Source organism: Paenibacillus sp. FSL P4-0184, from assembly GCF_038004625.1.
Lineage (GTDB): Bacteria > Bacillota > Bacilli > Paenibacillales > Paenibacillaceae > Paenibacillus_AQ.
Window position 1 is genome coordinate 461,372 of the sequence record NZ_JBBORN010000001.1, and the last position, 57,671, is coordinate 519,042.

The window sequence follows — 57,671 nt, forward strand, 5'->3', positions numbered from 1 at the left end:
GGAGGGACAGCCTTCTGGGCGATTGTGATCGTATTTGTCTGGCAAAATGCAGGGTACCTAATGGTCATCTACATTTCTGCAATCAACAACGTTCCCAAAAGCCTGATTGAAGCCTCAAAAGTGGATGGTGCCGGACGCTTTCAGGCTTTACGCCATGTCACCATCCCGCTGGTTATGCCAGCTGTAACCGTTTGTCTGTTCCTTTCTATCTCTTGGTCGTTTAAGCTGTTCGACCTTAACCTGTCGCTGACCAAGGGTGGTCCCTTCAAAGCTACCGAATCTGTAGCGTTGAATATTTACAATGAGGCCTATACTATTAGCCGATTCGGGATGGGCTCCGCGAAAGCGATGATTTTCTTCATCATTGTGGCCGCAATCTCCCTGCTACAGGTTAGAGCAACCAAGAAAAGAGAGGTGGAGCTGTAATGGAGACTACCGCCAAGAAATTCAATGTGCCCCTGTTTCTCGTCGAAGTAATTGTGATCCTGCTGGGCCTTCTATTCCTAGTACCGTTTTACTTTCTGCTTGCTAACTCGGTTAAAAGCTATAGTGAGATTCTTTCGGATTCCGCTGCGCTGCCCTCCGTATTCCAGTGGAGCAACTACGCCGAAGCTTGGAAAGCTATCAATTTTCCTCGTGCCTTTATGAACTCTTTTATTATCACGGTGATTAGTAATATTCTGCTAGCGTTCCTCTGCTCTATGTGCGCTTACAAAATGGTCCGCAATAACAGCTTATATAACCGCATACTTTATATTGCTTTAGTGGCCGCTATGGTTATTCCGTTTCAGGCGATCATGATCCCGCTGGTGCAAGTTGTTAGCGGTCTGGGCGTCATGGATTCAACCGCAGGTTTGATTTTAGCGTATCTTGGATTTGGCGCCCCGATGACTGTGTTTCTATTCCATGGCTTCGTCAAATCGGTACCTCTTGATATTGAGGAGGCTTCGAGAGTAGATGGAAACAGTCCTTATGGTACCTTTTTCCGGATTGTGCTTCCGCTCATGCAGCCGATTATTGTCACTGTCATTATTCTGAATACCCTGTGGATCTGGAACGATTACCTGATGCCTTCGCTTATTCTGCAGGACCCGGTGCTTCGCACCATTCCCATCGCCACTTATAGCTTCTTCGGACAATATACGAAACAGTGGGATTTGGCACTTCCGGGACTTGTGCTCGGGATTACGCCCGTGGTCATCTTTTTCCTAGCGATGCAAAAATATATTATTGAAGGCATTGCCCAAGGCTCCGTAAAGGGCTAACGATACATGTTATTTTCAGCCAGAGAGGATGAATGAATATGAGAACCAAACGTGGAATTCTCCTCGCATGCTCCCTGCTGCTGGCTGCCCTGACAGCCGGCTGCGGAGATAACAGCGACAATGCGAATGGATTTAAAACCGTGCATATCTACCAGTTCAAGGTTGAAATATCTGAAGCACTAGCTTCGCTTAAGACTGAATTTGAGAAGGAACACCCCGATATTAAGCTGGAGGTGCAAAGCGTGGGTGGCGGGACCGATTATGGCGCCTCCCTACGCGCCAAGTTCTCATCAGGAGATGAACCTGATATCTTCACCATTGGCGGCAACAATGAACGTGATATGTGGATGGAATATCTGGAGGATTTAAGCGGTGAAGCTTGGGCCAAGGATGTAAAGCCCCTAGCTGCAGAACAGATGACCGCAGATGGCAAGCTCTATGGCATGCCGATGAATCTCGAAGGATACGGCTTCATCTATAATAAGGAACTGTTTAAGAAAGCAGGCATCACCGAGAAACCCCTTACTCTAACCGCTCTGCGCGAAGCCTCCGAGAAGTTAGAGGCAGCGGGCATCATACCTTTTGCAAATGGATATCAGGAATGGTTCGTGCTCGGCAATCATAATGTGAACGTAGCTTTCGCCCAGCAGCCAGATCCCGAAGCATTTATCGCCGGGCTTACGGACGGCACCAAAACTTTCGCTGGAGACCCGGTTTTCTCCAAATGGATCGACCTGCTGGACCTAACTGTAGAGTACGGCAACAAGAATCCACTCTCGACCGATTATAATACCCAAGTCACGATGGTAGCGAGCGGAGAAGCTGCGATGATGCAGCAGGGCAACTGGACGCAAGGACAGATCGACGGCATCGATCCTAATCTAAATCTGGGTATCCTACCGATGCCCATTGACGACACCCCCGAAGACAATGACAAGCTGTATGTAGGCGTGCCAAGCAATTGGGTGATCAATAAAAACTCTCCCGTCAAGCAGGAAGCCAAGGTCTTCCTGGATTGGCTGGTCACCTCCGAGACCGGGAAAAAGTATATCACTAAGGAATTCCAGTTCATCCCTGCGCTCGACAGCATTAAGGGCACCGAAGAAGATCTTGGAGCGCTGGGCGCCGAGGTGCTGGCCTATACCGATAAGGATCAAGCGCTGACCTGGAACTGGACCCGCCTGCCAAACGGGATGCCGCAGGAATTATCCAGCAGCATTCAAGGCTATCTCGGTGGCAAGCTGACCAAAGAAGGCATGCTGAAGGAATTCCAAGTCAACTGGGATAATCTCAGTGTTCAGTGAGTAACCCGCTTTGTACATCAAAAGCCGCGCAATGATGCGCGGCTTTTTCTTTTGCTCGTATTCATTTGACTAGTTCGCACGCAGCATACTAATCTGTCTGGCAAGATACACTGGCGTATAGGGCATGTCATCTCGAAGCCAAGAAATAACCGTGCCAATTAATGCTGCTGAACCGTACCAAACGGCAATGTCCTTCTGTATGGGCATCTTGGAATGATCAGCGGCACCCTCCTTTTTCTCCTGGTGTGCAGAGATGATTTCCGCCATCAAACTCTCTAATATCCTTAAATTCTCTTCATCAACCGACTCGTTATGGTTGTCATCGTTGTTCACCACTTGTAGAATGTCCTCCACCATCTCATCCGCCATCTTTTCCAACATATCCGGGAGATCCCGATAATGCAGTTGATGTAACGGTTTACGACTGATCCGGAGCAAGAACTCAAGGTGAAGCTCATAAAAATGATTACCAAAGAAGCTTAATATATAGAAGTAATTAGTATTTTTTAAGTATTTAACTGTATTTCGTACAGCTATAATACTTTAATTCATTCGACCAATGAAAATAGCTGTATTTCATACACCTATTTTCTTGACTTTCACCCTTATAGGTCGTTTCTGTAGTTTTTAATTGTATGGAATACAATTAAAGTCAGAATAATACTTTTGCATACGAAATAGCTGCATAGAATGCAGTTGTCTTGCAGATCACAGCAATATCTGGCGCTAAGAATACTATAATCCGCTTAACAAAAACACCAGGCAGCAACTCTCCAAGAACCGGAGAGTCGCTGCCTGGTGTTCATTTTCACGAACTATTTCAAATCTTAAAGAGTACTGCTGCTGAGCCTACAGCTTCCAAATGCGGTACAAGATAACTGCTGCTTCAGCACGGGTAAGCGTGTCGTTAGGCGCAATTCTATCATTCTTTCCGTTCACAACTCCGAATTTGACCAACAATAATACGCTGTCTTTCGCATAGCTGGAGATGCTTGCTTCATCCAGATAAGCATTTAAAGTTCCACTCGCCTTGATTTGCTTACCGGATGCCGCTAGCGCACGCGCAGTCAGCACCATCATATCTTGGCGAGAGACTTCAATGTTTGGTCGGAACGTATCATCTTCAAAGCCTGTGGCAATTCCCAGTTCCTTCGCGATGACCAGTTCATCATAATAATAATCCGTCTTTTGGACATCGCTGAACAATGCTGCACTTTTGCCCGTCCCCTTCAGTTCAAGCGCTCTCACGAGAAGAGCAATGAAATCCGCTCGCTTCATAGAATCTGCAGGTGAGAAGCTATTCATGCTGGTGCCTTGGATGACATCGCGAGCTGCCATAACATCTATGGCTTGTTTTGCCCAAGATACGCTCTGCAGGTCTCCGAAGTTTTTCTTTACAAAGTTTACTGCATAAATGCTGAAATGGGTCGTTTGAAATACAACCGTTTGGGTTGCAGCATCATATCGGCCGTTCGGAACCGGTACTACGTTGCCGTTATCATCGATGTACCAAACAACGATTAAATCCGGATTACTTAGTTCCTCCGCTGTCGGTGTGTAAGGAATGGATACTGTTACAGGCGCGTTAGGGTTATTCCACGGAATGACTTTATCGCCTGATACTACGCTTAGATCAATAACCGGATGGCTGCCGATCAAATTGCGGTTAGCTGCACTCAGGCTGTCCGCAGAGACTTTACTTATGCGTATGGACACTTGCTCAGCAAGGTCTGTTAAGTCGGGCAGCATATTACTTGGAATTTGGATTGTAGCATTTTCCGTCTTAAGCAATAGTTCAAAGTTTTCTTTCCCCATCAAGCTTTGGGTTGGCAATTGTATATCATACACTTTCGCATCCGTTTGCTTTGGTACTTCGATCACGATTTGTTTCTTGCCGTTTGCCGCTGCTGTAGCTTGTTCAAGCGCTTTTTTCAAGTTGTCGCTGAAGATCGTGCCTATGGCACGCCCGTTATCGGATTTCACCTCCAGTGTAATCGTAACAACACCCTCTTTGTTTGCAATGGCTACAGGCTGTGGAGTTGTTACTGCACTACCAGTATTGCTGCTACCAGTTGGTTCATTGGTTGGTGCTGGTGTCGGTGTTGGTGTTGGATCCGGTGTTGGTGTTGGTTCCGTATCAGTTGATTTCCCCTTGAGGGTAAGTACACCATAAACAGATGTGTCCATATATCCAGTACCGGTTGTATCGTTCCAAGCCGCAACACTTTGACGTGAGCCGTCTTTAGCATCATTGATCTGTACATCGAAACCAAGCTTTGTATCGTCATCCGGAGTTACCCCATGAAGCGGAATCTTCACTTCAACCGTGTAGTTTGTTCCGGAAATGTGAGTCGCCGACTCGAAACCAGCTGCGATGCTTGTGGGATTAAATGAAGTCTCATTGTCAAAATTGATTCTGTACTGCCCGTCATCACTTTGATAGAAGCTTGTTTTTGCATTATTTTGATCCAAGAAGATTTCGACGGAATCTTGTTCATATTCATTGACACTGCTTTTGTTAAGCTGCGTATCGTTGACCTGGACTAAAATATAAAGATTTTCATCATCCCAAAGTGCTTTTGCTACACCGTTTGCGCCCTGCCATGCCATCTGATAGCGATTAATCGGCATTGGGGCCGCATCGTTCCAAACGGCATCAACAGTCCCGTCAACTACAGGTGTTGCATATTTAGCGGTTGACTGATTAGCATTTACACTTTCTGGTGTATGCTCTGCAATAAATTTATCTGGGTCGATTACACCATAATAAGCTGGTTTAGCCTGCAAGTTAGCATCAAACGGCAATGGATTATTTTCAGATCTCCAGCTTGTGCCATCATTAAGACCCCAGAAGGTCACGCGCGAAATATTTTTTGCATGATCCTTGTAAATTTTAAACAGCTGCGCATACAGATACCCCTGAGCAATCGCTTGCTGCTCGGTTAGCTTAGAGTCACTTCCGGCCATGATATCAAGCTCAGTGATGCTTACTTCTACACCCAAAGATATAAACTTCTCCAATGACAGTTTCACATTTTCCGGGTTCGTGTTTATATTGTAGTGCGCCTGCATACCAATACCATCGACAAGAAGTTTGCCGGGGTGTTCTAACGCGTACTTATCGTTGATTTCTTTGACCATACTATAAATAGCTTGTGCTTTATTCTGATTATCATCATTGTAATCATTGTAATATAACTTAATGTTCCATTCAGGATGCGAGTCCAATACTTCTCTTGCCGCCAGGAACGCCTGCTCTACATAGTCTGTTCCGATGGCGCTTTTCCAAGGGGCTGTACGCAATGCGGCTTTCCAATCTGTTGGGTTAGATGGGTTATCGTTCATCGCTTCGTTAACAACGTCCCAGGAAATTACTTTGTCGCCGAAATGCTCCATAACGGTTTTGATATGGGTCCTCAGATTCTGGAGAGCTTCCTCCCGGCTTAATGGAAACTTGTTATTATTTGCATCTGTTGTTGTATTCAACCAATCAGGGGTCTGCGCATGCCATACCAGTACGTGTCCATGCAGTTTAAGTCCTTCAGACAAAATTTTATCAACAAGCTTATCTTGCGCAGTAAAATCAAATACGCCTGGTGAAGAATAAGCCTGATCCGGCTTCATTGCGTTTTCTGCTGTAACGATATTATGATGCATCTTGAGAAGATCCAATCTAAGACCATCAAGATCTCCTCCCGATATTGCGTTTCCAATCAGAAAATCATTTTTATAAGTATCCTTGATCGGAGCTAAATCTTTTTCAATTTCAATCGTACCTGAACCGGTGTTTTCAAAACGGATATCGTCGATATAAAAAGAGGCTATTGCGTCAGAGCTTTCTACATAGATGGTTAAATATTCTTCACTAACTGAGCTATAACGATAGGTACCTTGTAACTGAACCCAGCCGTCATTATTGCTGATGGTCTTTGAAGCAAGTGTATTATAGCTAGCACTCGTATTACCAACTTGTGTTGAAAGCTTAAGCTGTGAGCTTGCTGGCTCGATCAACTTAACCCAGAGTGAAATTTTATATTCTTGTCCCTTATCAACATTTTTCTCCACACGTAATGAAGGACCGTGCCATGTATCCGCTCTGCCCCCTACCTTTAAAGCGTATGAACCACCATCCGTATGATTCGCTTCGTTGGATACGGTCAGCGTTTCAGTACCTGCTCTACCTACAAAACCGCCTGCTTTTTGATCCTCAAAAGTAACGGTGGTAAAAGGTAACGCCGGTTCTCTAGTTGGCTCTTCTGTAGTGACCTGTTCGGTAATCAATAGATCACCGATGTAGAATGAAACCTCTTTTCCGCTCGCATTTGATTGAATACGTAGTTTCGTATTTTTGCTCGTATCAACAATAAATTTCCCACTTAAAGTGATTGCTTTACCAGCTTCATAATTCGCGCTTGCAACAACGTCATAGCTGTCTATGCTTTGTAAATAAGCTTGGGCACCGCTAGGGATCGCTATATCAGCATCAACATAAACGGATGCGGTTACCGTATAAGTCTTACCGTTTACAAGCTTCATCCCGCTGTAATCGAAATCAGCCGCATCCCAGTCATTAGCTCTGTTGCTAACGTATAATGCTGTGCCGTCCTCATTACCCGCAAAAACCTTGTTCGTGACTGTCGTCAAGCTTGCGTTCCCTGATTGTGTAGCAACTCCCTTACCATTCGAAAAGGATTCGTGATAAACGGTTACCGAAGTAGAAGGTGCTGTCGTATCAGGTGCAGGTCCACCAATCCAATTCGCAACGTCGGATAATGTTGTACCCATTTGTACGTAATAACGTCCACTAGCATGGTCCCCTTGATTCGGATAACCTACTTTAAAGGAGTACTTAATGCCATTCGCCGCAGCTGCAGCCTGAACATCGGAATTGAAGTCCCCATAAGGATAAGCCAAAAGAATAGGATCTTTATTCGTGATTTTTTTAAGATAATTATTGGCCTCAGCTAATTCTGCGGAAGCTTCCGCCTTTGTCATAGTCTTCCATACACCTTCTGCATGGTTAAGCGTATGATTCTGGATACTGATATTCGGGTGGTTGGTCGCTAAATCTTGCAGTTGCGCATGCGACATGCTGTAGCCAGCACCAATCCATCCAGTGACAATAAATGCCACCGCATTCATATCATATTGATCCAATACCGGAAGAGCTTTGGTAACAAAGTCAGGAGTCCCGTCATCGAAAGTGAGTAAAATCGGTTTGGCAGGAGCTGCCTCGACACCGGCTTTAATGTTCACATATTGATCCGCAGTCAATGTATTATAGCCGTTATCATAAAGATATTTCATAGTGCTCTTGAATTTATCTACGCTTGTATCTGTCCATTCATTCGTCGCTGTATCGACAATACGATGATACAATAGTACAGGAATTTCAGATGTCGCAGCTTCCGTAACCGGAGCAAACAAACCTGACGGTATAAGTATCGCGATTGCGAGTAAGATCGAGATGACTTGTTTAAGCATTTTGTTCATTTGCAGCATTCCTCCTAATTTTGGTCTTTAGCATTAGCGAATTGCCTACAATTCCTTGTAACAGCCCTCAATCCGGTCTAAAATCACAAAATACGAAACAGTGCTACCCCTTTGCACTCATTGCAGAAACATCTTTTCTTGCTATTAATCGCCCCCCGCCTTGTAAACGCTTACATGTATACTCACATTATTTTACCTTCCGATTCTATCCACAACTATACTAATACTAAAGGTGTTACCCCCCATAATCATAGGAAAACACACGAAAGATCCAGGAATCCCCTATGTCTTCCCATGTATTAAGACTTCTTCATAGGTAATCCAATACTATTCATTAAAAAGATTTCACAATATGGACGATTACGAATGATCTTTTTTTAGATATGCGCATACTAAGCTCCATATTTTGAAACTTGCGCCAAGTTGAATCGTAAGTTTGAAGATAGGTCCTGAAGTCTACTGATTTGACGAACTGATATACCATACTTGTGTAGAACACGCAGTTATGTGCACTTATGCAGTAAATCGAAGCTTATGAGACCTAAAAAAAGACACAGCACAGCGGAGAGGAGCTATCATTAGTGGAGTATTACCGCAAGAATGTAACAGACAGTTTACAGGAAGTGCAGAGTACAACTAACGGGCTTACGTCGGCAGAAGTCGACAAACGACTGGAACGTGATGGTTACAATGAATTAAAAGGAAAGAAAAAAGATCCCCTCTGGAAGCTTTTTCTTGAAAATTTCAAGGACCCTATGGTGGTCGTACTGCTTATTGCGGCCATTGTCCAGATTGTTATGGGTCAAGTTATGGAGTCGCTTATCATTTTCCTCGTGTTGATTCTCAATGCAGTTATAAGTGTCATCCAAACTCGTAAAGCGGAGAGTTCACTTGATGCCCTGCAGCAGATGTCGGCACCCGAGGCTAAAGTGTTGCGGGATGGAGCCTTAAAAACCGTCCCTGCCAGAGAGCTTGTTCGCGGTGATATCGTATTACTGGAGGCTGGAGATTTCGTACCTGCCGACGGCCGTATCATAGAATCGGGAAGCTTGAAGATCAATGAAGGCATGCTGACCGGAGAATCCGAAGCTGTAGAGAAGCATACGGATACCATCGCGAAGGAATCTCCACTCGGAGACCGTCGTAATATGGCGTTTAGCGGTTCTTTGGTTGTATATGGCCGTGGAACTCTTGTAGTGACAGGAACTGCACTGACAACCGAAATCGGCAAAATCGCTGAACTCATTGAGAGCGCCGAAGCCAAGCAGACGCCACTACAGCGTAAGCTCGAAACCTTTAGCAAGCAGCTGGGTGTAGCGATTATCGTGCTGTCCGTTTTGATCTTTGCCATCCAAGCCGGACGTGTTTGGCTGTCGAATGATACAGTGGATACCACGGAAGCCATCCTGAATGCCCTAATGTTTGCAGTCGCTGTGGCAGTCGCCGCTATTCCTGAAGCTCTATCCTCGATCGTAACGATTGTCTTATCCGTAGGTACGAACAAAATGGCTAAGCAACATGCGATTATTCGTAAGCTGCCAGCCGTCGAAGCACTTGGATCAACCAGTGTCATCTGTACGGACAAAACCGGTACTCTGACCCAAAATAAAATGACGGTTGTAGATTACTTTTTACCGGAAGGTGATCGTGATCAATTCAATCAAGAGCCCGAAGAATGGTCTGAGGAAGCCCGGCGCCTCCTACACATTGCCGTGCTTTGTAACGACTCTAACATTAATGAAGATGGTAAAGAACTAGGCGATCCAACTGAGGTGGCACTTATTGCCTTCAGTAACAGCATGAATAAAGATTACAAGGAAATACGCGACAATTTCCCTCGTGAAGCCGAACTTCCTTTTGACTCTGATCGCAAGCTAATGACGACCTTACACACTTTTAACGGACAAAAAGCAATGATCACTAAAGGCGGACCAGATGTACTCTTTAGTCTTTGTACGCATGTACTACTAAGTGGACAAGAAGTGCCGATGACACCTGAAGTTCTTGATCGTTTCATTGAAGCCAATGAGGAATTTTCCAGCAGAGCACTACGTGTACTTGCCTATGCTTACAAAACTGTACCAAATACAGTCACTGAAGTGGGTCTTGAGGATGAACAAAATCTGGTGCTCGTAGGCTTGACAGCTATGATTGATCCCCCTCGGGAGGCTGTCTATGGCGCGATCGCAGAATCCAAGAAGGCTGGAATTCGGACTATCATGATTACTGGTGATCATAAGACAACCGCACAAGCGATCGGACGTGATATCGGCCTTATGACCGAAAAAGAAATTGCCTTAACCGGTCAAGAGCTTGATGCCATGTCCGACGAAGAACTGGATAATAAGCTTGAGCAGATTGGTGTGTACGCCCGAGTCTCTCCGGAGAATAAGATCAGAATTGTCCGGGCGTGGCAGCGAAAAGGCAAAATCACTGCCATGACCGGTGATGGCGTAAATGACGCGCCTGCCTTGAAGCAAGCAGATATCGGTGTTGCCATGGGTAGTGGAACCGACGTTGCTAAAGACGCGGCTGCCATGATTTTGACCGATGATAATTTTGTATCCATTGTGAATGCTGTATCTGTGGGCAGAACGGTATTCGACAATATCAAAAAAGCGATCGCCTATTTATTTTCAGGCAACCTGGGTGCGATTATCGCCATTCTGTTTGCCCTGATCTTCGACTGGATTAATCCCTTCACAGCGATTCAGCTTCTATTTATCAATCTGGCGAATGATTCACTGCCCGCCATTGCCCTTGGTATGGAGAAACCTGAACCTAACGTGATGAATAGAAATCCAAGGGAACTGAAGGAAGGTATATTTGCCGGAGGAATGATGCAGGCTATTATTACCCGTGGTCTACTTATAGGTATAGCCGTAATTATATCCCTGTATATCGGACTCCAGCATTCCCCTGATATGGGCGTGGCTATGGCATTTACAACCCTGATCCTGTCTCGTACACTTCAGACCTTTGCCGCTCGCTCGAACAGTCAAACAGCTATTGAAGCTGGGTTTTTCAGCAACAAATACGTCATCGGAGCCGTTTTGGTCTGCTTTGCCTTTTACGGGATTGCGGTTCTGCCAGGGGTTAGAGAAATCTTCTCGATTCCAGCTTCATTCGGAATGTCCGATTGGCTGATTGCAAGCGGTCTGGCACTCGGCGCCGTCATCCTAATGGAATTGACAAAGGTTATTCGTAGAGCGTTTACTCCTAAATCAGCTTCTTAATCACAATTGAACAAAAAATCAAAACAGCGATTCTCCAAGGATGGAGAATCGCTGTTCTTCTGTCATTTTCAGATCTGATTCAAACATCCGTATTATGATCGAAATATCACGTGAATTTTTAATATTTGACTATGTATTCACAACATTCATCCCCATGAACATTACATTTCACTTCCCGGACGGAAACTCGTTTCCCACGTATTTTGCTAAGTGCTCCTTCGATAATGGCCCCCTCTAGGTCACATACCATTTTCCCTTCCATAATAGGTAACCCTTCGCAGAAACAATCGTGTACTGCAATTGACATTCCCTTGTCATCTTCATGGGTTATTATTGGGATCCCTATCTTCATTTGTTCGAATAACCCGAATAGTTCATTAACGGAGGTAACACCAAACTCTTCCCCAATTTTTCTTCCTATGGTCAACGTTGTGCCCTTACCATTCATGGGTAACGCTTGGTATAATCCAATAAGTCTAATCGTTCTGAAAAGCTCTAAGGGTACAGCATCACCCAAATTTTCTCTCTTTATTTTTTTCATATCTGTAAAAGTAAAATGATCCATGCCCGTAGCCTCCAAATTCTTATGTAATTTATATTTCAAATTTAATTAATATATTGAGTATAAACGTATCCAATAAATGCTTTGTGATCCTACGCACTTCCTATCCCTAATGATTGGAAGAACAAGGGTAAAAATCATTATTTTATATTCTGACACTTGACTGTTAGCGCTTCATCTACGATAATTACAACCTCACCCAAAAAACTGGGACTGGAAGAAAATTGATAATGAAAAGGGGCGGTCGTTATTAGCTGGTTAAGTGATCTATATAAATTACAGAAGCGGGAGCTAAAAAAGGACATCGAACCCTCTTTAGTCAATGCCATCTTTCGGATGTATGATAGATTTCCCAGGATTGGACTTAAAGAGCGAATCGGCCAGCAAGATATGTCCCTGGATATCGCTGATGCTTATATTAATGGTAGAAACGCAATGATTGAAGCTGGAGTCGGCATCGGTAAGTCCTTTGCATACCTCATACCCAGCCTGCTCATTAACCAAGTCTCAAGACAACCGATCATTATTGCAACATCCTCCATACAACTTTCAGAACAGATCCATAAAGATCTGAGATTCATCGGAAGCCGGCTCGGATTTACATCGGTTCGCTCCGTAGTCGGAAAAGGTATGGGGCAATATGCTTGCCGATACAGGGCAACAGACCTGTTACAACCTGATGATTCAAGCTCTCCTCTATCTACGCTTGCCCAGCGTATTGTGAATTATGACATTGATGAGAGAGCAGATATTAAGGGCGGAGTTAGTGATGCAGTATGGTCTAATGTTTGTGTGAATGATTGTAAATTTGAACGATGCCATTATAAAAGTACATGTTCATTTTACGAGATGAGAGCGAAGATTAACGCCGACGCCAGCGACATGGATTTTATTATCGTCAACCAAGACCTGCTCATCCGTGATTTGATCAAGAAAAAAGAAGGAACGAAGGGATTAATCACTGAACGGCCAGCTCTGATCGTAATTGATGAAGCTCATAATCTGGAAGCAAAGGTTAGAGATGCTAGAACGCTCGAGTTTACATACCGGGGAACCTGCCGTATTCTGGATGACACCTTACAGATTCTCTTCAAGCAATCCGCAGATAACGGCCTTTTGCCGCAATTTAAATTTTTAAAAAGATGCGTGGGTCATATTTTCAAACAGGTAGAAGCGGATTTGCTGCAAACAGCCAAGCAGGATAATGACCGGATAAAAGTGTCGGAGATCACAGGGATTCCGTTAAAGCGGGGGGCTCAGGTTTTGAAAGAGTTTAGTCTCAGCTTATCCGTCTTAACTTCCAAGCATGAGCGAGAGATCGATAATCTTTTTGAAGCTATGAATGGACTTATAGATCTCTTTGATGTACTCACCGGAGTCCAGGATAACTACCTGATTTGGGGAAGCAATACCCAGCGTGAGGCCACTATTAGTATCTGTCCTAAAGGCATAAGCCAGTTCCTAAGATATAGCTTATTTAACGGGAAAACATCTGTTATTTTAACGTCAGCAACCATGTGCCAGACCGGAGAAACACTAGAGGAACAATATGCATATCTGACGCAGTCGCTCGGTTACAAGGGAGATTATATGGAGCGTCAGGCTTCTCCGTTCGATTATGACAACCACACCATGCTGTATATTGCTAAGGACATCCCTTACTACAACCATCAGAGCAAGGTAGGTTATCTTGAAGCGGCATACAAGGAAATGTTGAGGCTCTGTAATTTAACGGACGGACGGACATTGGTTCTTTTTTCAGCGAAGGAAGATATGAAGTACATTCATAATAAGTTAAAATCCGAGAAGCTAGCATGGGCGGTGCATGTTCAAAGAGAAGGTTCGTCTCAGGACGGGGTGATCGCTGAATTCCGTGGCAGTAAAGGCGTCCTTCTTAGTACCGGTGTATTCTGGGAAGGCGTGAACATCGAAGGTTCTGATTTGTCGCAGTTAATTATTTTCCGTCTGCCCTTCCCTGTTCCTTCCGATCCTGTCTATGAATATAAGGCATCTTTGACGAAGGATCCCTTAAATGACGTTTTTGTACCGGACATGCTGCTTCGGTTAAGACAAGGAACCGGGCGACTGATCCGTAGTGAGACTGACCTTGGTGTACTCAGCATACTTGATTCCCGTCTGTCTGCTGCTGCGAAAAAGGATTACCGGGATAAGGCATTGGAATCTTTACCATTTAAAAAGGTTACCGAGGATTTTAGAGTGCTGGAGAAGTTTGTAAAAGAAAAAGAGATACAACTTAGCGTTAAGTAGAATAGGCTGTACCGTCCTCTAAGGAACGCGTATTTTTGAATAGCGATACTGTGTATCGTTTGGAGGATCCTTTTCAGCATGAAAAAAAACAAACAAGCCTGAAGAGCTTCTGTGCCAGGCTTGTTTATTTTTGCTGTATCAGCTCTCCGAAGCTGATGATCCATTTATCATCCTTCATTCAATCATTCAAATTGTTCGTAGCCTCAAATGTGATAATCATTTACCCAAGGCAAAATAACCATCACGCTAGTACCTACCTGAACTTCTGAGTCTACCTTAATTTGTCCCCCATACATTTCTATTAATTGTTTACAAATTGATAATCCAATCCCTGTCCCTTTTTGCTTGGTTGTAAAGAAAGGGTCAAATATTCGATTTAGTTTATCCAGAGGAATTCCTTCCCCATTGTCTTTAAAAATAAGTATAATTTCGTTAGTCTCATTAGCGGTGCTAACTGTAATGTCTATTCTGCCTCGAAACGCTGTGAATGAATCGATACTATTTTTTAAAATGTTAAGGATTACCTGTTCTAGTTGAGAGGCGTTTCCATACGTCATTACTTTCTCTAGAGAATACTCCACGGAAAGAATAATATCATCACTAAGTATGAGTTGATTCACGATGTTATTAACTCTATGTATAACCTCGATAACGTTATATACTACACCGTTATTTTTCGAACTATCTCCTTTTCGAGCCAGTACTAGGAAGTCCGTTACTAATCCGTTCAGAGCATCAATCTCTTTGATGGTTATATCCAGATACGCACGCAATTCATCCGCCTTGATCACCGGTTCATATAGCCTGTTATTTACAAGCTGGGCAAATCCTTTAATCGAAGCAAGCGGATTCCGTATTTCATGTGCCATACCAGCTGCCATTTGTCCCATAACAGCAATTTTTTGTTCGTGCAAATTGTCAATCTGTTGATTTTTATTAGATAAATACCCCTTTGCAAAGCCCGTAAAACCGGTCCAGTTGCTTTCCATTAAACGATTATAAAAAAACAATCGAGTCGTAGAATCATCTTCTATCTCTTCAATGATCTTAAACATCATATTCTGAGCGATTAAGTTTAAATCCTTGCTCATTTCAAGTAAGATATTAAAATGATCACCGAATATTTCTGCAGTATAAATCCCTCGCTCCACCCCCTCTTTTTCTAGTAGGTTTAGGTATTGGTCGTAACCAAAGGAATCCAAGAACAGTGCCTCTATCATACTGATTAATATCGTGCTGAATGTTGAATCTAACAATTCCTTATGCGTCTCTATAAACCAGGCGGATTCGATATTTTTCATAGTTATAGAATGATAATGCCTATCTAAAATAATTGGAACAGCTAGGGTTAATGACGAACGTAATGCATTTGCTCTGTATGACATTTTCATCCTCCCTCTTTGTTGTTTTGTATTCAATATATATGTATATTTTCCTGCTTCAAAAGTAACAGTAAGTCACTATATTTCACAAAACCAATAGTTTTACTTAATTAATAATTATAAGCGCTATAAAAAATGCAACACCCCAAGCTATTCCGCCTGTAACGGAATGATTTGGGGTGTTGATTACTTGTATGATAAATCTATATAACCAAGGGGGAGCTTGTTAGCCCCTACTTACCTTCAAAAGACTAACCTTCCTCATTCTAGTATAACTATGCAATTGAAACGATGTAGTCTTTGTACTATCAAAAAAGCATTTGATCCAGGATCAAATGCTTTTTACGTTGCTCCTTGGTTATTCAAACAGATCATTCACGGAACGAATAGGCTTCACATCCATCGATTCCTTCGAGGCGGCTAGATTCAAATACACTCCTACCCAGATGATTGCGCATAAAATGATATAAACCATCTCTTTATCCCCTCCCTTGCGTGGGTTTATCAGCAATCTATTAATCGTCTCTGTACTCAAAATCATCAATGTTAGTAGGGCAAATACTATGAACCAGAGCATCGATGGAGCGATGGAAAATCCAAGTGGCGCAACCGCAGTAAGGAAACAACTGAACAATGTGATTCTACCCGTACCCAGACGCTCGACCATCCTGTTGCTGAACAGACTGGATGCTAATGGTCCCTCCCGCAATGATCATGGACATGATACCTGCCGAGCCGAGTAAAGAGTCAGGAAGTCCTAAACTGATAAAAGCCAGATATATAATAATCAAAAACCAGGTAGATAAGCATGCTTCCCCCTCGTGATAAAAATGATTCGTTGCACGCGTAAAGAAATACATTTATACACTTAATAAACATACTTTATAAAGTCTATGTATGAAGTATGCGATATAAGCATTCCTTTGTCAAGCAACCTATTCACTGATCTGGAGCTGTATCATCAGTGTGCAGTGCATATCAGCAATTGGATCAATACTCATATTGATTACCTAAAAAAAGAGGCTTGTCCCATAAGTCATTCATCTCATGACTTATGGGACAACCTCTTAATGGAGCTCAACCAAATCCGGCTCCAATGACTTCAATGTCAACCAGCGCAGGCCGGCCTCGAAGTCTTCTTGAAATGTAATTTGCATAACAATCTGTGGATAAATGGGCATTGGATGTCGAAGCTGATAAGCTTCCCAAGCAGATGTCCAGATTTCTAATTCCACCTTATCCTGATATATTACAATTTTGTCCGGAGCAAGAACAGCATTCAGGGTTTGGATAATCCGGCAGGTAGTATCGATGAACGTGTCCTTGCCCATCTCGAGACTCCAGTCAGGCATGTCGGGCAGGAATTTTATTTCCCCTGACATGCCCTGATTACCTTTAAGGATCTTTCCATTCAGATAGATACCCATGCCAGGTGGGTACCTGTTTGGAAAGTAAAGACCGAGCAAGTACTGTTCCTCTCCCTCTCCCTGGTTCATGCAATATCCGCTGATAGCTGCATTAACGTCATTTTCAACCAAGATAGGCAACTCAAATTGTTGCTCAATCTCTTGAATCATCCGTGAGCCAGTCAGCTCATGGTGGCTGCTGACTTTAATTTCACCATTGACAACCTGTCCCGGAATGCCTATGCCAATAACCTTGATAGAAGGATACAAGGCTATAGAGTGTTCAATAATATCACAAAAAAATTGTCTTTCGAAGACTGGAATGATATGTTCATCCTTCGCCAGAATCTCGTTCTCCAAATTCACAACGGTGGCTGAAATCAGTACCTGTCCCTCTTTATCCTTCAGATAAATAACCAGCCCGAGGCTGAAGTTGTAATTGTAGCGATAAGTTTGTGCTGGCCTACCGCCGTTTGATGGTACAGTCAAGTCTTCGAACAGCTCACCTAACTCGTGCAGTTCCTTGACTAATGAGTTTACTGTTACGACGCTCAGTTTGGTCAGTGCTGCCAGCTGGGGTTTGGTGGCTGTATTTATACGTTTCATCACTTGACGAACGTTGTTAAGATTAATTTCCTTCATTAAGTTGGCGTTTGCTGTTCTCATAAGCCCCCCTGCTCGATGAACGTAGGGATCAATTCATCAGGTATTCCGTTTAAGTATGATTGTACCTTAATGTCGTCTAGTTTTCATCTTCATACCTTAAATACGACAGTGTTAACTATTATATCTCGGGGTCCATCAAACTAAATTGCAAAGAATTGAACCTGGCTCGGATTAACAAAAAGGACCTTTAATGATTTAGAAGAAGAGCCGCCAATTTTAGCCGCTCTCCCATTAGTTCCATCATTCTCATTTTAATTCGTAACTACCCATTTTTGTCGATCAAGAGTAGGATCAAGCTCGCTTAGAGACAGTGTCGACCCATCCGCTGATACTTCCAGCGCTTTCTTATGATGAGCAGAAATAATACTTACGGTACCATCATCATTTTTGTGAAAAATCCAACGCTGATTGTTATATCCGAGATAATGGTATAACTGAATTTTATTTTGCCCTGTGTCTAGATCAAGCGCCTGACCGGCTGTTGTACGAATAGAATAGGAACCTGAATCGTCCCCCGTCGGCACGAATACCCACTTCTGATCCGTAGAATCATTCGCATCCTTCAGGGTAACAGCTTCACCATTTGCGAGATTTGCTGTATAGAGAGATTTCTGTAGTTTTGCATTTACTAGACTGGATGTGGTCAAATTAGCCGGTGTTGCTCCGCTCACGTTAACGTTTTGATATGAAACATTTCCGCCAAATACATGTAGTCCAAAGCGGCCTTCGGCAAATGTGCCGTCCTGGAGGTCGATCACTTTCTGCCCATCTACATAAACTACGATATGTGGGCCCTTCGCTTCGATTTTCACTTTGTAGGTTTGACCCGGCTGAATGAACGTCGGAACTTTCGCCAGTATTTGACGCTCTTCAAAACGGCCTTCGATTTTATAAAAGAGACGTACGGACTTCATATTCGGATCCAGATTTAAATAGTATCCACTGCGTCCATCTTCGCTGGCGCGGAACAACATAGAGCCTGCTCCCCCGGATTTCCCTAACATCATATCTGCTTCATAAGTAAAGTCTCCAGCCTGCTTCTCTGCGATATAATTCGCGTCACTCAAGTAATTTCCACGAATTCCATTTTCACTAATGACCCAGGAGGCTGCAGAAAGATCTTTAGTCCATCCACCTAAGTTCGTATGAAATTCACCATCAGTTACCTTAACTAATACGCTTATTGATATCTTCCCATTTGGAGTAGAGACAGTAATGATCGACTCGCCTTCTTTTTTAGCTACAATGGTTGCCTGTAAGTTATCTGCCATGTTTAGTTCAACTACATCTTTGTTACTGGAATTCCATTTCAGCGGCTGTGTACCATTGCCTGTTCCATTCTCTACCATTGCAAAGAGTGTGTCGCTTTGCCCCTTGCTCAGTTCACGATCATTTGTATCCATCATTATCTTGGTAGCAGAATTGGACTCCTGATTCCATACAGAGCCTAACCGATTCACCTTCAGAGATACGACCTTTACGTTGCCTCCATTGGTGTAAAAGCTCAAAGCTCTGCTGGCTGGATCCGGAAAAATGACATCAGAGAAAACGACTTTACCGTTGTTGCCAAAAACCTCAACAGAAGACTCGTCTACAAGGATACGCATCTTAACACGCTTATTCTCCGTTTGCATTGGCGCTTCATGTCTTGTACTAAATAAACTCGAAAAATCTGACAAACCAGCTGCAGACCGATCCACGAAAATCTGACTCTCACTAGGTTTATATCCAACTACCGTTTTCTGACTTCCACCTACACGAACGTTAAAACCAAATTCACTAACCTGACTACCTGTTGGAATTTCTACTTCAGCTTCAATCTCGTATGCACCAGAGGTAACCCCTTTCAATAGATTCTGAGAAGAAGGACTCACCTCTTTGTTAACAGTAGAATACAGCTGACTACGCAGCAATTCCAACTCCTTGATCGGACTTTGAGCGAGCTGAATCCCATCTTTTGTCGTCACTAATGAGACTTCTCTTGGGATTGACAGTACGCCCTTCCAATGGGTCGTTGGGAAAGCAAACGGATAGTCCCAGTTTGTCATCCAAGCCATCATTACGCTGCGATGATCTGGCATGTTCGAAAAAGACATCGAAGCGTAGAATTCTTTTCCAAAATCTGTTCGCAATACTTTCCCTGCCGGATTATCATTAACGAATTTACCTTCCGCTGTTAAATGACCCACAAAATATTCAGCATCTGATCCGCCTGTTTTTGGATTCGCTCCTGTACTTATCATCAGAACCCATTTCTTCTGTGATGTTCCGTCTACCGAAAGTTGAAGCAAATCTGGACATTCCCATACACCGCCGCGAACATAATCCCCGTATCCCCAACTATCTGTCAGGGTCCAATCAAGTAGATTCGTTGAAGTAAAGAAACGAATATGATCTCCACCGGATACAACCATGACCCACCTGTTATTGTCGTTATCACGAATCACTTTCGGATCACGGAAATCCCAACCTCCGGGCTCCCCTCCATTATCGCCTGGATTCTCGATAACCATTGGACGCGCCTTGGAATATTCCCAAGTACGACCTTGGTCCTTGCTGTATGCAAGACCGATACGCTGATTCCCATTCGGGCCATCGGGATTATAGGAAGTGTAGTAGGCAATTAGCCCCTTACCTCCTGAATCCCCGAACAAGCCTGATGCATTCGTCAAATCTGCCACAGCCGATCCAGACCAGACATGTCCATAATCATTCCACGGCAGCGCAATCGGAAGCCGCTTCCAGTTCAGCATATCTTTACTGACAGAATGTGCCCATGTGCCTCCGTCCTGATGGAATAGATGATATTCTCCTTCGAAGTAGACCAGTCCATTCGGATCACTTGCAGAACCATGAATTGGCGTATAGTGATATTGAGGACGATATTTTTCATTATAATAACTGCTAGCATCCGTCACATAAGTATCCTGGAAGTAAGCCGTTCCTTGTTTAACGACGATTCCTGCATATCCATCGGTGTAGGTTTTATCTGTTAGATCGATTGCAGCCGGCGTGTATCCGTCTAGGAAGACCTGAATTCTGTTTCCATTTGCCTTTATCTCTACATGATGTTTTGCTCCGATCTGACTTGGATAGGTATGCTGTGAACTTGCAATGGTTGTTCCGTTAGCTTTCGTCAAGCTTACACGGACCTGATTTCCTTCCTTCGTAAGGACAGCTTCATATCCCTTTGATCCATCAGCCGATGAACGAAAGGCGAGCGCTGCAACAGAATCAGGACGAAGAGATATATTACCTTCATATACAAAATCAGCAGCTTGTTTGTTATATATTTGCAGTGACTTACTCTGGTTTGCTACCATTCCTTTTTTGCCGCTGATATTAGGCTGCCATTGTCCTTGATTTGTAACCACAGCACCAAGATTTCCTTTCAGATCACTTACGATTATGTTTTGGAACAAAACAGAACCATCCCATACATTGAGTCCTAGCTTACCTGTACGATACGCGTTATCCTGAACCTCAATCACAGGTTTATATGCATTATCCCAATATATTTTCAGCGATGAACCCTCTGCTTTCACCTTGAGATGATAGATTTCGCCTGCCTTGACTGTAACCTTCCGCTCCTCTTTTAATTTCCCTTCACCATCACTTGCGTCTCGTAAGCGGATCATACCTGCATTCGGAACAATTTGGAGCATGTAGGAACCCCAGCCATCTTCATTAGAACGGAACAATAAGGTCGCGTCAGCTTGCATATCCTTGATCATGACGTCAGCTTCATAGATAAAATCCTCTGACACCGTTTCGGAGATTGCCATTACATTTTCTTTTGGATCGGAAGTCAGTAAGATTCCTTCAGGAGTATCCACCAAGTTACCTTTTCCTTTTATTTGCCAACCTGTCAAATTCGTTTTTGTATTGGTTACGCTTTCAAAAATAGAAAGTCCCTCCTTAGCTCGTTTGCTTACCTCCTGTTCAGCGAGCGCAGCCCATCCAGTCCCGGGATTTGCTACATAAATGCCTGCTGAAGTCATTACAAGTCCTATTGCCATAAGAAAGCATATTGCGACTTTTCCTTTATTTTTCATCTTCTTTGCCCTCTTTTTCTATCATTAATATTGAAAAACAAGAAGGAGGCCAATTCATTACTGCACTGACCTCCTCTATATATTCTTTTACAATTGAGCAGAAATCTGACTTTCCAGTGCTGTGAGTCCAAGAGCCAGAGCACCGCATAATCCCGCCTGTTGGCCTAACCCTGGTGGAACGATATACTCATCTATGTGTTCCAAAATAGTACTTGAGCTGACATAGCCGTTCAGGTTCTGAAGCACAGCCTGACGGATCAGTGGAAACAATTGTGACTGCTGCATAACACCACCACCCAGAATGATTTTCTGAGGAGAGTTAAGCAATATAGCACCCGTAATCGACTGTGCAATATAAAATGCTTCCATTTCCCATGCAAGATGATCCATAGGAAGTTCATGGCCCTTCTTCCCCCACCTTGCTTCAATAGCAGGACCTGCCGCCATCCCTTCTAGGCAGTCCCCATGATAGGGACATCCCCCTGGGAATACATCGTCAGGATGGCGTCTCGTAAGAACATGACCCCCTTCAGGATGCACAAGACCATGAATGAGTTTACCTTCTGAATACACTCCCACACCAACACCCGTGCCAACTGTATAGTACAAACAGCTGGATAACCCTTGGGCAGCGCCCCATTTGGCTTCACCAAATGCCGCTGCATTGACATCCGTGTCCCATCCAAAAGGAACCGAAAAGTTTCTTTTCAAAGTGCCCAGCATATCGTAATTTCCCCACCCTGGCTTTGGTGTTGTAGTAACGTAACCATACGTTGGGCTGTCTGGGCGTATATCGATCGGACCGAACGATCCAATTCCGATAGCTTCTACTTGCTTGCCTTGGAAATATTGAATAACTTTGGGCAGCGTCACCTCAGGATGTTCTGTTGGGAAACTAATCTGATCTTCAATTTCCCCATTTTCATTCCCAATGCCACATATAAACTTCGTCCCGCCAGCTTCAATCGCTCCTATACGCATATACATGACTCCTCTCGGTGACTAATTCTTGTCTTGCTCAGCAGAGGGAGTAAGCTCATAGATATCCAGGGAAATCAGCAAGTCATTCTCATTTTCTGCAAACACAGCTATACCTTTAGATTCTAGTCCAGGGAATATAAGATCCGTAATCACTGCCTGACCACCATTACTGAACGCCTCAACTGAAGAACGATCCACAAAAATACGGAGATCATTTGACTCATCAAGCGCTTCGAGCTTGGCTGAATGATGTCCTACGAAATGTTCGTGGAAATCATGCTGACCTGAAGCCATCCGATCTACATAAAGCTCCTCTGTCTCACCGTTGATACCGATCACTGTTTGACTGTCCACACCTAATCTTACTTTGAAGCCTACAGATTTACCTCGAGTGAACTCAGCTATAATCTCATAAGATTCCAAGTGAATCTCCTTAAGAAGAGTATTGATTTCTTGCACCGTTGCCTCTTTCACAGAAAGGACTTGTACACGAGCAGATTCCAACTCTTGTACCGGCTTCTGCACAAGAAAGATCTCCCCTTGTCTTGATTCGAGTTGAAGCTCCCTTGCAATCGTCATCGCGCCGCGGAATTCTTCTGCCGGCGTCTTGTTAGCATACATCCAGTTGCTCATCCAGCCGATAAATAGTCGTCTTCCATCTTCAGCCGGTATATCAGACCAGCTTACACCTGCATAATTATCTCTTCCATAATCAATCCAGCGAACTTTTATCGAATCTTCATCTGGCGTGAACACTTCTCCATCAAAATCCCCTGTGAAATACTGAGTTCTTGACCCTTCCACAAAAGCGGGATCCGCACCGATGCTCACAAGCATCACCCATTTCGTGTTCGAATGATCGCCATCAATAGCAAGTGGGAACAAGTCTGGGCATTCCCATACCCCGTCATGAGAACCGATTCCGTTACCAAATTCGCTGGCATATGTCCAGTTAATTAGATCAGGAGAATGATATAAACACACCGTTTGACCACAAGCTACAATCATCACCCATTGATTCGTATCTTGATTCCAAAATACTTTGGGGTCACGGAAATCAATGAATGTATCATGTTCAAGTACCGGGTTTCCTTCATATTTCGTCCAGGTTCTTCCGTTATCTTTACTGTAGGCCAAGCTTTGACGCTGAATGGCTGGCTTGCCTTCAGGCATATCCAAATGATGCGTAAAAATCGCTACTAAACCTGGTTTACCTTCAAAAAATCCAGTCGTATTATTCCAGTCAACTACAGCACTGCCGGAAAAAATCATACCTAATTCATCTGGAGCGAGAGCGATAGGCAGTTCCTCCCATGTAACAAGATCCTTGCTAACCGCATGGCCCCAGTGCATAGCTCCCATGGTCATTCCACCCGGATGGTGCTGAAAGAACAAATGATATTCACCCTCAAAATAAACCATTCCGTTTGGATCGTTCATCCACTTTTCCTTAGGGGAAAAATGATACACACCTCGGTAATTTTGTTTCGCAATCGTAGACATTATTGTTTTCTCCTTTACTCCCGTAATAAGATCTTAGCTCTAAGATCATCTCTCTTTATATAGATGAAGGTCGTGTATAGCAGTGTAACTGCATGGAACACGGCCTTCACCCCACAATATTAATCATTTGTTATTGGGTTGCTCTATCATATCCGCCTTGTTTAATTTCAAGCCATTCTTGCAAGCCCAGACGGTCCAATTCTTTCAGATATTCATCCCACTGCGCTTCGATTTTACCGTTTTGGTACCATTCCGTGCGCATTCTAAGCACGTAGGCAAAAAGATCCGTTTCAATTGTCGTAAGGCGATCAAGCTCTTGAATGGAGTGGAATACACTCGGCATTACGTTTTCTGCTTTCATATTTGGCGCCATGATATTCTTGATAATATCCATTCTGCTTTTGGCATCATCCGGCATGGTTGTGTATTTCCCATAATAAGAATCAAGAATAGCTAGGGGTCCACCGACACTTGTTTTCTCACGTAGTTCTACAGGAGCTGCACCCTCCAGTGGCAAATGTTTCAGCATTCCTTTTTCTTTATCAAATTCGAAAATATTCTGCTGTTTTTCATCTCCATACGTCCCCCAGTTGTTCTGTACAGATTGAATCGGATCGAAGAGTTGATCAACCCATTTCGCTGTCGTTTCCAAGTTCTTATTGGCGCTTGTGACAACCATCTTACCTCTTCCCAAACCAAGCGCGTTCGTTCTTGTTACGTTAACTTCACCATCGGGTCCAGCAAGTGGAGGCATAACTTCGTAGCTGTCATTATCTCCGGTGATGTTGGCCTTATCCCATGAGAAGTAAAGTCCGTATTTCTGATCCTTTCCTTTTGCAAGGTAAGTACTCCAGTCTTGTGTGTAGGCTTCAATATCAATGAGTCCTTCTTTATACAGCTCGTTAATAAAAGAAACTGCTTCCTTGTAGTCTTCTTGTGCCGCCGTAAATATCACTTTCCCATCATTGCTCACAACCGCATGGTCAGGGTTCTCACCCAATCCAAACGAAGCAAATAGGAATGCCAGATCTTCTGCTCCCGGCTTGTTAATAAAGGACAATGGAATTTCGTCAGCCTTACCGTTGCCATTTGGATCTTTTGTCTTGAATGCAATTAATACTTCCTTTAATTCTTCTGTTGTTTTAGGCATATCAAGGCCAAGCTTTTTAAGCCATTCCACATTGATCCAAGGCATACTATCTACCGCCTGGATTCTTTCTTTACCGCTACCCAGCTCTTCAATCCATGGAAAGGCATAAATATTGCCATCTGGTGCCGTAATCATACTCTTATATTCTGGTGCTTCTTCCAGCACCTTTTTGAAGTTTGGCATATTATTCTCGATGAGATCATTCAGCGGGACGATGGCACCATCTTTAGCAAGCTTGAGCAGCTCATAGTCACTATAGTCCGCATTAAAAATAGCATCAGGAAGATCACCACTTGCCACAGCCAGGTTTCTTTTTTCAACAAATACGTCTTTCGTGAAATTCTTCCAATTAATATGAACATTCGTCTTTTCTTCAAGACGTTTATTAATCAGTTTTTCATTTGGATCAGTTGGTGCAAGTGGAGAGCTTTGCGTAATAAAGTTCAAAGTTACTTTACCGCTGGCGTCCTGTTCTTTACTAGCTGCACTTCCCCCTCCTCCTCCACCGCATGCACTAAGGAACATAAGTGAAGCAAGTACAGTTACAGAAGCTGCTTTCGTCGAAACTCTTGATTTCTTAATTCTTTTCATAGGGTATGACCTCCAAATTAGATATGAATGAATTAATCTTTATCTATGTGCAGCCTGTTTCCTACTTAAGGGAACCGACCATAACACCTTTTTCAAAGTACTTCTGGAAGAACGGATACATAACAATGAGTGGCAAACTGGAAACAACAATGGCAGCATACTTGATGATTTCAGACAATCGCTTCATTTCCGCCATGGCGAGTTGGTCGCTGATCATGCCCGGATCTACCTGATTCTGGATCAAGATGGAACGCAACACGAGCTGCAGTGGATGAAGATTCGGATTATCTAAATAGATCATAGCGTCAAAGTAGGAATTCCACTGGCCAACAAAGGCATAAAGAGCGAGCACAAAAACAATCGGTTTGGAGAGCGGTAATACGACACTGAAGAAAATCCGCATCTCCGAAGCTCCGTCTACATTAGCGGCTTCCTTCATTTCATTCGGAACTCCTTTGAAGAAAGTTCTAGAGAGAATGATGTTCCAAACATTGACCGCCCCTGGAATGATCACCGCCCATACTGTATCAAGCAGACCAAGGTTCTTAACGAGCAGATATGTAGGTATGAGTCCACCCCCAAAGAACATGGTGATAATAAACAAGGTCATGAAAAACCCTTTTCCTTTGAGCCTGTCATCGGACAGTGCGTAACCGGCACAGATTGAGACGAGAACGGTAATCATAGCAAATGAAACAGAGTATAAAACAGAGTTTCCAAAACCTCGGATCATGGCCGGATTAGAAAGAATTTTTTTATACCCTTCTAATGACCAGTCCGAAAGATTGAATGATAATCCTTTACTGAGCAGCACAGATGGATCCATAAAAGAAGCAATCACTACATAAATCAAAGGAAGTACGATGATAAGTACGGCCAGTGTCAGGAAGATCGCGTTCAGCACGACGATAAAGCGATCTAATCCGGAATGTTTAATAGGCATAGCTTGTTGCTCCTTTCTTAGTAAAGACCGTCACCCTCATTCAGTTTCTTCACGGTGAAGTTAACTGTGAGGAGCAAGACGATGTTGATGATAGAGTTAAACAATCCTACTGCGGCTGAATAGGCATAATCGCCCGACTGCAAACCAATTTTATAAACGTAAGTCGGAATGATTTCTGAGGTTGGCAAGTTCATCGCCGTTTGCATGAGGTAGGCTTTTTCGAAGCCAATGGACATAATCCCACCAGCTGCAAGGATAAATACGATAGCCATAATTGGACGAATGGTTGGCAGATCGATATGGCGTATTCTTTGTAGAAGATTAGCGCCATCGAGATTGGCTGCATTATGTAACTCAGGATCGACATTAGCAAGCGCTGCTACATAAATAATGGATGCCCAACCGGCTCCGGTCCAAATATCAGATAAAATGTAGATCGAACGGAAGTACTCGGGACGAGACATGAACATAATTGGTTCACCTGTAAGCCAGGTAAAAAACTGGTTAATCGGTCCCGTTGGGGACAAGAAGATAAACAACATCCCGACCACAACGACAACAGAAATAAAGTTAGGTGCATACAAGAACAATTGAATGTTCTTTTTGACGCCTGCACGGCGAATTTGATTCAACATCAAGGCAAGCAGGATCGGAATTGGAAAACTCAGAATTAATCCGAAGAAACTTAATTTAAGCGTATTCAAAAAGATTACTTCGAAATTGGGAGAAGAAAGGAATTTCTCGAAGTTGTACAAACCTACCCATTCACTCCCCATGATTCCTTTGATTGGGCTGAAATCTTTAAAGGCGATAATCGCACCATACATAGGACCGTATTTAAAAATAAGGGTCAGAATCACAGCTGGTGCGAGCAAAATATAAAGAAAGTAGTGCTTCTTTAAATAATCCATTAAGGAACTCTTATGTCGCGTCACCGTTATTCCGTGTTCGGCTTCTATTGGGTTATGCAATGCCTTTACCTCCGTTCTTATCAATGTTTACATCTTGATGCAGTAAGGGCTTTCAATCTCACTTATGTCCTGCTGCTTTTACAATTTACCAAACACTTAATCGTTCGTCAATACATTTTGTAAAAATATTTATGTGCATATGACAAATTATTCTGTTCATAAATGACGCATACTATTTTACATAATTACAAATACAGCCAATTTAAATAAGGATATATACTTTAATCTCATCATTTTCTCAATAACATAAAAACAAAGCTATTTTTTTGCACATATACAACCTAACAAAATGTAAACTAAATTGTGCATTTGTAAATATAATGTTGCTATTTTTAGCAAACTAATATACATTAAAGAGAGTTGGAATAATGGCAAATAGTACACTATTTGTGGCGAATATTAAGAACAAGAATATAGAGGTGAATTACATAGGTGGCCAGAGAAAAAGTAACCATACAAGATATCGCGGATGCTTTAGGAATCTCCAGAAATACAGCTTCTAAAGCCCTAAATGGAACGAACGGTATACCTGATGAAACCAGAAACAAAGTAATTAAGAAAGCAATAGAGTTGAAATATAAACAATTTGCTTTTATGGACACCGAGAGTGTTCAATCCAGAAACTCTGGAAACATCGCTTTATTAACAGAAAACTTACCTAACACTTCCCATTTTGGGTCGAAACTGATCAGTGGCATGGAAAAAAGAATCAGTGCAGAGGGATATAATTTATCCATGCACATTATTAGAGACATTGATCAAGAGTCCCTGTCTCTTCCTAATAATTTTGATGTCTCCAATGTAGACGGAATTATTTGTATTGAATTGTTCAATTCGGAATATAGTAAGTTGATTACAAGTCTAGGTATTCCAACTATTTTCATCGACTGCTCTGCAGATGTCTGTTACCCTGAATTCCAAGCAGATGTACTTCTCATGGAGAACGAACACAGCACATACCAACTTACCAAAAAGTTAATTGAGGGCGGTTACAAATCACTGGGGTTCATCGGGGACTATAATCACTGTAGGAGTTTTAATGAAAGATGGGTGGGCTTTAATCGCGCACTAATAGAATCCGGGATTCAGCTTGATCTCACACAATGCATCCTCGATGACGATCAACTATTTTTCTCAAGTCCAGAGTGGGCAGATACTAGACTAAGTCAAATACATGAGCTCCCTTCCGCTTTCGTGTGTGCTAACGATTATATTGCGGTTACCTTTATGAAGTCACTCAAAAATGTACTTTCCATTCCTAACGACATCGTCATTTGTGGTTTTGATAACGGTCCTGAATCAAGCATTGTAGAACCCCATCTTACTACGGTTCATATTTATAGTAATGAGATGGGTGTCAAAGCAGCCGAAATGCTACTTTCCCGAATTCATGATCCGAAGCAACCCTATCAGGTTTCTCATATTTATACCAAACTCATCATAAGAGACTCTACACCTAATATCAGTTGATGAATTCATAATTTCGAGATGAAAAGACAACCTATGAAAATGAAGCAAAGAACCCAAGCGATTGAAATTCAATCGCTTGGGTTCTTTATGTTTGTTAGACTACAAGAATGCCCGTCTACTCCCTTTATTGGGACGATAGCTCTTAATGGCATTAATCAAGCCGATGCACGATGTGATGTCAACAAAGAGGGCGTCTCTTATTCATTCCCCATCGTGCTGATGTCGATGACAAACCGGTAACGGACATCTGACGCAAGGACACGCTCCCAGGCTTCATCAATCCGATCAGCAGAAATGACCTCGATTTCAGATGCAATATTATGTTCAGCGCAGAAATCAAGCATTTCCTGCGTTTCACGAATTCCGCCAATCATCGATCCGGCAAACGAGCGGCGGTGGCCGATCAGCGAGAATACGTTAACTGCCAATGGATCAGCGGGCGCACCGACATTGACTAATGTACCATCCAGCGCCAGGAGCGAAAGATAGGCATCGATATTAATCTGCGCGCTTACAGTATTTACGATTAGATCGAACGAACCGGCAAGCTGTTTAAATGTCTCCGGATCGCTAGTGGCATAATAATGATCCGCCCCTAATTGCAATCCGTCTTCCTTCTTCTTCAGGGACTGTGATAAAACAGTAACCTCAGCCCCCATGGCATGAGCGATCTTCACAGCCATATGTCCAAGCCCGCCAAGACCCACTACAGCTACTTTTTTACCGGGAGCTGCTCCCCAATGACGCAGAGGTGAATAGGTGGTAATTCCTGCACACAGAAGCGGTGCAGCAGCGTCAAGCGGAATACTGTCAGGGATCCGAACCACAAAATTCTCGGTTACGACGATATGAGTGGAGTAGCCGCCTTGCGTATACTGCCCGTACCGGTCGATAGCTCCATAGGTGCCCGTATTTCCACTCAGGCAATACTGCTCCTCACCTTTATGGCAATTACTGCACTCTCCACAGGAGTCAACCATACAACCTACACCTACCCGGTCGCCCACTGAGTACTTTGTGACTTCAGAACCAATCTGGCTGACAATTCCGGCGATCTCATGCCCCGGAACGAGTGGATAGTTGACCGGTCCCCATTCCCCCCGGGCAGTATGAATGTCCGAGTGGCAAATGCCAGCGTATTTAATCTCAATAAGAACATCGTGCGGCTGCAGATCTCTGCGTTCGATTGTGGTTAGCTTGAATGGACCTTCCTGACTGAATGTAGCGCGTGCATTAACTTTTATCATAGTGAAACCTCTCTTCTGGTTAATAATAAAATCTAAACGTCAGCTTTACAAAACATATGTTATTACTTAAAGTTAACTCTAAGTCAAGCACAAAATATATTTGAGATTGGAGATAGATGATGAAGACATACTCCATAAGTGAAGTTGCAGAGTCCTTTAACATGACGCCACATACCCTGCGTTACTATGACAAGGAAGGTCTTTTCCCTTCTATAGAAAGAACCTCCGGCGGTAAACGTATATTCAAACAATCCGATATGGACGCTTTAAAGGTAATTGAATGCCTGAAGTCATCCGGGATGCCAATTAAAGAAATAAAACATTTCATTGAGTGGTGCTCAGAGGGGGATTCCACCTTACAGCAAAGATATGATATGTTCCTGGAGCGGAAAGCTTCCGTAGAAGCGCAGATGGAAGAATTGAAAAAAACGATGGAAGTCATAGAACACAAATGCTTCTACTACAAGACTGCCTTGGATAGTGGTACGGAAGATATCCATAAAAATAATAAAATAAAAAGTTTATCTGCTCATTAGGAATGTACCTTCAAATTACAGTAAAGGCGGGGCAGATTGATCTGCCCCGCCTTTCTTTAATTCATAAACTTTTTAATTGGTACGCCTTTTTGCCAGAAGCTTCTCCGTAAAATTCACATCAAAAAAATGAATGATGGGTCCCAGACCAAGTGCTGACACCAAAGTTCCTAAGCCCACAATGCCTCCTGCCAGGAAACAAATCAGAGCACAAAGAGCATCCGTAAACATCCGGTGCCAAAAATAAGATATTTTAGGGAAGTTCTCTCTCATAATCAGGGACAAGCTGTCGTAGGGAGCTACTCCCACCTTCGATGTCTGATACAGAGATACCCCAAAACTGCATACCACCACACCAATTGCTACGATAACCACTCGCTGCCATAACAACTGAGGTTCGCCGAACAGAGATAGCCAATTATTATGAAAGAAAGTAGCAATATATCCTAAAAGAATTGCGTTTACGAAAGTCCCGAATCCAATAAACTTTCGTCCTGTTATGAATTCGATTACAAACAATACAAGGTTCAGTAAGATCAAAAAATTCGCATATGTTATACCGACGCTCTCTGCAAGTGCCATTGCCATACCGCTGAAGGGATCATTCCCCATACCGGACAGCTTGAAAATACTAATTCCCATGCCCAGAAATACATTGCCGATAATCATAATAAGCAATCGTTTTTTATCGACGTTATGAATATATGCCCTCATATTGTCCATCCTATTTTCATATTAAAAATGCAACTTACAATAACGACGTCATTATATCATATTTTCTTGATTTCGATTGGAAAGAAATACAAAGATTACACAAAAAGGAGACGATTAAATGAAGGACGACAAGAAAGCTCCGCTTGACGGACGCGGCCCGGGTGTTGATCCCATAACCGAACCCGATTCAAGCCTGGCTGGCGATATGGGAGCAACAGGTAAGCTGGAAGAAATCGTGGGTGCTTTGCAGGGCGACCCTGTCCGATATTATTACAGCTAATGAGGTATCCCGTTTTATAATATTCCAGGATCCGGGATACTTTGTTATCTAATCAACTTTCCTAAAAAAGGCAACTTATCCGCAGACAAGTCGCCTTTTAGTACTTTAATGTTAGCTTAACTCCGTGAGATCCTACACTTCCCAATGGCTTTAATCAAGCCGATGGTGCCGATGGAGATTAAATCCTCTATCGCTCTCCAACTCAATAATATCCAGTCCTTCATGTAACAAATGCATATTGTCATTGCCATTCGATTTTAAAGTTATAAATCCAACCTTTGATCGATATGGAGTGGCTGCTATATCAGTTCTTTCCATAACTGACAGTTAGTTTAATTGATACAGATTCCAATTTTGCGCGTTCGAGCCATTGTCATCCCAAATTTGAACATTCGTACCGTTTTCAGTGCCTGCGGAAGCTACATCCAAAGCTTTACCATTATGGCTGGCAATCAATTTATAAGCGCTCCCAACCTTGACAATTTTCCACTTCTGATTAGCTCCGGCACCATAGCTCCATATTTGTACATTCGAACCACTAACTGTACCCGCTACATCCAAACCTTTATTGCTATTGACGTTAATGACGTTGTACAGCCCGCCGCCGACATCTGTGATTACCCACTGCTGAGCACCGGTTCCGTTATCATCCCAGATCTGTACATTTGTACCGTCTGAAGTACCTGCAGCAGTTACATCCAATGCTTTACCGCTACCTACGTTAACCAATTTGTAGATTTTACCTGAAACAATGCCATCACTTGGCGGTTGCGAGGATCCATACATTTGGTCTTTGACAAACTTACCGGATGCAGTTAACTGTGCATCTGACCACCCACCATACGGGCTTGCGCCTGGCACCAGTGCAGCGGATACCTCCGATTTATCGCATAACGACCAGTTGGCCCAGCTTATTTTTCTATCTTGCATAAAGTCCGTCCAAACCTTAGATTCGGCAAGGAATGGACCGCCATCTCCAGAGGCATCGCTTGTTCCCCACTCCGTGATGAATACAGCTACACCTTTGCTTCTCGCATAATCTATACGGTCTCTTAGCCATTGACCATGAGTACCAGCGTAAAAATGCGTTGTATACATAATGTTGCTGTAATAGAGCGGATTGTTCGCCGCATCCTGCACATCCTGGCTCCATGTTCCGGTTCCTACGATAATAATACTATCCGGAGCAATGGAACGGATAACCGGAATGACTTCCTCAGCATAAGGCTTAATTTTACCGTTCCATGTAGTGGCAGACCCATTAGGCTCATTACAGATTTCATAAATCACGTTCGGATAATCCTTATATAAGGAGGCCATTTCACTAAAAAATCCCTTTGCTTGTTGTTTGTAGACGTTCGGGTCTTGCTCACCCAACACATGCCAGTCGATGATTACATAGATGCCAAGATCAATAGCGTTTTGTACAGCTTGTTTCACTTTATTTTTTTGGGAAGGGTCATTGATATATCCGCCATCTTGCGTATACATCGCAGCACGAAACACGGTCATACCCCAATTGTCTCTTAGCCATTTCATACTGTCGTAGTTCGAAAACTGTCCAAACCACTGCAAGCCGTGTGAACTCATACCCTTTAATTGGATCGCTTCTCCTGCCTGGTTCACTAATTGGTTTCCAGAAACTCGCAATTGGCCGTTTTTGGATACTACCGAATTAACTTCTTCGGCCTTAACTTTTTCAGTTGGGACGAAGGATACGGCCATGAAGGTGATAAGAGATGCAAAAAAAACCGCAATCATTCTTTTCAACATGTATAACTACCTCCTTAAATTGTTTGTTGCACTTTTTCTCGGCTTACCGAAACCTTCATATACCTGATGGTCAGTGGACGCTCAGATGGAGGTTGTCCGCACCATTCTCTGCTGTACAAGAATTGAAGCGTCTAGGCAATTCCCCGTTAATCCCCCCTTTATCAAAGGATCACTCGCTTATCTATATGGTATCTCTTGGTGTCTCATTGTCATTTAGCGAATTACGCATTAAGTTGTAAAGATAATCGGATAATTAATATCTTTATGGATGCCTTACATAATAAAAATCCATAGGGATTTAATGTTGTAAAGAGATAAAATAAATAACTTGAGGGATGGATAGGTAGGAGAAAGAAGCTCCAAACTAAGAGCCGATGGTAATGTTGGCTAGAACGTTGAAGGAATATAAAGTAGGTGTACTCTGGTGAAATTGCATTATAATGGACAACGGTTCATCTACAAATAAATAGGCTGACTACTGCGTAATAAAAGCACATGGCTACCAAAAAGTAGCGTGTCAAATCGGTATAGTTTAGTTGATAGGCATATAGAGGTCGAAAGGGTCAGATCTAAGAGGTATTATCAATCGAGTATAATAGTTATTTAAATTGAGATTCACAAGATGCGTTCTCAAGCAGGTTTCTCCATAACAAGAAACCGCTTACATTTCTATTTGATTATAAAATATACAAATACTTTTTAATACCCAACATTCTACTACTAAATTTCATATAAAATTTATAGGCTCATTCCTCCTCACACTGGACTCCCCCGCGCTTGGCTAGGGTAAACACTGGCCTGACCCGTTTAGGACTTGAATGATACTGCTGAATTCAACGCAAGGCACATTACAAAAACAATCGACCCGGTCAAAAAGACCGAGCCTTCACTCACCCTTACCTTAAGCGCTTCTACTGTAAAGAATGGGCTTTCCTGTAATCGGAAGGGGAACAACCGACATATTTTCTAAACTTAAAATGAAAGTAATCAACGTTTGGAAAACCAACCAACTCTGCTACTTTATATACTTTATATCCCTGCTCCAACAAGGATTTGGCGCGATCCATACGTACTTTATCTAAATAAGTCCTAAAGGGCTCTCCCGTATAATTTCTGAAAATTTTACCTAAATATGCGTTGTTATAATTAAAGGAATCCGCTAGGCTCTCCAGCTTGAGATTCTTGTGGTAATTCCGCTGAATAAACTCGATCAACTGCTTCAATGAAGTATCTCCATTACTTGATTTAATCTGTCTATTTAAATCAGATAACAACCGCATCGCAAACCTGTTGAGATCAAATCTACTTTGTTGCTGATACAACTGAACGATTCTACCACGAGCATCCTGTATGACATCGTGCTTCGTTGGTAGAGAGAGTAACAACTTGTTTATGGTCGTTGAAATGATCTGCGCATATGCGAGCTTCATATCTTGCTCCCTGTACCCGGCCTGAACCATCTCATCTCCCATTGAAATAATACATTTCTGTGCAGCTTCCATATCTCCGACATCTAGAGCGATCAATAATGTTTGGGAAAACTCTTCCAAATCAAGCGGTATCTCCTGCTCCAATGATGGAAAGTCGGGAGCGGTATGCAGCAAGTCTTCACCTGGCATAAAAAAGCGGAAGGCCAAAAGGTCTATGCACTTTTGATAAGAATGTACTACATCAGTCAATGAATGTACTGGACTGCCAATGGCGGCACAGAAATCAAGCTCTGAACCAAGTAATTGAATAAGCTCCGAATGTAGGGCTTTTCGATCCTCTTCCTGGATTATATCCTCATTTAGAAGAATCCCCGTGTAGGAACCCATGGGAACTACTTCTCCACGTCCGGAAGCCTCAAAGTGTTTCTTAAGCAACGCTTCCATTCGGTATAGCGCTTTTTCGGCTGTTTTTTTCTCGCTGGACAACTCAATCACCAACACCTGACAGGTTTTCAACATCAGGTTATACCGGATGGCATGCTCCGCCAGTTCCGGGGTGACTGCGCCCAAGTGCAAAGCTTGAATCAAACCTACTTTCATCTTCTCCCGTCTATCTTCTTGCTCCCCATCAAGGATGCTCCTTAAACGATGCAGGTAATCCAATAATTCATCCTGATCCACAGGTTTCAAAATATAACTGTCCACTGTATAGGTCATGGCTCTTTTAGCATTATCGAAATCCGCATATCCACTTAATATAAGAAAATGAACATCGGGATCCTCCTTTCGGAGCCTCTCGATCAGTTCCAATCCATTCATGCCTGGCATACGGATGTCAATGATCATGAGATGCGGCAGCATTGTTTTATGTTTCTCAATGGCGTCTATTCCGTTAGAAGCCGCATCACAGACTTGGAAACCAGCGTTTTCCCAGGGAATTAGTGTTTTCAATCCTTCCCGAATGTACTGCTCGTCATCTACGATAAGAATCTTATACATGCTTATCTCCTCCAAGCGGAATTCGAAAACTCACCTTCGTTTCTTGATTGCTTTTGCTATCGATGTGAAGCCCATATGTATTGCCGTAAGTCAACACAAGACGCTGATGTACATTTCGTAAACCAATCCTATTTTTTTCATCCTCTACGTCTTCCAGGGAGCTTTGCAATGCTTCGAGCTTTTCTTGATATATGCCTATTCCGTTGTCAACAACCTCGATCTGAAGTTCATCTCGAAGGCGTGTCACGCTTATGAAAATACAACCCACTTCCATCTTATTTTCCAATCCGTGGATGACTGCATTTTCGACCAAGGGTTGTAAGATCAGTGGTGGAACCGGCACGTTTAGGGCAGCAGGTTCCACATCCATCTTGTAGGTTAATCTGTCTCCAAACCTAAATTTTTGGATTTCCAAATAACAATGAATCATTTCAATCTCACTTTTCAGCGGGATGCTCCTGCTGCCGACCTCCAGGTTCTTCCGCATCATTTTTCCAAGCATCTGTACGGTATTGGATATTTCAGCTTCTCCCTTCAAATGCGCTCTCATCCGGATCGATTCAAGGGCATTAAACAGAAAGTGCGGGTTGATTTGACTTGCCAGCATTTTCAGTTTGATTTCAGTTTGCTTTTGCTGCAGCAAGCTTTTTTGCTGGTTAGATTCTTGAATCTCCGACATCAACGCGCGGATACTGCCCACCATCGAATTGAATTGACGGGAAAGTTGGGCAATCTCGTCCTTACCTTCAATCTGCATTGTTATCGTTAAATTTCCCAAAGCTACCTTGTTGATATGTTTGCTTAGGCGCAATAGGCGTGATGATATTAACATGGAGAAAAAGTAAACCAGCAAAACTGCCACAAACAAGCTGGCGATGATCACGGACAGAGCCAGCATTTTGATCCGATTGGCATCTTTAACAATGGATTCAACGGAATAAATGGAAATAATACGCATTCCATTTAGACTTGATCTTGGCATCAGCTCTTCAATAACAATCTTTGATTTCTTACCATCCACAAGAGCATCGTAGGTTCCTTTGCCGTGATCCATTAATTCAGTATCCAAATGAATGTCCTCCAAGGACCTTCCAGTTAGGTTTTCATGATTTGCTGCCACGATATTGTTATAGCTGTCCACAATCATGGTCTCGAAAGGCTCCTGGCTTACGATGGATTCCAACTCATTTGTACTGATAGCAATTACCAACACTCCGGTTTTATGAGTTTCCAAAAAATCTATTCGTCGGATCAGACACAACTGTTTCTTGTGCGTGTTAATATCCTCAATGAAACTCCACGTAATTAGTCCCCTGGCGTTCATCGCATCTACATACCATGGCATCTGCATGACTTCCGGTGTTGGCTGGTTAAAAATCCAGTTATTTAACATCGTAGGATTCTTGATAAAGAAACGAAAATATTCAATTTCTTTATATAAATCCACGTATTCTTGAAATTTTTTATATTCGTTATACGTTTTGACTACATCGTATACGGATGTATATTGAGCGGTGACAACCCTACTCAGCTGACGGTCAAATAACAGACGATAAGATACATCGGAAGGAGAATACAATAAATCCTCCGTCCGTTTCTTCAACCGTTCCACATTCTTTACACTCTGATCTAAGGCGTTATTCAATGCCATTTTCCGCAGTTCTAACGTTAAAAAAAAACCTACTATTATGACCGGAACAAATACAGCAATGATGAAGGATAATATCAATTTGTTCCGTATCCTCATGTTATTTAAGAGGTTCATTATGGCATACATTACTCCTATTAAAAGCATTATTAGTAACTTTTACAGCTAACGTTTATCGCGAATCATTTCTGTCTGTCTAAATTTAAGAGCCTGTATTTTATACAGGCTAATTTTAATGTTTAATTATTCATTCCAAAGCTTCACGCGTGCTTGAATCAGCTTCGTATATTCCTTCTCCATCTCTTTCACGCCTGCCTTCTCGATATCTTTCATATAAACATCCCAGATGGCGTCGAATTTTTCAGGTTTTGCAAGAATCGCTTCAGGTATACGCTTCCAGGTAATATCCTTCATTTTCTCAGCTAGCACACTGACTTTGGAGTCAGCTGGAGCAGAAATGTTCCATGCTACACCCCAAGGCTTAACCGGGAATTCAGATTCACCCGGGAATAACTCCTTCCAATTTTTGATGCCGTAGCCTGTTAACACTTCCTTCTCCACATCATTATAGGAAGCTTCAATTAGTTCCGGAAAGTTAGTAGTAATATAGTTGCCTGTGGAATCCTTTACGCCGTCGCCATAGTGCGGACCTATGTTATTATAAAAGCCTATACCTGTTTTTTTGGAGAAATTAATGGAATCGTTGATTTTTTGATCATTGATTTCTTGAGGAATTTTTCGCACACCGTTTTCTACAACGTAATGCATACCCTCAACACCCCAATAGGTAAGAACTTGGCCTTCCTCGGAGGCGAGATAATCAAGGAATTTAATGGCACGAACCGGATCTTTGCAAGTTTTAGAGATCGAAATACCGTAACCTGCCATGAAGCCAGTTGACTGGAAAGAATGATCTTTGAATTGTTCATTCAGGGTAACCGGATAATGACCGTAGGCATGATCGAATTTCCCCTCTGCCTTCAAGCTTCTCTCACCGTCACCATACTCCCAGTCTTGGTCGATCAAGCCCAATACGCTGCCTGATGCGATTTTCGCTTTATATTGGTCAAATTTTTGTATGAAGGACTCTCGATCCAGCAGACCAATATCGTTCATATGATTCAACCATCTGAAGTATTCTTTCTCTTCAGGACGTCTGAAGTGATACATTGCCTCATAGGTCTCAGGGTTGATATAATATTCTCCATCGTCCGGGGCACCGGTAGTAAAGAATGCAGGATTTGTAACAGAGATCAAAATTCTCCAGTCTTCCGCGAGCAGGGATAGACCGATGTTTTTCTCGCCTTTTTCATTGGTCGGATGCTTGTCGAGATAGGTTTTGATAGCGTTCTCGAAATCCTTAACTGTTCTGATCTTCGGGTATCCAAGCTCTTTCACGACACGATGCTGAAGCTCGAAACCGCCGGTTGCGCTAAACCCGATACCATCCACGCCTGCATAAGTTGGAAGTGAATAGATACTATTGTCTGTTTCACTATAACGCAGGCGCTTCATATATTTCCCGTATAGCTTTTTGATATTAGGGGCATGCTTCTCTATCAGATCGGTCAGGTCAAGGAGTGCATCTGCATCAACCATCTTGTTAATATCGTTTTTTGCACTGATCAAATCAGGATACTCGCCACTGACTGCGATAAGCGATACTTTTTGGGAAGGATCACCTACAGCAAATTCTGCATCCAGAGATACACCTGTTTTTTCTGTGATGACTTTCCCGATATCATCCCGCATGTCTACCCAGTTCGGATTTGGATCTTCTGCAAAAAAAGAGAAGGTGATCGGTTCAAGCTTCTCTGAACCTTGGTTGTCATTGCTTCCTTTGTCTGCTCCTTTGCTAGAATTGACGTTTGAATTATTGGCTTCTTCATTGTTATTGCCGCTGCAACCGATCATTGTGATTGTTAAAGATAGGACCAGTATTAGCGATAATATCATTTTACCTGTTTTCCCCTTCATCTGTACTGCCTCCCCTGAAAGATATTGTATATGTATAACAGGTAACCCTGTTGATACCGAAACTAGCTCTTCACTGCACCTAAGGTCATCCCCTTCACAAAGTACCTTTGCAGGAAGGGGTAGACGATCAGAATGGGTACAGTTACAACGATGGTGATGGCCATTTTGACAGATTCCGGTGAAATCCTATTCATTAGTTGTGACATGTTCGGATCATGAATATCATTGGAACCGATCTGCGTGCTTTGCAGCACCTTCATCAATTCGTATTGCAGAGTAGTTAGATGGCGCGCCGTGCTATTATAAAGAAACGTATCAAACCAGGAATTCCATTGACCTACTGCCAAAAAGAGAGCAACAGTAGCCAACACAGGCTTACAAAGAGGGAGGATCACTCTCCAGTAGATCGTAAAGTCATTGGCACCGTCCAGCTTGGCAGATTCCTGAAGTGCACTGGGCAGTCCGTCTATAAAAGATCGGATGATAAATACATTCCAAGCGCTTACCATACCGGGCAGTACATAAACCCAAAAGGAATTCATCATTCCAAGATGACGGATCAGGATAAAGCCCGGGATCAATCCGCCGGATACATACATTGTCATGACCAGAAAAGTCGAAACCAACTTTCTTGCCTGAAAATCGGACCGGCTAAGGACGAAAGCGAGCATGGATGAGCTCAGCAATCCTAGTAACGTACCAATAAAAGTTCTAAGCAATGAGATTTTAAATCCGGTAATCAATCCCTTGAAGGAGAAGATGGCATCGTAGTTTGCCCAAGTCCACTTTCTCGGCCAAAGGTATATCCCTCCCTTGACGGTATCCATAGAATCATTTAATGATATGGCCAGTACGTTTAGAAAAGGGTAAAGCGTAATGACAAACGCCAAAGTCATAAAGGAACAGTTAACGATGTCAAATATCTGATCGGACCTAGAAGCGTTAATAGCTCTGCTTTGTCTGTTCATATCCCTGCCCTCCTACATAATGCTTTCTTTCGATGTTCTTTTAAATATCGTGTTCGCTGTAAACAGTAGGATCACTGCAACTACAGAGTTGAATATATTAATGGCCGTACCAAAGGAATAACGCCCAAGCTGTAAACCGTAATTCAAGGCATAAAGGTCCAAGGTTTCGGCCTTATCAGCAACAATCGGATTGCTCAACAGGAACTGCTTTTCAAAACCGATATTAATCAAGTTTCCGATGGACATAATCAACAGAATGATGATTGTTGTCCGAATTCCCGGAAGCGTAATATGCCACATTTGTCGAATCCGGGCCGCCCCATCTACTCTGGCTGCTTCATACAGTTCCGGATCAATTCCCGTCATTGCAGCCAAGTAGATGATCGAATTCCAACCTGTCTCCTTCCAGACATCGGAAGCTGTCACAATTCCCCAAAACCAGTCTGCTTTCGCCAAAAACTGAATAGGTTCAGCAATAATATGCAGATTCATAAGTAGTCCGTTGATTCCGCCATCGATGGACATCATCTTGTTGATGATCCCAGCTACGACAACCCAGGATACGAAGTGGGGCAGGTACGATACGGTTTGCACAATACGCTTAAACATTTGACGGCGCAGTTCATTAAGCAAAAGGGCAAATAGGATAGGAATTGTAAATCCTGCGAATAACCCCATAAAGCTCATAGCCAGCGTGTTTTTGAGTGCCATGTAAAACCGTTCATCATGGAACAATTCCCTGAAGTTATCAAGCCCTACCCATTCCTGCTTCATGAAAGACTTACCCGGCCGATAGCGTTGGAATGCCATCGTCCAGCCCCAGATCGGGATATAGTTAAATACGAATACCCAAGCAACAAAAGGTATGGACATAAAATACAAATACTTTTGTTGAAAAAGAGTCCTCCAGAACTTACCCGATTTCCCCCGGGGTTTAAGTGGCTTCGCTGCTGTTAACGCTTCCATTTATATTGCCTCCTTTTCTCTGACTTCATGATAATCTCTTGAAATCGCTTATATAACCCAATAAAATAGTGTAATTAATCATGTGAAAACTATATTTATTATTTAAAGAATGCTAGCCTTAAGTTCCATTTTAAAATTGGAAATGTACTTATTAATACCAAAATCCATAGCTGCAGTGCTTTTATATCTTTTGGATACTTTGCAATATTTTTTGACTTATCCATGCTTCTTTAAATAAAAAAAGACCTCGTTTAGGGTCTCTTTATTGTTAACTTAAGCCTTAAATTTTTGATATTCTTTCAGGACGATCTTCATTTGTGACAACAATAAACTAGAAGAAGATATTTCATCTCCTGATGCAAATTGTTCTTGAGTTGCAGCTGAAATATCTTGTATTCCATATGAAGTATTTCAAATACTTTAGCTATATCTATACTCATAAAAAACTCAAAGTTATTAGTAATTATTACGATTTCCGAATTGATTATAAGTTTATTTGAAAATAATGTCAATCTCAATTCCGACTAATTAATGATACTTACGATATATCTAATCCAGAGACTTTGTTCGTCCTCAGAAGCAAATTGCGTAACAGTTTCGTACTTAAGTCCAATTCCTCTCCAGATTGTGGATGCGCTATATTCTGATGAACATAGTGGTAATGGCTGCTGCCCTGATAAATTTTCATCCTTCATGCAACATTTCCTCTATGCCAGTTGTTTACACAGTGTAGAACCAAATAAGCGGTTCAAGACGAGAGGAGAACTTAACTATGAATAAACTTTCTACAGCCATTATGGCCTGCACACTTGCGCTTACATTTCCGATGACGGGTCTTGCCGCTAATGCACCGAAGAACGGGCTGACTGCCACTCATCAGGAGTATCACATTACTGGGAATAAAATAGTGATAAAACTACAGCCGAAAGTGATCAATAATGTCACCATGGTGCCTGCTCGTGCAGTTTTTGAAGCCCTTGGCTTTACTGTCAAATGGGATGAAAAAAAGAAGGCATTCCATGCTGAAAACGGAGAGAGAGAAACTGATTTCGTTATTGGAACAGACAGTTTTTTTGCCTATAGCACTCATTCCCTTGGTATGACTGCACCCACTTCCCTTGGTACGGCTCCCGTTACAATCAGTGGCTCCGTTTATGTGCCTGTGGGACTGTTCCGTATTATACTCGGTAATGAAAATGCCGTCGTTGTAAAAGACGGTAGCATCAGTATTAATGGTGATAAAGTAAGCAAAGACGCCGACAAAAAGGGAACAGAGATTCCAAATCCCTATGTGAGCTATAATACTGTGGAGGATGCACGAAAGGCAATGGGTGTAGATTTTGCGGTTCCTTCATTGCTTCCGAAGAATTACAAGCAGGACGTTATTTCTATCATAAATGACACTGAGATTAAAATGGCACAGATTGTTTATCAGAATGGGGATAATAAACTGTATTATCGTGTATCGCAAAACTCCGGTGACATTAGCGGTGATTACAACGAGTATGAGACCACAAAAACTGTCGCCATAGGAGAGTTAAAGATTACACTGAAAGGAAATAAAGGACTTGTCTCCATAGCTTCTTGGGAATCAAATGGCTTCAACTATTGCTTGATGCCAGATAGTGCACTCTCCGTTGAAGAGTTACAAGCCATCATTAAAAGCATCATATAATTCCAGTTCTATGCAATTACAACAACCCGGAAATAGTTAATTTTCCGGGTCGCTTGTTTGTGATGATTTTAGAGAAAGTGAGGGTATAATGACGAATAATCCCGTCTTTCTACAACCGTCCTTTAAATACCTTTTCAGGATTAAAACAGGATTAAATTTTATCATTTATTTATGTCGTCTCTTTTTTGGCCAATATATTAACCTTAGTAGTGCAGCCAGCAATCAGCCAAGACTTAATTCTGATGCGATGCAGTCACAAGTCAGAGGCGCTAATATACTGCGAGTGGAGATTGCATTAAAAGCACATGGTGATGCTCTCTTGCGGTTATCCCATTCCTATCTTCATAATATATCTGATGCCGAGGATATCTTGCAGGAGACCTTACTCCAGATGCTACGGAAAGCGCCGGTTTTTGAATGCCTGGAGCACGAAAAGGCTTGGTTATTGAGGGTAGCCATCAACTTATGCAAAAATAAAATTAAATATAACCAGCGACGACGCTGGGAGGAATTGTCTGAATCACTCTCTTGTGAGATATCGGAGGATCTCTCCTTTGTGTGGGATACTGTCGGTTCGTTGCCAGTTAAGTATCGAGAAGTAATCCACCTATTTTATCAGGAGGATATGACTACCAAAAAGATAGCCAAGCTACTCGATAAGCAAGAGTCTACTGTTCGTTCCCTACTACACCGGGCTAGGGGCTATTTGAAAGATGAATTAAAAGAGGTGTATGATTTTGAAGAATAAGTATCGGCAGGTGCAGGAAATGATCTATGTTACACCAGATATGGAACAACGGGTTTTGGCTCATTTAGCCCAGGCAGAGCAAAGTATATCCGAGGCGAAAAAGCCCGTTATGCCCCATATTTCTCTTAAGTTTGTGATTTCCATTGCAGCCTGTTTAGCCCTTGTGGTTTGTTTTATGACGGTTAAGCCTTTTATAATGAAACCGGACACTCCTATACCACCTTTACTAACTACCTCACCCGTTATAGATTATGAGTGCCCGTCACAGCTGTCTGAAAATCTTCCCTTTCAGCTTTATATGCCTTCGAGTTTATCTAAAGATTATACTCTGGAATCCAGTTCGATTCTGTTTGAGAGAACCGCCCAGCTGATTTACTCAAGCAATACTGACAGAATTAAGTTCCAGATGACAGAAGGAGAGCTGGATGAGAGCGGAGATTTTACTGAATATAGACAAATCAAGACTGTTCCCTCAGACCATGGTAAATTGACCATTAAAGGAAACAACGACCTATTTTCTGTTGTATCATGGTCACAAAACGGTTTTTCCTTCTCAATTTCCACCAGTAAGCCCTTGTCACTAAAGACTATGGTTGGATTAGCTGAAAGCGTTGCTCCATACTCATCTCAATAATAAAAGAGGCAGGCACATAGTTGTGTTTGCCTCTTTTCAAATTTATCTATCTGAACAGCTAGTATCCTATCAGTGCCACTATTAATTCAAACAAAATCTCATTAGTTATAAAGAAAACAAAGACATGATTTCCATGCAGTTTCTAGCACAGTCTTAAATAAATGATTAAAGTCTTTGCAGTGGTATTACATGGGTTAAGTGTGTTATTTGGTTGAGTTCATTCGGCAAGGGTAGCCAGCGACGGATGACTTCTTGAATGAGCGGCGCATGGTAAACCAGCTATCCATGAGGGCGTAGGGTAGCACCCCACTGGCATCCATGGATTCATTCATCCAGAAAACCACCCGAAAGGGTGCTTATCTTTTACCAGGCTACAGTAACAACCATTGCTTTAGGACTTGGAGTATGAAGCGATGGGCTGAAGTCACGGACATCATCATAGCAAAAGCCGTAAGCCAACCGATCAATACTATGGTTATGCCAGAACTTCACAAATTCGTTGGAAGGTGCTGTTTTAAAGAAATAACTTTCATTTCCCCAGTTTGTTGGGTCAACCGTAAGCAGCAGGTGTCTGTTGATTGCCGCACACAGTTGGGCCTGGATCGCCAGTTCAACATCGGTAATCGACACAGGTTGGCCAGCACTTCTTCTGTCAAAGGCACCTTTGCCTTCCAATGCGTCAGGAGTTGTCGGTTTATCCACATAATATTGGTACGGTGTGAATCCACTGCCGTTATTGGCATCCTTTTTGAATACGAGCTTGTCGGTTCCCGGCACCACATGCCCGCTGTAGGTTACCAGATTGCCTCCGCCGACAGGGACGGAAAATACCAGTTCTTTACTGCGGTAAGTATTCCAGATGTCATTAATGTAGGCATCAAAAAAGTGCGTATTGTCTTCACCGTTCACTGGGTGTCCAAATGAGCCTTTACCCGGAGCCAGAATCCGGTATGGAGAGTTTGCCAAGGAAACGAACTTGTCGGATACCTCGTTCTTGTAGGCAGCGTAAATGGCAGCGCGAGATTCCGTTTCGCCGACAGTACGGTTGTAACCGTCGTGTCCGATCAATTGCATTTTTAGCGGGAACCCGAATTGATCCACTCTTGTTGTGTTGCCATGGAATCCGTTTGGACCCAAATTGAATTCGATAAAATCAAAATAAACCTTCTGGTTGGCGTCCGTTGGGGAGTTGATGTCCGGTCCCTGATATCCAAGGCCGACGATATTTCCGGCGCCATCCAGAGCGTCAACCGTACGGATTAATACAGGCTCACCATAGCTCAAATAGAGCCTTGCAGATTCGATATCCGGGATGGATACCCAGCTTGCGTCACTCAGCTTATGGAAGTAGTTGGTGTAATAATCATTCGTATTATTGCCGTCTTGGTTATTCTTGTAATAGGTATTGTCCGTTCGTTTCATTTCGACTAGGCTGCCGGTTGCTTCCACGTGAACGAATTTTCCCGTTTGATAGGATTTGCCGACAATCTGCCAGTAAACCTGGCTATCTGTGTATTGGCCTTTGCTGTCATTTTTAATCTGGATAGTCAAGCGGTTGCTTCCGACCGGCACATCCGGGCCTCCGCCCGTATTAATGCTGTATGCCGAAATCGCTGCTGGAGAGTCAAAATAACCCGTTTTCACGGCTATGGCCTTGAGGGTCTGGCTTTGCGATACTTGGATGGCTCCGGTGTATAGTGCGGACTGGCGGGTGGGTGCGCTGCCATCGGTGGTGTAATAAATGGCGGCATCAATTGGTACAGCAGAGATAGTAACATTCTGTGCTGAGGTGTAAGTGCCTGCACCTGGGCTGAACGTTGGAGCGGATAATGTTGCCGGATTTTCTCCTCCGCCTTGTCCGTAGGTGTAAGAAACCTGTGCTGTGTCGGTTGCTCCTCCGGTTGCTTCATTAAAATAGGTAAATGAGTATTTAATGACATCGTTTGCAGCTAATGTAACGGGAATTTTATATTCATAGTTGCCTGTAGCTGCATTTTTTTGCATGGAGATATTCTGCTGAACACCTGTTTGACCGCCGGATGTGATAGTGTAATGTACATCCAGGAATCTCAGCGTTAAGCTGGTCTGAAACCAAATTGTGCCTGTGGAGCCGGTCTCACTTATGCCAGCAGTGTAGTCACCCGCCGCATTCACCTTCGTACCCACCAGCGGCAAAATAGCCAGCGCCAGCGTTAACCAAACTGTAAAGATTTTTTTTAACATAATTAGCCTCCGTTTCTTTTTGTTTCTTCTATTTTCACTTCACCATCAGCGAATCGCGTCCACTCCCGATGAATTCCCAGAAAATTTTATTCATTGGAATGAACGAAACAGAGTTTCGAGATTTCTTTGTGTTTGTTTCGCAAAGCTATTATATGCCGGGAAAATAGCCTTACTATACATTCATCTACATAAATCAATGATTTTTTACGAAAATTAACGAAACAGTTGATTTCCAATGCACTGAAGACGTATCAAGATTGAGCATTTGATCGAAGTCTAGACAGCGGGGATAAATCGTTATGTGAAGCGGTAACCCGTACTTGTAAAACTGTTGCACACCAAAAACTCTGCAGGTTTTATTTGAAGCGCTCCCCTTAAAATAGACATTGGAAAAACCATGGGTAAACGTGAAGTAATTCTAGGATGTACATTTTTTATGCCAACAAAGAAAGGAGAAAGTATCGGATCAAAGGGCTACCTCATTTGAGGATAGACGTAGAGATGCACACAGGGTTGAAACCGAGCATGAACGAGAAATGCGTCGTTTGAAATTGGAGGTAAATATCCTGAAAAAGTGGTTAAAATCTTGAATCGGGAGGGTTGAAGAAGAGATATGTCGTCATCGGCGAGCTTAAGCACAAGTAAACCATAAGCCTATGCCTATCTGAAACGCAAGGATAAGGATACTGACGGACGTAAGATCAAAGCCATTTATGAGCACCGTAACAGCACCGTAGGATACCGCCTTATACAGGATGAGTTGTACCTTCAATATCGTCTTGTTGTGAATCACAAAAAGGTATTACGACTCATGCGGGACCTCGGTATTAAAGCGACTATACGCCGTAAATATGTTCACAGAACAAGCTGTGAGGCGGCAGTCTCGGATGGAAGGATCGCTGAAAATCTGTTGAAACGAGACTCGTGTTCCACAAATCGTAGTTGTAGTTTGTATCTTGAAACTCTAAACCTATGTATAATTTTACATGATATCAATCTTTTTCTATTTGAATAATTTTCCTAAAAAATATAAAAAAACCTCCAACCCCGTATATGCGGCTTCGGAAGTTATTCATTGACGCTGCATTTCGCAGTTACTCTAAGTACAGAATCCCAAAATCACAGCTTCTATGAAAATCTGGTTTGTTCGAATGAACTTTGCTCCATGTTCCAAAATGCGGATAGGTCGTATCATCGCCGCACTTGTAAAAGTTACCTCTTATCCTTTTTCCCGGTACTGCCCGAAAATCCGAAAAATAAGATTGTACCCAAGCCCATGAGATCGAAAAGCTTAATTCCCAATACACTTCTCCTTTATCATTGATTTGATCCGTGGTGCATAGGACGTGGAAAAGTGCCGGATTGATAGTGATTGGGAAGCGATCATACCGATCCGCTCCTATCTGCAAGAGAATTGCGCCATTCGCATTAAATTCGAAATTCATATAGCGCTGGTCCGAATCAGGAGTAGGCTGAAAAAAGAACTCGATGCAGCTATCCTTATACACGGGATCATTCATGTTTCTATATGTTCGTATTGGATTCTTTTCGTAAACCTTAAACTGAAGCTTCAGATCCTCCTGACTGTAATTTAATCTTGCTGTAACGACCGGGTTATACCCTTTAAGCCATTGATACTGCTTGATGATCTGGACTTCTTCTGTATCTGAACCATCCGTCTGATTTGTCAGGCGGGAAATTACTAAGGTTTCCAATTTTCTTTCCATGGTTCGTTCCCTTCTGTTCGGAATCCCACTGGGGCTAACACAATACGCAGTCTCGATCCCCTCGCCCAATTGAACCTCATGGAATATAATACCGATCTTATAATATCTGTGATCGTTGATGATCCAGCGGTTGGTATCCGACGGCACCGTCCACATCCCTCGGATCGACCGGCTGATGTCGGATGCCGGCCTTCACATGGATGTGGACGATATAGTCCTTCAGCAGGTGTATACCATACACCGGGTCATCCCCTGTTACCATCACCATGTTGGTCCACACTTATTTCGCGCAAGGTAACGTAATTCCTTCATGGATCGCCCGGTCGGCCAGGAGAGCGATATCCATCGCCCGGCATGCATCCTCCATTGTCGGTATAGCGGGCAAGTTGTTCTCCAGCATGGACAGGAAATAGTCCAGTTGGGCACCCGTAGGCTTCACGGAGAAGTCCATATTGATCATCCGGACCGTTCCTTTCCGGTAGTCTTCGACCTCGACCAGATTTCCCAGATGCTGATCCTCTCGCGGTCGATCATTCTTGTAGATGATGCGGATCCGGCCTGCCGGTCCGATGAATTCCTTCCGGTTATCAGTCGGAAGCCCCTTACCCCACCCCGTCTCAAAGTAGCCGATGGAGCCGTCCGACAAACGGAGGGTCATGAGACCGTAATTGTAAGTGTACGGCGGGACTTCTTCATAGAGACGCTGCCCTATCCCGTTGACGCTTACCACTTCCGCCCCTGTAGCCCAACGCATCACATCGATATAATGGACGCCGCAATCCACGATCGGCGAGACGTCCCGGAGCAGGGACAATTGGGAAGCCCAATTTTTGGAGGGCTTCAATTGGGATAACCGGATGACCAAGGGGAAGCCGATAGCGCCCTCCCGGATCATCTTCATAACCGCCTGGTACGTGGTGTTATGGCGAAGGATGTGACCGATCAGGACCTTGGTTTTGGCTCCACGGGCAAGCTTCATGAATTCCTGCGTTTCCCGTGCATTACCCGCCATCGGCTTCTCGCATAGGATATGCTTCCCTGCAGCGAGACAATCTTTTGCGATCTCCAGATGGGAGGACGGGTACGTGGCGATAATGACCAGATCCACATCGTCACGCTCGATCAAGACCCGGTAATCCGTGCTCCAACACTCAGCTCCGTATTGGCTTGCCACTAAGGAGGCCCTGTCCCGGTTCCAATCCGCCACGCCGATCAACCGGACCCGCTCCTGTCGTGATATCGCGTCCAAGTGGAGAGAGCCCATATAACCGCAGCCTATCACGACCGCCCCGTACCTTTTCATGATGCATCCATCCTATCCTTCTCACTCGCGGAGGTTATTTTATGTTAATCCAAGCTCCTTGTTGGGAGAAACCGAAGTCTCCCTACTGCGTCTAGTCTTCTAGGGCATTGATGACTTACCATTCTTCATGCATATCCTTCTCTTACATTTGTATTATACCGAATTACTACAGAATAACTTTTATCTAGTTATGATGCCTTGTTACCTTTATTATATAAGAATGATGGATAGTTTTATTTAGCTAAGAAAGTTACTTTTTGCACTATTCCGTTATTCCGTCTAATACTATGTATGGGAACTGTCCCGCTATGCCCCCTGTCCAACCATTACGCGCAGTTCCAGACGGTCGCGCCTCGCTTGTTCCCGGGAAGGAGGCTGTACAATTTTTCGAGCTGCTCTATGTATGCCATTGCGTTGGAGGAGCGAACCTACACGGTGTTCCCCAGGCAGCTTATCGTTCTGCTTTCCGGCGTCTACCACCGGATGGCAAAAGAGGCTGATCCGACCACCAAACTGATCGGGATCACGGTGAATTGCAGTAGGTATAAGCGCAGAACTTAAAATCTTGCGGTATGTGAGTACCGTACGGGTTCGCCCCCCCCGCCCTCAGCAGCTAAAAAGATAATTTTCTGAATATGTTTTTATATGTTCATTTAGCCCAACTACTTGAATTAACAAAAAAGCAACTCCCCTGTTGGCAAGTCGCTTTTAACACAGTCTATAGTGAATCATTAGCTATTATCTAAGATCCTACCGCTTTGCCTTATAAAACTCATGATACAGCTTCATGAGTGCCCTCTTCTCTATCCGCGAAACATAACTCCGCGAGATCCCTAACTCCTTGACAATCTCCCGCTGCGTCCGCTCTTCCCCACCTGTGTCCAGCCCAAACCGACCCACTACAACTTCTTTTTCTCGGTCATCCAAAATATCGAGATTTCGATAAATCTTGCTCTTCTCAATCTTCAGATCGACCTCTTTAAAGACATCATCAGCCTCGGAGCCAAGGATATCGATCAGCGTGATTTCATTCCCTTCCTTGTCTGTCCCAATTGGATCGTGCAGAGATACGTCTTTCCGTGTTTTCTTCAAGGATCTAAGGTGCATAAGGATTTCATTTTCAATACAACGAGCCGCAAATGTGGCCAGTTTTGTCCCTTTGTTAGGGCGATAGCTCTCGATGGCTTTGATCAAGCCAATGGTGCCGATGGAGATCAGATCCTCCATGTCTTCTCCGGTGTTATCAAATTTCTTGAGGTTATGGACACGATACGATGTAAAAAACATACCAAATACGATCGTTCCCAATTTTCCAGGAACACAAACATCGGTGCAATTGTCTCATTCATACGTTAAGTTCCTATTCGTTTTTTCTCAATTTCATCTGTGCTATATTCTTGGACAATTTGTCCTTCAGCTTAGCAATATCCTGCGTAAGATTCATCATTTATATAAACGCTTCTTTTTATCTTATAGCTTAGTAAAGAACAGCAAAGTGCAATTTGTGTTCACTCAAGTCTGGATGCATTATTTAATATATATTTCCATAACCAAAATCCCCATTTTTTTAAACCCATATAACCATAGATGAGGATAAGGGAAGCAACAGCCAATATAACCCTAAATATTTGTTCTGGAAATTTTGGTAAACCAAACCTATAGGCTATGCCAAATCCATCTGCATTAAAGAATATTGCTGTGAAAATTAATACTAATGCACCAATTATGTAAAAACAACTAATTAAAGTCACTCCTAAAGGTCTTTTCACTTTTTTACCTCCTCTATTCAGATTTCATTTAAGCCCTTGTTCCGCAATCCTGCCCGTTAGTTGAATAAAGGTAGCCGATCGTGTTTGAGCTAACGTTCCTCGTTAGCTTCACAATCCATCCACGTGTTCCTCAGCCGCCGAATGAATATCTCAGGTTCATTTGGGTCAAACGCCTCAATCCCGTCGTCTTTCATAAGCTGTCTTTTAATCAAATCGTCAATGAGCAGATCGGTTACATCGTGATAATCGTCCAATACATTTTCCTCTTCAATAAAACTAATTTGATCGCCTATATTACTTAAAAGGTACCAGGTCGTCATAGCTCCTGTTACGGGATTTCCGGTTAATTCCTTTGCTTTACTTGCTGGGAGATGGGCAAAGCTTATTATTTCTCCTTTGCTTTTATTGACTAAAATATATCCTTGTCCCATTTAAAATATCTCCTCATTTTCTTAGTTCACTGAACTAACGTGTCCCGTTAGCTTAACCAAACGTCGAACCTTAATCATCGCTTGTTTCTATACAAGAGTCCCAAACAAATAAACTGCAAATACAGTAATACTAAGAACCAACATAACTCCTCCCACCCTATAACAGAAAGTAGTTCCAAAATTATTTGGATATTTTTTCGAAATTATCACTGCTGGTAACCAAAATACGATAGCAGCCATAAATGGAATGTGATACCCCTCGGTTTCATTCGTATATATATTCCAATTGAATAAATTAAAAAGATAATGGCTCAACATGAAGTCGTTTTGAAATTTAAAATTAAATAAAAAACCTAAAATAAGAACAACTATTGCAAATGACCCAGTACCAAATGATCTTTTTATTGTCACTTCATTTCGCTCCCCTGCAAATTGTTGCCCCTTGGCTACAATTCTCATAGAGTTGGTTTTCCAATTATATCCTATACGTAGGAACAGTAAATTTGTTGCGTTATCCTGCCCGTTAGCTGAACAAAGGCAGCCGATCCACTGATCGATTGCCTTTGTGTCGGTATTGAGCTATCGTGTCCCGTTAGTTTAAGAAGAACCGTAAACATTTCACTATTCCTTTACTTCGGTTAATTTCAATAAAACGCCCTTTTAACTAACCTGCCCATTAGCTTAAAGCCATTACCGCAAAGGTACCATCGACAGCAATATTACTACTCCTGTTTAATTTTTGATAATATATCATAAAAAGACTATCGAACGGACTTGTCGATAGTCTTCTTTGGGCTATTATTTGAATGGACGCATTGTTGCAGCTATTCCTTTAGGGCATCCACATATTGCTTCGCTTCTAATAGTGACAAACCAAGCACTTCTCTCGCTTTTTTAACAGCTGCTACTTCCTTGCCGTTACGTACGAGCTGGAGAACCTCATTTTGAACAAGATGTGGGGGCAGACCTTCAGACTTGGCAATTTGGTCAACGTTTACCTGCATTGTTTTGATACGAGCTTCCATGGCACTTACTTTGTTATACACAGTTAAACATACAACTAAGGACACAAGTGATATCGTAATTGATAGGTATTCCATTTGCGACACTCCCTTCTATCTCTTCTTTTATTCTAAATGAAGATGTCTGGTTAAACAAATTGATGTCGTGTCCTATTGAACTATCCTGCCCGTTAGCTGAACAAAGGCAGCCGATCCACTGATCGATTGCCTTTGTGTCGTTATTGAGCTATCGTGTCCCGTTAGCGTGATGATGACCTAGCCTGAGAATACTTTATCAAACACATCTTGAAGGAATATCGCTTAAACGGTCTAAATGCACCTGAAAAACAGCCTAGATAAGAGAATAAACTGTTTTTTTTGATGAAGAGGCATCGGCGTATGCCCATTATGTTCGCAGGAAATTGTTATCCCAACACTAACTCAAAACGAGCAAAAATATCTTCTTCATACCACATCGTGAAATTAGTTCCCCATGTTGTGTTCAATAGTGTAAACGTAAATTTATTGTTGTCTTGATGGTATTTGTTGTTATAACTTAGATTGTTATTTGTTCCGATTCCCAAAAGAGGGGCATCCATAGGTTTAATATTGATTTTTTTATCGCTGCCATCGTAAATTAACTCTTCAATCATGTGTTGCAACTTATTTCCGTGACCTACCACTTCAAAAGGTGAAATAACGGTATCAATTTTACGAATCTTAGTTAAGTACGGCGAATTCAAACGTGGTGTAATGTCAAAAGAATAAATTTCTGGATAACGAATTGCATCTTTATCCTTTAATAATAGTGCAATTTCAACTTTATCTCCAAATTGATATTTAACCTTTACAACTCTTGGAGCACCATACTCCTCCACAGCTCTTTGGCTATACTTTAAAGTTGCAATAATCGAATCATTTTCCATAACTAATTTCACAACATGTGGTGTGAAATTTTCATTCAATTGAATTCGTTTTTGAATTTCCATTCCTGGCTTTAAGAAGTCAATTGCCCACCAATTATGTTGTAATTCACGCAAATAATTGTAACGTAGGTTATCATAGTCATTTTGCCCAGCAATTGTATAGTTCAGAACCCCGAGTTTGTTGTCCTGATCAAAGTAAAGTGTTCCATCCTTTTCTAAGTGGTTAATTGAACCATCGCTAGCAAACATAACTTGATACCCGTTTACCGAAATCAATTCTTCCAAACCACATTCAATACCTTGGTTTTCAAAGATATGATATGGAACTTCGATAAGTTTTTTAATGTTATTTTGATCTTTAGGCTCCAAACAAGCTATTGCACGATCAACGTTCTTGCGTTGTTCTTTCCATGAAGACTCATAAAATTTGTACGAACGATCAGTCCACTCATTATAAGTGAATTGCATTTCGCCAACAGTTTCATCTTTAACAATTCCATAAGCGTAGGTTAAATCAAGATCCGTAATTTGGTCTAAACTACGCGCTCGTTGGAAGTCTTTCTTTTCATAATTCATATAGTCACTGAAATAGCGTTTGATATCCATTCCCCAAGTATGCTCTGGAACTAACATCGCATAGAAATTAGCATCATCATTTTCTATTTTGTTATCAAACATGTAATTAGTTAAAATCCGATAATCACGAATGATTTTCGGATCAGACATCATTCCATGAATCCATGTGTCCCCAATCTCCTCTGTAATAACTGGCAGTTGGTCACGTACTTCCCAAATTTCATTTGCAAACTGATCCATTGAAGTCAATTCAAGCTCATAGTCTGGATACTCATTCGCCATTTTTGACAAAAAGACGTTAATTTTCTCTTTTGTTCCTGGACCACTATTATCATGAGTATGCATAAACGCCAGCTTGTTATCTATGCAATCAATTCCGATTACGCCACCATAGTCGTCTGAATAAGAGACAATTATCTCACTTTCGCCATTCTTCCATAGAAATGTATCTGGAACTTCTGGAATTGAGCTCGAGCCATTTACACCAATGTGTAGGAATTTAATTCCTTGACGATATAACTCATCAACAATCCCGATAGTATGTCCTGGGACGTCAGTCATCTTTGCGCTTGTTGTTTTGTATCCATAACGAGCATCTAACTTCTTTGAGATTGAAGTCATGTAATGTAAAGTTTGAGGTGTCATAGTTTCAGATTCAAACGTACACGGGATTGCGTGCCAGCGAATGTAACCTTTCTTTATGGCGTCGTCTAGCTTTTTACAAGCTTCTTCATCCATGTTTTTGAAGTAATATTCAATAATAAAGCTACCTGTTGTCCAAACAAAGTCTTTGCCCTCTTTTCTTAAGTCTTCAGCTAAAGTGATTGCGTTTTGAATGTAATCATGGCAATACTTGTGCAAGACATTTTCCGCTAAATCGGTAAAACCAATGTCAAAATGAGTTTTGTTTACCACATAGATTTTTTTCATTTCTATAATCACGCCTTTCTTAGTCATAATACGTCGTGAAATAATTGATTTCAGGCTTTTACTCCACTTTTGTTTCTACAAGGTTCGGCCATTCCAATTCGGACTCTGAATCATGATCTCTCATAAACTTCAGCTTTAATCGAAAATTCCGCTATGTTCTAACATAGGCCTTGATTGTCCCCATTTCTTTTCCTACGCTATTACCATGAGGGCGTATCGAATAGCTGCCAACCATTGCAGGAATGATAAATGTTTCAGCATAATGAACTACAAATGGCTCAAAGGCATTTGTAGGGCTTTCGACTATAGCTTCCTCCCCCTCTATTAGATTGAGAACATTGACACCGCCATCAGTGTTATGGATGACTGGTCCTGAGAACCAATGTCTTCTAGTTTCAATAAACTGCCTGTCGTGTAAGCCTGTCTTTTCTTCGATCCATCCATCGCCTTCACCCATTTGTTCTAGACAATTGATTATATTTTCACTGACCCACTTCTCGTCTCTTTCCCATTGAATAGAATTGATTCCGTGTTCAAGATGGACAGGTCTTGGTACCCCATCCATCCCCAACCGTCCCCAATCCCATAATTTAAACGTGAAGTAATTGGGTGTTGCACTTATTTCTAATACCAAAGAATCTTTACCCTGCGAATGAATAGTACCTGCTGGTATTAAAAAATGGTCATGCTTTTTAGCTGGAAATTGATTAATATACTTTTGGTCGTCAAATTTACTACCTTCATCATATGATTGTTTTAAATCTTGAATCATTTCATTGGAATTTATATCATCCTTGACACCCAAATAAACGATAGCATCTTCTTTTGCATCAACGATGTAATAGCTTTCATCTTGCGTATAATGCACCCCAAACGTTTGTTGCGCATAATCAACCAATGGATGAACCTGTAAACTAAGATTTCCGCCCCCAAAAGTATCTAAAAAGTTAAATCGAATCGGGAACTCCGCGCCAAAACGTCCATATACCTTTTCACCCAAAAGATCAACTGGATGTCTAAAAACAGCATTAATAGCTGGGACTTCAATTTTTACGTCCCCGTATCTTAAAAAAAGACTATTTTCTTCTGGTACACCATTAAAGCTCCAAGCATAGTTTTCAACTGACGGATCAAGACCAAGCTTTTCTTTCATCCATTGCCCTCCCCATACTCCAGGGGCAAAGTAAGGAATCACTCTAAAAGGCTGGCTGACTGTTTGCTTTAATCCAGCTAAGTAGGTTGCCCCCTCTACCAGCTTTGGTTCATTGCTGCAGTTCGTATCTAATAGATAATCTATTTTTTCAAACAACTTCCTTTTATGTCTGTCCGCAACTGGCCATTCAAAGAAATAGCCTCTTTTAATCTTTCTAACCGCATCCTCATTATGGTTGTCTGCTCTCCAATTTGAAATTTCATTATTACTATATCTTTTCTGGATTTCCCACCTTGCCAAATCAGCATATATGAGAATATCAGGATCACATACAAGAGTAGCACCAGAACCATAAATAATGATTAAACCGCTATCAATGTTACTAATAGCACTTCTAGCCTCTTCCAAACGTTCATCATCTAAAAAATCCCCAAAATTATGAAGCGATATCTTCCCAAATACTCTATCCGTTGTTAGATGAAATTTAATCATATCCGTTACTTTATCGCTAGAATAATATAAATCATCTGCAAAAATTGTATAGGCAGGTTCCATTACTGAAACAAGATTAGCTTTTAGTTCTTCCATTCTTACGCCAGGATAACAATCGACGGTAACGATAGTCTTTTGCTTTCCTAGTCTGATTATTGCCCGATTAAGCTCATTCTTAATGTTTCCGTAATCTTGCCAAGCATGATCATTTGAATTGGATACTAGTATCTCTGGGTACATATTAAAATTAGCCATTATTTTATTCCTTCCTTCTAATAGATTGCTTTAATAGATTTGCTACA

General features: G+C 42.4%; 43 protein-coding genes and 1 pseudogene (2 of these 44 running past the window's edge). 12 read left to right on the forward strand and 32 right to left on the reverse strand.

The window, feature by feature from the left end; translation table 11 throughout:
• The 3 genes in view from MKY52_RS01910 to MKY52_RS01920 are tightly spaced (at most 38 nt apart) and all read left to right on the forward strand, a layout consistent with a single transcriptional unit that may run on beyond the window.
• Positions 1-426, forward strand: partial view of a carbohydrate ABC transporter permease gene (locus MKY52_RS01910; RefSeq protein WP_149647851.1) — the end only. 456 nt of this gene lie to the left of the window's left edge; the window shows 426 of its 882 coding nt (coding positions 457-882); its start codon lies off the left edge, out of view; its stop codon occupies positions 424-426.
• Positions 426-1,265: a carbohydrate ABC transporter permease gene (locus MKY52_RS01915; RefSeq protein WP_341049517.1), complete on the forward strand. Its 840-nt coding sequence runs from the start codon at positions 426-428 to the stop codon at positions 1,263-1,265. Before MKY52_RS01910 ends, MKY52_RS01915 begins: the two co-directional genes overlap by 1 nt.
• A 38-nt stretch (positions 1,266-1,303) precedes the next feature.
• Complete coding sequence (locus MKY52_RS01920; RefSeq protein WP_341049518.1) at positions 1,304-2,569, forward strand: ABC transporter substrate-binding protein; 1,266 nt, start codon at positions 1,304-1,306, stop codon at positions 2,567-2,569.
• A 69-nt stretch (positions 2,570-2,638) separates the two neighbouring features.
• On the opposite strand, the gene MKY52_RS01925 is transcribed toward MKY52_RS01920, so the two are convergent.
• Together MKY52_RS01925 and MKY52_RS01930 are read right to left on the reverse strand one after the other, a co-directional pair.
• The gene (locus MKY52_RS01925) at positions 2,639-2,950 is read right to left on the reverse strand and encodes a TetR-like C-terminal domain-containing protein (protein WP_341049519.1); all 312 of its coding nucleotides are present in this window, start codon (positions 2,948-2,950) and stop codon (positions 2,639-2,641) included.
• A gap of 468 nt (positions 2,951-3,418) precedes the next feature.
• Positions 3,419-8,062: an endo-1,4-beta-xylanase gene (locus MKY52_RS01930; protein WP_341049521.1), complete on the reverse strand. Its 4,644-nt coding sequence runs from the start codon at positions 8,060-8,062 to the stop codon at positions 3,419-3,421.
• A gap of 581 nt (positions 8,063-8,643) precedes the next feature.
• Between MKY52_RS01930 and MKY52_RS01935 the strand changes: the two genes are divergently transcribed.
• Positions 8,644-11,298 (forward strand): cation-translocating P-type ATPase, encoded by a 2,655-nt coding sequence (locus MKY52_RS01935; RefSeq protein WP_341049522.1) that lies wholly within the window; start codon positions 8,644-8,646, stop codon positions 11,296-11,298.
• Positions 11,299-11,416: 118 nt separating this feature from the next.
• Here the strand turns inward: MKY52_RS01935 and MKY52_RS01940 are convergent, their stop codons facing one another.
• Complete coding sequence (locus MKY52_RS01940) at positions 11,417-11,863, reverse strand: V4R domain-containing protein (RefSeq protein ID WP_042185883.1); 447 nt, start codon at positions 11,861-11,863, stop codon at positions 11,417-11,419.
• Between the two features lie 333 nt (positions 11,864-12,196).
• Here MKY52_RS01940 and MKY52_RS01945 point away from each other — a divergent pair, with 333 nt between their 5' ends.
• A complete protein-coding gene (locus MKY52_RS01945; RefSeq protein WP_341049523.1) occupies positions 12,197-14,128 on the forward strand; it encodes an ATP-dependent DNA helicase in 1,932 nt (643 codons plus the stop codon).
• Between the two features lie 203 nt (positions 14,129-14,331).
• Here the strand turns inward: MKY52_RS01945 and MKY52_RS01950 are convergent, their stop codons facing one another.
• The 9 genes and pseudogenes from MKY52_RS01950 to MKY52_RS01990 all read right to left on the reverse strand — a co-directional run bounded on the left by MKY52_RS01950 (position 14,332) and on the right by MKY52_RS01990 (position 27,716).
• On the reverse strand, positions 14,332-15,513 hold the full coding sequence (locus MKY52_RS01950) for a sensor histidine kinase (RefSeq protein WP_341049524.1): 1,182 nt from the start codon (positions 15,511-15,513) through the stop codon (positions 14,332-14,334).
• A gap of 547 nt (positions 15,514-16,060) precedes the next feature.
• Positions 16,061-16,370 (reverse strand): annotated as a pseudogene (locus tag MKY52_RS01955) (hypothetical protein); the annotation flags it as partial.
• Positions 16,371-16,577: 207 nt separating this feature from the next.
• Positions 16,578-17,558, reverse strand: coding sequence for an ROK family protein (locus MKY52_RS01960; RefSeq protein WP_445671006.1), 981 nt, complete (start codon positions 17,556-17,558; stop codon positions 16,578-16,580).
• A 275-nt stretch (positions 17,559-17,833) separates the two neighbouring features.
• Positions 17,834-21,637 carry a GH32 C-terminal domain-containing protein gene (locus MKY52_RS01965; RefSeq protein ID WP_341049527.1) on the reverse strand — a complete coding sequence of 1,268 codons (3,804 nt, stop codon included), beginning with the start codon at positions 21,635-21,637 and terminating at the stop codon, positions 17,834-17,836.
• A gap of 87 nt (positions 21,638-21,724) precedes the next feature.
• The gene (locus tag MKY52_RS01970) at positions 21,725-22,618 is read right to left on the reverse strand and encodes an ROK family protein (RefSeq protein WP_042125294.1); all 894 of its coding nucleotides are present in this window, start codon (positions 22,616-22,618) and stop codon (positions 21,725-21,727) included.
• Between the two features lie 21 nt (positions 22,619-22,639).
• Positions 22,640-24,121, reverse strand: a complete 1,482-nt coding sequence (locus MKY52_RS01975) for a glycoside hydrolase family 32 protein (RefSeq protein ID WP_341049529.1) — start codon at positions 24,119-24,121, stop codon at positions 22,640-22,642.
• Positions 24,122-24,251: 130 nt separating this feature from the next.
• Positions 24,252-25,862, reverse strand: a complete 1,611-nt coding sequence (locus MKY52_RS01980; protein ID WP_341049530.1) for an ABC transporter substrate-binding protein — start codon at positions 25,860-25,862, stop codon at positions 24,252-24,254.
• 61 nt (positions 25,863-25,923) lie between these two features.
• A complete protein-coding gene (locus MKY52_RS01985) occupies positions 25,924-26,805 on the reverse strand; it encodes a carbohydrate ABC transporter permease (RefSeq protein ID WP_042125286.1) in 882 nt (293 codons plus the stop codon).
• 17 nt (positions 26,806-26,822) lie between these two features.
• Entirely contained in the window at positions 26,823-27,716 is an 894-nt protein-coding gene (locus MKY52_RS01990) for an ABC transporter permease (RefSeq protein WP_341053321.1), read from the reverse strand.
• 492 nt (positions 27,717-28,208) lie between these two features.
• On the opposite strand from MKY52_RS01990, the gene MKY52_RS01995 reads away from it, so the two are divergent.
• On the forward strand, positions 28,209-29,246 hold the full coding sequence (locus MKY52_RS01995; protein ID WP_341049532.1) for a LacI family DNA-binding transcriptional regulator: 1,038 nt from the start codon (positions 28,209-28,211) through the stop codon (positions 29,244-29,246).
• Positions 29,247-29,443: 197 nt separating this feature from the next.
• Here the strand turns inward: MKY52_RS01995 and MKY52_RS02000 are convergent, their stop codons facing one another.
• Complete coding sequence (locus tag MKY52_RS02000) at positions 29,444-30,493, reverse strand: NAD(P)-dependent alcohol dehydrogenase (protein WP_341049533.1); 1,050 nt, start codon at positions 30,491-30,493, stop codon at positions 29,444-29,446.
• 119 nt (positions 30,494-30,612) lie between these two features.
• On the opposite strand from MKY52_RS02000, the gene MKY52_RS02005 reads away from it, so the two are divergent.
• Entirely contained in the window at positions 30,613-31,029 is a 417-nt protein-coding gene (locus tag MKY52_RS02005) for a MerR family transcriptional regulator (RefSeq protein ID WP_149647909.1), read from the forward strand.
• 72 nt (positions 31,030-31,101) lie between these two features.
• Here the strand turns inward: MKY52_RS02005 and MKY52_RS02010 are convergent, their stop codons facing one another.
• Complete coding sequence (locus tag MKY52_RS02010) at positions 31,102-31,740, reverse strand: YczE/YyaS/YitT family protein (RefSeq protein WP_341049535.1); 639 nt, start codon at positions 31,738-31,740, stop codon at positions 31,102-31,104.
• A 118-nt stretch (positions 31,741-31,858) separates the two neighbouring features.
• Between MKY52_RS02010 and MKY52_RS02015 the strand changes: the two genes are divergently transcribed.
• The gene (locus tag MKY52_RS02015; protein WP_341049537.1) at positions 31,859-32,020 is read left to right on the forward strand and encodes a hypothetical protein; all 162 of its coding nucleotides are present in this window, start codon (positions 31,859-31,861) and stop codon (positions 32,018-32,020) included.
• 327 nt (positions 32,021-32,347) lie between these two features.
• Here MKY52_RS02015 and MKY52_RS02020 read toward each other — a convergent pair whose 3' ends face one another.
• The 7 genes from MKY52_RS02020 to MKY52_RS02050 form a co-directional block, all read right to left on the reverse strand.
• A complete protein-coding gene (locus MKY52_RS02020) occupies positions 32,348-33,790 on the reverse strand; it encodes a cellulase family glycosylhydrolase (RefSeq protein WP_445671007.1) in 1,443 nt (480 codons plus the stop codon).
• Positions 33,791-34,704: 914 nt separating this feature from the next.
• The gene (locus MKY52_RS02025; RefSeq protein ID WP_341049538.1) at positions 34,705-36,222 is read right to left on the reverse strand and encodes a response regulator transcription factor; all 1,518 of its coding nucleotides are present in this window, start codon (positions 36,220-36,222) and stop codon (positions 34,705-34,707) included.
• Positions 36,215-37,951 carry a sensor histidine kinase gene (locus MKY52_RS02030; RefSeq protein WP_341049540.1) on the reverse strand — a complete coding sequence of 579 codons (1,737 nt, stop codon included), beginning with the start codon at positions 37,949-37,951 and terminating at the stop codon, positions 36,215-36,217. The genes MKY52_RS02025 and MKY52_RS02030 overlap by 8 nt, the downstream gene beginning before the upstream one ends.
• 162 nt (positions 37,952-38,113) lie before the next feature.
• Positions 38,114-39,847 carry an ABC transporter substrate-binding protein gene (locus MKY52_RS02035; protein WP_341049541.1) on the reverse strand — a complete coding sequence of 578 codons (1,734 nt, stop codon included), beginning with the start codon at positions 39,845-39,847 and terminating at the stop codon, positions 38,114-38,116.
• Positions 39,848-39,909: 62 nt separating this feature from the next.
• Positions 39,910-40,815, reverse strand: coding sequence for a carbohydrate ABC transporter permease (locus MKY52_RS02040; RefSeq protein WP_341049542.1), 906 nt, complete (start codon positions 40,813-40,815; stop codon positions 39,910-39,912).
• Positions 40,816-40,827: 12 nt separating this feature from the next.
• Positions 40,828-41,781 (reverse strand): ABC transporter permease, encoded by a 954-nt coding sequence (locus tag MKY52_RS02045; RefSeq protein WP_341049543.1) that lies wholly within the window; start codon positions 41,779-41,781, stop codon positions 40,828-40,830.
• Between the two features lie 524 nt (positions 41,782-42,305).
• Positions 42,306-42,476, reverse strand: a complete 171-nt coding sequence (locus MKY52_RS02050) for a hypothetical protein (RefSeq protein WP_341049545.1) — start codon at positions 42,474-42,476, stop codon at positions 42,306-42,308.
• A 77-nt stretch (positions 42,477-42,553) separates the two neighbouring features.
• Between MKY52_RS02050 and MKY52_RS02055 the strand changes: the two genes are divergently transcribed.
• The 3 genes from MKY52_RS02055 (at position 42,554) to MKY52_RS02065 (ending at position 44,838) form a co-directional block, all read left to right on the forward strand.
• Positions 42,554-43,456, forward strand: a complete 903-nt coding sequence (locus tag MKY52_RS02055) for a stalk domain-containing protein (RefSeq protein ID WP_341049546.1) — start codon at positions 42,554-42,556, stop codon at positions 43,454-43,456.
• An 88-nt stretch (positions 43,457-43,544) separates the two neighbouring features.
• Positions 43,545-44,204: an RNA polymerase sigma factor gene (locus MKY52_RS02060; protein ID WP_341049547.1), complete on the forward strand. Its 660-nt coding sequence runs from the start codon at positions 43,545-43,547 to the stop codon at positions 44,202-44,204.
• The gene (locus MKY52_RS02065; RefSeq protein ID WP_341049548.1) at positions 44,194-44,838 is read left to right on the forward strand and encodes a hypothetical protein; all 645 of its coding nucleotides are present in this window, start codon (positions 44,194-44,196) and stop codon (positions 44,836-44,838) included. Before MKY52_RS02060 ends, MKY52_RS02065 begins: the two co-directional genes overlap by 11 nt.
• Before the next feature lie 363 nt (positions 44,839-45,201).
• Here MKY52_RS02065 and MKY52_RS02070 read toward each other — a convergent pair whose 3' ends face one another.
• Positions 45,202-47,061, reverse strand: coding sequence for a beta-1,3-glucanase family protein (locus MKY52_RS02070; protein WP_341049549.1), 1,860 nt, complete (start codon positions 47,059-47,061; stop codon positions 45,202-45,204).
• Between the two features lie 664 nt (positions 47,062-47,725).
• Between MKY52_RS02070 and MKY52_RS30325 the strand changes: the two genes are divergently transcribed.
• Positions 47,726-48,076: an IS3 family transposase gene (locus MKY52_RS30325; protein ID WP_445671008.1), complete on the forward strand. Its 351-nt coding sequence runs from the start codon at positions 47,726-47,728 to the stop codon at positions 48,074-48,076.
• Between the two features lie 79 nt (positions 48,077-48,155).
• On the opposite strand, the gene MKY52_RS02075 is transcribed toward MKY52_RS30325, so the two are convergent.
• The 10 genes from MKY52_RS02075 to MKY52_RS02125 all read right to left on the reverse strand — a co-directional run.
• Complete coding sequence (locus MKY52_RS02075; RefSeq protein ID WP_341049550.1) at positions 48,156-48,788, reverse strand: carbohydrate-binding family 9-like protein; 633 nt, start codon at positions 48,786-48,788, stop codon at positions 48,156-48,158.
• 280 nt (positions 48,789-49,068) lie between these two features.
• Positions 49,069-50,091, reverse strand: a complete 1,023-nt coding sequence (locus MKY52_RS02085; RefSeq protein ID WP_341049552.1) for a Gfo/Idh/MocA family protein — start codon at positions 50,089-50,091, stop codon at positions 49,069-49,071.
• Between the two features lie 750 nt (positions 50,092-50,841).
• Entirely contained in the window at positions 50,842-51,378 is a 537-nt protein-coding gene (gene sigK / locus MKY52_RS02090) for an RNA polymerase sporulation sigma factor SigK (protein ID WP_341049554.1), read from the reverse strand.
• A gap of 221 nt (positions 51,379-51,599) precedes the next feature.
• Complete coding sequence (locus tag MKY52_RS02095; protein WP_341049557.1) at positions 51,600-51,860, reverse strand: hypothetical protein; 261 nt, start codon at positions 51,858-51,860, stop codon at positions 51,600-51,602.
• Positions 51,861-51,949: 89 nt separating this feature from the next.
• Positions 51,950-52,291, reverse strand: a complete 342-nt coding sequence (locus tag MKY52_RS02100; RefSeq protein ID WP_341049560.1) for a hypothetical protein — start codon at positions 52,289-52,291, stop codon at positions 51,950-51,952.
• Positions 52,292-52,378: 87 nt separating this feature from the next.
• Complete coding sequence (locus tag MKY52_RS02105; protein WP_341049562.1) at positions 52,379-52,750, reverse strand: hypothetical protein; 372 nt, start codon at positions 52,748-52,750, stop codon at positions 52,379-52,381.
• Positions 52,751-53,115: 365 nt separating this feature from the next.
• Positions 53,116-53,391, reverse strand: a complete 276-nt coding sequence (locus MKY52_RS02110; protein ID WP_042189381.1) for a hypothetical protein — start codon at positions 53,389-53,391, stop codon at positions 53,116-53,118.
• A gap of 326 nt (positions 53,392-53,717) precedes the next feature.
• The gene (locus MKY52_RS02115; RefSeq protein WP_341049564.1) at positions 53,718-55,724 is read right to left on the reverse strand and encodes a DUF5054 domain-containing protein; all 2,007 of its coding nucleotides are present in this window, start codon (positions 55,722-55,724) and stop codon (positions 53,718-53,720) included.
• A gap of 151 nt (positions 55,725-55,875) precedes the next feature.
• On the reverse strand, positions 55,876-57,624 hold the full coding sequence (locus tag MKY52_RS02120; RefSeq protein ID WP_341049567.1) for a class I mannose-6-phosphate isomerase: 1,749 nt from the start codon (positions 57,622-57,624) through the stop codon (positions 55,876-55,878).
• Between the two features lie 4 nt (positions 57,625-57,628).
• On the reverse strand, positions 57,629-57,671 hold the 3' end of the coding sequence (locus MKY52_RS02125) for an ROK family protein (RefSeq protein ID WP_341049568.1). The gene runs 896 nt beyond the window's last position; 43 of the gene's 939 nt are visible here — the last part of the coding sequence; its start codon lies beyond the right edge, outside the window; the stop codon is at positions 57,629-57,631.

Excerpts from the sequence above, each read along its gene's own strand:
- MKY52_RS02055 (WP_341049546.1), top strand. The coding sequence starts at position 42,554 with ATGAATAAACTTTCTACAGCCATTATGGCCTGCACACTTGCGCTTACA.
- MKY52_RS01965 (WP_341049527.1), bottom strand. The coding sequence starts at position 21,637 with ATGAAAAATAAAGGAAAAGTCGCAATATGCTTTCTTATGGCAATAGGA.
- MKY52_RS02070 (WP_341049549.1), bottom strand. The coding sequence starts at position 47,061 with ATGTTAAAAAAAATCTTTACAGTTTGGTTAACGCTGGCGCTGGCTATT.
- MKY52_RS01945 (WP_341049523.1), top strand. The coding sequence starts at position 12,197 with ATGTATGATAGATTTCCCAGGATTGGACTTAAAGAGCGAATCGGCCAG.
- MKY52_RS01930 (WP_341049521.1), bottom strand. The coding sequence starts at position 8,062 with ATGAACAAAATGCTTAAACAAGTCATCTCGATCTTACTCGCAATCGCG.
- MKY52_RS02015 (WP_341049537.1), top strand. The coding sequence starts at position 31,859 with ATGAAGGACGACAAGAAAGCTCCGCTTGACGGACGCGGCCCGGGTGTT.
- MKY52_RS02010 (WP_341049535.1), bottom strand. The coding sequence starts at position 31,740 with ATGAGGGCATATATTCATAACGTCGATAAAAAACGATTGCTTATTATG.
- MKY52_RS01990 (WP_341053321.1), bottom strand. The coding sequence starts at position 27,716 with ATGGATTATTTAAAGAAGCACTACTTTCTTTATATTTTGCTCGCACCA.
- MKY52_RS01975 (WP_341049529.1), bottom strand. The coding sequence starts at position 24,121 with ATGTCTACGATTGCGAAACAAAATTACCGAGGTGTGTATCATTTTTCC.
- MKY52_RS02085 (WP_341049552.1), bottom strand. The coding sequence starts at position 50,091 with ATGAAAAGGTACGGGGCGGTCGTGATAGGCTGCGGTTATATGGGCTCT.
- MKY52_RS01940 (WP_042185883.1), bottom strand. The coding sequence starts at position 11,863 with ATGGATCATTTTACTTTTACAGATATGAAAAAAATAAAGAGAGAAAAT.
- MKY52_RS01985 (WP_042125286.1), bottom strand. The coding sequence starts at position 26,805 with ATGCCTATTAAACATTCCGGATTAGATCGCTTTATCGTCGTGCTGAAC.
- MKY52_RS02025 (WP_341049538.1), bottom strand. The coding sequence starts at position 36,222 with ATGTATAAGATTCTTATCGTAGATGACGAGCAGTACATTCGGGAAGGA.
- MKY52_RS02035 (WP_341049541.1), bottom strand. The coding sequence starts at position 39,847 with ATGAAGGGGAAAACAGGTAAAATGATATTATCGCTAATACTGGTCCTA.
- MKY52_RS02040 (WP_341049542.1), bottom strand. The coding sequence starts at position 40,815 with ATGAACAGACAAAGCAGAGCTATTAACGCTTCTAGGTCCGATCAGATA.
- MKY52_RS02045 (WP_341049543.1), bottom strand. The coding sequence starts at position 41,781 with ATGGAAGCGTTAACAGCAGCGAAGCCACTTAAACCCCGGGGGAAATCG.
- MKY52_RS02100 (WP_341049560.1), bottom strand. The coding sequence starts at position 52,291 with ATGGGACAAGGATATATTTTAGTCAATAAAAGCAAAGGAGAAATAATA.
- MKY52_RS02105 (WP_341049562.1), bottom strand. The coding sequence starts at position 52,750 with ATGAGAATTGTAGCCAAGGGGCAACAATTTGCAGGGGAGCGAAATGAA.
- MKY52_RS02115 (WP_341049564.1), bottom strand. The coding sequence starts at position 55,724 with ATGAAAAAAATCTATGTGGTAAACAAAACTCATTTTGACATTGGTTTT.
- MKY52_RS02110 (WP_042189381.1), bottom strand. The coding sequence starts at position 53,391 with ATGGAATACCTATCAATTACGATATCACTTGTGTCCTTAGTTGTATGT.
- MKY52_RS01925 (WP_341049519.1), bottom strand. The coding sequence starts at position 2,950 with ATGTTGGAAAAGATGGCGGATGAGATGGTGGAGGACATTCTACAAGTG.
- MKY52_RS01970 (WP_042125294.1), bottom strand. The coding sequence starts at position 22,618 with ATGCGTATAGGAGCGATTGAAGCTGGCGGGACGAAGTTTATATGTGGC.
- MKY52_RS02060 (WP_341049547.1), top strand. The coding sequence starts at position 43,545 with ATGACGAATAATCCCGTCTTTCTACAACCGTCCTTTAAATACCTTTTC.
- MKY52_RS02075 (WP_341049550.1), bottom strand. The coding sequence starts at position 48,788 with ATGGAAAGAAAATTGGAAACCTTAGTAATTTCCCGCCTGACAAATCAG.
- MKY52_RS02120 (WP_341049567.1), bottom strand. The coding sequence starts at position 57,624 with ATGGCTAATTTTAATATGTACCCAGAGATACTAGTATCCAATTCAAAT.
- MKY52_RS02005 (WP_149647909.1), top strand. The coding sequence starts at position 30,613 with ATGAAGACATACTCCATAAGTGAAGTTGCAGAGTCCTTTAACATGACG.
- MKY52_RS01960 (WP_445671006.1), bottom strand. The coding sequence starts at position 17,558 with ATGAAGGAAATTAATCTTAACAACGTTCGTCAAGTGATGAAACGTATA.
- MKY52_RS01950 (WP_341049524.1), bottom strand. The coding sequence starts at position 15,513 with ATGTCATACAGAGCAAATGCATTACGTTCGTCATTAACCCTAGCTGTT.
- MKY52_RS01920 (WP_341049518.1), top strand. The coding sequence starts at position 1,304 with ATGAGAACCAAACGTGGAATTCTCCTCGCATGCTCCCTGCTGCTGGCT.
- sigK (WP_341049554.1), bottom strand. The coding sequence starts at position 51,378 with ATGTTTTTTACATCGTATCGTGTCCATAACCTCAAGAAATTTGATAAC.
- MKY52_RS02000 (WP_341049533.1), bottom strand. The coding sequence starts at position 30,493 with ATGATAAAAGTTAATGCACGCGCTACATTCAGTCAGGAAGGTCCATTC.
- MKY52_RS02050 (WP_341049545.1), bottom strand. The coding sequence starts at position 42,476 with ATGAAGGATGAAAATTTATCAGGGCAGCAGCCATTACCACTATGTTCA.
- MKY52_RS01980 (WP_341049530.1), bottom strand. The coding sequence starts at position 25,862 with ATGAAAAGAATTAAGAAATCAAGAGTTTCGACGAAAGCAGCTTCTGTA.
- MKY52_RS01915 (WP_341049517.1), top strand. The coding sequence starts at position 426 with ATGGAGACTACCGCCAAGAAATTCAATGTGCCCCTGTTTCTCGTCGAA.